Origin of the sequence: Glutamicibacter halophytocola (genome assembly GCF_001302565.1) — a bacterium.
Lineage (GTDB): Bacteria > Actinomycetota > Actinomycetes > Actinomycetales > Micrococcaceae > Glutamicibacter > Glutamicibacter halophytocola.
The window spans coordinates 286149-343819 of sequence record NZ_CP012750.1 but is presented as its reverse complement, the minus strand read 5'-3'; the positions used below and the strand labels follow the sequence as shown (position 1 = coordinate 343819).

The following is a 57671-nucleotide window of genomic DNA, read 5'->3' as shown; positions in this document are numbered from 1 at the left end:
CTACCAGTCCGATGAGTGATTAGACCGGGTGATCATGACGATCTGCTATGTGCAGTTGTGGTTATGGATAACGAGCACGAATGCGTCACCACTGATAGCCTTAGAACACCAACTGTAGAGAGCAATCTCTTCGGTATCGCCTCACCCGCAGGCCAGAAGCGGGCACTTGATGCGTGAGTCTCACTAGAGGCTTTGCTCATGCGTTTTGTGCTCGACAACAACGGGCGCGCCCATGCTTTGGGTGGGAAGCGAGGTGATATCAGATGAACGATTCTAATAGCTGCGTGCATTGCACAGGCAAGCAGAAAGCCACAACCTACATCGGTTTAGTCTTGAACGGACTCCGAGTGATCGTGGCTTTCGTAAGGCTTTATTTAGGATGGTAACCAGTTTGGTTTTCTGACCTAATGGTTTTCGAACCGCAGTGTAGGTCTGGTGTTGCAGCACCAGGCCTACGGCTGTTTAACAACCTAAATCTCGAAAAAGATGAGCGCGTTCACTCTTCTCATTCTCTCTACCCATAGTTTACGTATGGATACCTTTAGTGTGGCAGTTCTGCAACAACATGGCAACCGCGGTTGTCAACGTATAGTTATACGGGCAAAAGAAGCCTAGTTCACTGCTGCTAGGAGCAGCTTACCCATCCACCTGAACACTGGTACCGCGCACTAACGAACTGCTCCCAAAGACAAAGCCGATCTGTTGGTGCTGATCATTCTTTAATTGACCAAATCGTTCGGGCAATCTAGAAAGTAGGGACATACCTTTTGTGACATTTGAGCATCGGCATAAATCGGACGAAAGCGTAGGTCGAGATACTGGATTTCCTTGAAGGAAGAACCAATCATGCCTCCTTCACCCAGGCTATTTCAGCTCAATTGACGTCACGACAACACTCTCAAGGAGGCACTGCCAATGAAGAACAAGCTTCTTTTAACAGGAAAGAGATCGCTGTTCTGGTTGATTACGCCGGGATGGGGGCTGTTTATCTCTTGGTTCATTGTCTGGGTAATATCGGCAAACATCAGCAATCTTCTCGGATCTGCAGTTCTTTTTGGAAGCTTCGCACTCCTCCTCGCCTTGATGTTCAGCATCGGAGCTTATATTCCGCCAGCTAAACCGCTAAAAGAGATTTCCGCGTTAGGAGCACGAATTTCCGAACTTCTGAAGGTAGTATCTGGCGCAGCGCTCTTCGGGTCAGCTGCGGCTTATGGTGGAATTGTCAGCCTCTCCCTGAGCAAGATGTCCGAAAAGCAAGCCATCTCAGTCGAAACCACCTGGGGAATTATCGAACCCATCGTTACTGCATCGTTCTTGCTTGGAGCAACAATCGTCGGTACTCGTCTTGGCTGGGACCTTTTGAGGACACCATGGCAAGTTCAACAGGACTCTCTTCACCGGCTAAAAGTGAGGTTATTCCCTGACGGGAATCAAGGTGTTTTCCTTTCCTGGGTTTCCCGTCTCGTTCTCTTATGTGGACGTAGGGGAATTTTCATGATCGTTGGGTTCTGCGCACCAGTAGTCATCTACCTAGGTCTGCTGTTCCTTCTGGAGAACTACCCGCCAATGCAAGAGTTCTCCAACATCTTCACTCGTTGATCGCTTCAAAGCCTTCGAGGAATGGAGGTACTTTGCGCGTCCCCTCGTGGTCCAGTCTTCTCCGGGAAGATACGTCCCTGTGGTGACAGCTCTTAGGCGTGAAGGATTCAGGGAGCACGAACCGGGGCCTTTGTACACCAGAGACTATAGCTCCGCCGGTATATCGGCGCTCCTCCGATCCAGGCGATGGCCTCCCGGATCGTTTCGACCGCTTGGTTCAAGTCTGCGATCTGGCTGATCGTGGCCGGGGCCTGCACGCACTACCAAGAAGACCACCAGTGGCCAGCCGGTTCAGCTTCCACCGAGTACACAGGCTTTCTCAACAAGCGCTCCCCACTTCCCCAGTGCTCCGGCGCTACAAGCCCAAACTTTCGGCGAGCACACAACGATATGGGGCGGGGCGAGTGTGGGACGTACTATCTTCGGGCGGCTTCGTGCTGGTTCTGCTTCTTGGAGCTGCGAGACTCGGGGCATACCGTCAGCGGAGAACGAGGGGTATCTGGGTCAATGCTTTAGCCGTGGCCCAGGAACATGGAGTCGTTATTCTTCTCCGGGCTCGCTCCAGTCCAGGGCCGCAGCGAGGTGCTCCGCATCAGGCAAGGCTCGTTGCTCTGTGACTGGCAGCGTTTCGTAGGTGTAGGTAGAGACGGCCATAGGCGTGCTGGATTGGCTCAGTGCGTAGAGCACTGTGTGGTCGTTGCGGCTGCCGCAAATCAGAATCCCCACCGTAGGAGCGTTGCTGCCCATCTGGCTCAGCTGATGAGGTGTACACCGGCAATCCCACCAGGCGGCCCTCGCCTCTCCCTGAGCGTGGTTAATAGTGCTGGAATACGTCATCTCCGTGTTGTTGCCGATGACTAGATCGAAGCAGGTATGACTGAGCCGGGAAATCTATGGATGTCGTTGTTTATAAACAGCGATAGCAGCTCGCTTTGCTCGGAGAGAACTGCTTAACAAGGTAAGACCGATAAGCCCCGCTAAGACAACTCCGATTCCCCAGAACACGAGATATCCGATGGAAGGCTCTTTAGATGCGAGACTACCGCCGGCGAATAAGATCGCTAAACCGGTCAAAATCAACGTGATCGCTTTACCCATGTGATCGTAGGAACCAGAATCGAACTCATGTTTAGCAATGAGGTGCTCGAACGGCAGTATCATCGGCGGCTCGCTAAGCCGGATAAGTTCTTGATTGATACGCCGCGCATGTTTCTCATCGAGGTTTATAGTGCGGGGTGAACGCATTCTAAGAGGATCCTTTCAGGATGCTTCCCAGTTGTTGGTGTTCGTTCCATTGCGAAGGCCCTTGGCCCGACAAGCACGAGGATGAAATTCGCCGAGCGTGCTGTGGCGTCTTTTAGGTGTTAGGTACTTGGACAGATGGATGGCGTCCTGCGATCGAAGATTGCTGTAAGACGATTGCCTGATGGAATGTCCCTTCCGGATGCTCTGCAGCGCAGCTCTGCTTCCTTGCTTGATCCATTCGTAAGCTTTTAGTCCGAGGCTGGGAACCCTCTTTGGAGGAGTAGATCTCATCCCTGAATATTATTTCGAGGCGGGCATCACCGAAAGTATCTGCTGCGGATACTTTCAGTGGCCTAGCGTTGCTATCGGACACCAGGATCGGACAGAGCGAAGACCTTGTTCGTGATGGCATCCGAGAAGCGGATCAACTCCTGCAGCGCCGCATGATGGTACGTCCCTGTCGCGCCTGGCAGCACACCAGGCTGCTGCGCTTCACCATTAATTGTTTACCAGGAGGATGTCTGCTACTTTGCATGGCTCCGAATAAAACCAGAGCTAAGTAATCGGTCGCTACTAGGCCAGTACCCGCCGTAATTGAAAGACTGCTTACGGGCTAAATCATAGACTTCGCTAATGACCCCGGCGATTTGTTCATCTGAGGAACTGCCGAAAATCTGAGCCCGGAAAGTGCCCTCATTATCAAGCTTTTCGATAATCGGCTGGATGCGATTCTGAGGATAGGCAGCACAGCTCGGATAAAACTCATAGTGTCCGTTACCGGGGTTTTCGTTTAGAGCCATGCAGCACCAGAGGAAATCGAACTGCAACAGAGAATCAAGTAATACGTCAGGGATCGATGCGGGTTGAGTTTCTTCTGTTGTTTCCTCGAACGTGTAGTCCGGGCTCAGATGTGGTGTATTGGCAATGATCTGTCGGGCGGCTGAGATCATGCCGACACCAGCTTTGTCGGTGTCAAAGAGGTTGGCCCGGGAAGCTTCGGTGAGCCCGTGGCGGATCCATGATTTGTATCCATCCGGGGACGTACCGATGGGGCGCAGCACAATTGACCGCAGGATTTCGTAGTGTTCGGTTCTCATCACCACAGATCCGATGACCATGACCCTGGAGATGATTTCTAACCCATAGCGTATGGCGTTGTATTTGAAGATCGTCGAGTGCTCGTAATTGCGTTTATAGATCTTGTAGAGTGCATCAGTGACTTTGACCGGGGTGTCAGTGTCATCAAACAAGCAGGCTTCGCAGGCAAGAACAGTGATTTTATCGAGAATCTCGACCCGACGGTCATCGTCTTCGATGGCTTGATCGTAGGCGGCCGTGCCGTTGAGAATAACGCGTTTAAGCGTTGACGACTGATCAATTTCGAGGACTCTTCGTACTGCTGCAGTGAAAGTCGGCAGGTCCATGTCGAGGTCAGGCACTATCGGCTGTGCAAGACCTGCAGCACCCAGTTGCGTCACGACCCGGTGAATCAGCTCATCAACATCCGCTCGGGCTGCTATACGCACCCCTTGCAGCAACTTGTGCAGAATCTGCTCCCACGTTTTATGGGAAGCAAGGACGTTCTGAGACCCCTCCCGGGTATAGACCGTGCCTTGCTGGAAGATCGGCTTTCCGTTAGGCACGTCTCCTCGCTTTTTGGTCACCAGAGGGAAGCCATCGCGCGGGGGCGCAATGTAGATGACCGCCAACTGACAAGAGCGCCTCTCATGAGTGATGGTGTGAATCTGCGACCGGATGTCGATATGGCCATCCACGTAACCTTCGACTACTTGTTTAAGGGCTGCCGAATCGAGGTTCTGACCGCTGAAATTAGTCCCCTCAACAGGGCGGCCGTTGTCCTCGGCTCCGATCACGAGGTAACCGCCCTCTGGCTGGTTCCCCATAGCAGCGCAGTCCTTGATGAACTCCAGCTTCTTGCTCTTATCGTTCAAGTCGATGCTGTGCTTGAAGTCAAGCGAAGAAAACTCTGCCTGGGCACCCAGCAACTCCAGGAGTTTCTCCCGGTCGACCCGCCCATCGCAAACAAACGGCTGCGGCGGATTTCCTATTTGAGGCTGCTCCATCTACAGGTCCTTTCAACAACTTCACAGGTGCTTTAGCGATCTATCAATATCTCAATCATGAGGCATCACCCGGTCAGTTCAGTCTTATAGCAAGGTTCGCCCACTATCAGAAGGGCAGACTCGGCGAGCGCACATGAGACAGAGCAGGTGGGGACGTATTGTCTTCGGACTGCTTCCTGTTGGTTCCACTTCTTGAAGCTGCGGGGCCGGTGCATACCGTCGACGGGCGCCGGATCTGCTGCAGTTTCCTGCCTGATGGTATGTTCCCCTGGGCCAATGCATTAGTCGTGGCCAAAACCCATGAAGCATTACTCTTCCCCGAGCTCAATCCGTTCCAGGGCCGCAGCAAAGTACCCTCGTGCAGAACTCAGATATGGCCCCCACGACAACTGTCCCACAGGCTGTGGGACATTCGGATCCCACTGCGGCCAAGCGGCGGAGAAAGAACGCATGTAGTGCAGATTGTGCTTCGAGATAGCCCTGGCATGTCCAAGAGGGACGCACCGCCCACAGGGGCGGGTCCCAGGCTGCAGAAGACTTCCGTGGTCGTCGAATTCTTTACCTGGAGGAAATCAAAGGATGTATCTCCGGAGGCTAGGACCTCACTCATGCAATGCGCTGGCCGGATCTGCTGCCGGCGGCCCGCCGATGGTACGGCTCCACAGCGCCTGGCAGCACCCGGTTTCTTGGGTTAGGACAAGCACGGATACTTGAAGGGCCTATCCTGTGGCTCTGCCTTGGTCAGATCGTGCAGGATAGGCCCTTGAACGTTTAGCTGAAGCGGATGTTGAACCGTTGGGAAACATCGCGCAGATCTGGGTCATCTGCGTGTATTTCCTGGCCCTCGCTAGCGGAAATCAGGTCGTTGTCTAGCCCGTCATCGGTGCGTCTCATCCAAAACGCCCAGCAAGTGCCGATTCCGTGTCGGGACGTGAAGCGGATCCCGTCAGCGAAGCTACCGTCATGGAGCCGCAGATTGCGCAATCTCGTGGAAATCAAGGTGGTGAGTTTGCGGTCTACCCCGAGCAGGTGGGATAGATCTACGGCTTTTACGCCACAGGTTTTGGCGATTTCTGGGCCAAGGTTCCGGTCGATATAGGCCAGCGAATGCGCCGTGCCCAGGTCGAACCAGACAAGGTCCTCCTCGCTGGTCAGTTCGTAGAGTCAGCGTCCTTCACGCCAGTTTTTGGGAAACGTTCTTGGTTCTTCGTGTCCAAGCTCTTGCTGTTCCTCGATATAGAGGATGTGGGCTTCCTCGGGTGTGATGCCGAACTGCTCCGCCATGAAGTCGATAGCCGTGCGAGCCCTACGGTCCAGTCGAAACCCGTAGAGGCATTCAGTGAATGCGCCGAGGCACGTGGACGCTGCGTAAAGTGTGCGGCCGGTAGTGTCGTACCTGTTCCACACTCCGACGTCATCCGGGAAGAAGTAACCCCGTTCCGGGGGATTAAGAGCACCGTAGCTTTCAGCTGCGATGCGAAAGCCAGCCAATGGTTCTCGCACGATGCTTGGCTGACCGTCCACTTCTTCCAATGTGCCGATCATTATCCGTTGTAACCTCCTGAGGACATGGCTCCGGCTGCGTCGATCACAGCCTTGAACCGATCTTGATGAATAGCTTCGACGGGTGAAATTTCGTCGAGCCAGGGATTAGCGCCAAGGAACCATTGGCGCGCTACCTGTTCTCCGTCAACATCGGAGACCATCATCCACGCACGGTGAGCCAGCAGAATACGAGCCTGGGACGCATCCGAAGGGACCGTTCCATTCTCCTTTTGCCAGCGGTAGCTTGCCTTAGGGTCCTTAGCACCCGCTAACGCGGAAACCATTGCAGCCCCAAGGGACGCATTTAACCTCCGCACAATCTCACGGAAGTCCATGCGGGAAGTTTCCGCATGGACTGTTCCTATAGTCGTTGTGATTCCCATCTGTAGTTCCATTCACTGACGCGCATCTGCGCTTGTCTGATTCATCATTCTCGTAGAGGCGGGATCTTTTTCCGCTAAAACCATCGTACCACTGATTTACCACTAAAATAAGTTGCAATATCACACTTTTGCGCTCCTACCCTGCGACACGATAACGGAACACTGATGGGTGGTCCGTAGCCGCTCCCGAGGGGAGGAGCTCGCTCCGGCGAGCGCTGAGCCACAAGGAACAGTGGTCGCGGCGGCGGGACATACCGACCGCGGGACGAGTCCCAGGCTGCAGACGTCTTCCGTGAAGATGAACGCCCAGGGAGGAGTTAAATGGCGCCCGGGCGCAGAGGAGGTTGCGTGGTCGTCGAGGTTCTGCTGTTGAAGGGAGCCAAGGACGTACCCTCCAGGGGGTAGGACCTCACTGATGAGATGCGCTGGCCGGATCTGCTGCCGGCGGCCCGCCCGTTGGTATGTCCCCACCGAGCCTGGCAGCGGGTTAGCTTGCTGAGTTCTGGGGTGAATGCCTAAGCTCGGCGCCGGGGTCGGAGTCCGGAAAGGAGTCTACCGTCGATGGTAGCTGGACCTGGTCGAGCGAACACCTGGTTCGTTGATGGCGCCCTATGGGTCGATCCACTCTTCGCAGCGCCGCCGTGGAGGTATGTCCCCACCGAGCCTGGCCGCACATCATGCCGCCTGCGCTCCAGGGCCATGCCTGGCCGCCAGCCCGTCTCAGGGGAAGACACCACGGCCTCGCTGTGTCTGGTCCGGGGAGCGGGTCCACGGCGAGCGCTGCCGGTGGGCCTACAGGGGGTGCTCACCGTAGGGGTTTCTTCTGCCTCGCGAGGAATCAGGTGAGTATGGCTTGAGGTTTCGGGTTGCTACTCCCCTGGTTTCTGCAGGTTGAGTACCGCGCGATGACGGCCAGCCGTCGGCTACGGGCCCGCAAGACGTTTTCAGGGCTGGCGCATAGTGCGGAGTGTTGGGAGACGTACCACCAGCGTCAACGCTGGATCATTGCTCATCCTTGCGCGCCGGACCCGGAGCTGGTGAGACAGGACGTACCGTCGGGTTCCGCTAGCGATCCCCGGGCGAACAAAGGCGCCGGCTCCTCCTCGCTGCTAGGCGACAGCGTGAGGGCATGCCCCCTCGTGGCCTGGTTGCATCGCGGCTTTCGTCCACCCTTCTTACTTCCGTGAAAAAATTGAGGCTACTTTTTAGTTTTCTTTTGATCTTTAATGGAAGCTTCAGCGATAACGGCGTCACCCTGAAGCCTGTAAATTTTGCGCAGTTTTTCAGTTGAGAAACTGACGGGCTTACCAGGAGGGCCCACTGGTCGGCGCTCGGTTTCAAGCAATCCGGCCTCACATAGCCCTTTAGTACCTCGTGAGCGCATGGATGGGCTGATTCCATAGCGAGCAGGGAAATTCTCAGTGGTGAACCATACTTCGACCCCTAGTAGCTCACCACGTCGCTGCAAAAAATTTGCCAGAGGGTCAGTGTCTCGTCGATGGCCGCCTTCTTGCAGAAGGATCAAAAGCATGGAGAGTTCTGGGGCTTTCAATTGTTGGATCTGTCCGGAAGTCCACAACCGACTTGAAACTTTGAAATAGAGGTCACGGTTGTTGCTTTTAAGCGAATAGGCGGTTGATGGGTTCTCATACTTTCGGTCTTCACCTGATTCGTCGCGCAAAATCACTCTGGTTGGTTCCCCATGGGATTTTTCAAGTTTGACTAGCTTCAAGTTTGCGAGAACTTCGAGGGCGTTAGTAATTCGCCGAGCGCCCTTAGTCGAAGGATCAGGTAAGGCCAATAGCTCGGCCCACTTGCGGGCGGGCAGCTGAACATCGTAGGGCTTAGCAGCACATTTCCAAAGCAAGGCGATGTAGAGCAAGACCGGAACAGTTGCGCCGCGCCCTCCGGCTTTAGCGACCAGCTGTTGGAGCGGGGGCTTGATCTCTGGGTCATCATTGCGAACAAAGGACTTTCGCACGAGAGCCGCCGTACGGCGAGCGCCCACACTCCGATCGAGCTCTATTGCTAGTGCCTTCGAATGGTCGAGGCGACGCTTGAGTCTTAGGTCTTCCAGCTTCTGTTCTGAGGTGAGCTCAGAGGCTTTTTCAGGGTCTGAATTTGCGGCTTTTTCACTTGCTGATGAGCCTGAGGCTTTTCGGGTCTGAATGGTACTCATAATGTCCTACATTCTTCTATGGTCAAGAACTAAGCCTTCATTCAACTAACGTATGTTCAACTCTTATCCTAATGTAGCTATTACTCATCAACTAACGTAATTTATACCTTTCTGACCTGATGTTTTGCCAAAAACTATGTGCTAGCCTTGTTTTATCAGGTTGGAAAGATTCAACTGTTCAGCAGGAACTAAGCACTCGGGACCGGTAAACCCTGGGCTTAGGTGGCCCGCTGAATTGTCCAATTTCTTTAGCTTGTAGCACGGTACGCCCTAGATCTATTGGTACAGACAAAGGGTCGTCAGTGAGTACCGACTAGTCGCCTGGATTAGCTATGGACTCGGCTTAAAAGCCCGCTGAACGTATCGCGTGGCGAGTGGCCCCCGGTGGAACGGGGGCCACTGCCTTTAAGGAGCACGATGCTCCGCAGCTTCGGCCTCGTGAAACTAAATGGCTTCAGCAAACGTATGCCCCCGCCCTACAGCGTGCGCATTAGTCTTGTTCCGTTGTGAAGACAGGGTCGAGGATCGCTGCAACCCGGATCATCTGATCATCCAAGCTCTCTTCGCATACACCAGCCAACCTGTGCTTGCGTCTCCAAGCAGCCCACTTCGCTTGGCCGACCAGCCCGTACCCTTCCACTACAGGGCCGATCGGCTGCAATCGAACGCCCCGATGATCAGCCACGGCCCGTACTGCTCGGATCAGCTCCTGATGATCAAGGTCTGCCTCGCCGAGGGTGACGATGTCGACGTAGTCCCGCCATCGGGTGCTTGTGGTTCCGCGTTCAAGGATCGTGACTCCCTTTTCAGCCACAGTTGATTCCGGGGCATACCCAATCAGGGTGAGGGGCTCTCCAAGAACACGATCAAGGGTCACTTTCCTTGGTGCGGGAACGATCGGGTCGCCGGTGGAGACATCCCAGGAGACCACGCCATCCCACGTGGCGATGGAGACGCTCACGCGTAGGCGCATTCCTGGGTAGTCGGCGTCATCTCGGATTTCCTCCACCGTGAGGGTGTCGAGGTCAAAGAGCACGCCGTCGTCGACTGCAACATCTGCTGCGTCGCGGACAACTTGCTTCAAATGCTCCGGAGTGACATCTGCGTTGATCGCGTTGGAATCGGCGTCTTTCGTTGGGCGTCGTACGCCATACGCTCCGAGCAGCAGGCCGCCTTTGAGTACAAAGTCGTTCTGGTGCGGGGTGTGGTTCAGCCGGTCCAAGAAGGATTCCAGGGCGTGACGGGTCAGATATTCTTGCGTCGGCGCAGGGATCCCGTACTTTGTTGCGGCGGCGCGGGCGGCTTTCTGGATCCGCCGGTAGATCTCGTCAGCGTTCATGACAGCAGCTCCAAGGTATTGAGGACTAATGATTTGGCCCGTGGCAGTTGGGTAGCAATCTGCATCAACTGGGCTGGCTTGCCGCCGCGGCGCAGCCATTCTTTGGTTGCGTCCCTAGCAATTTCGTAGCCGATCGTCGAGCGCAGGCGGAAGCAATCAACGATTGTGCGTTCAGGACTATAAATCCCGATCAATTGTGAGCTGCCCGGGATCGTGATCTCTTTGCGGCCTAGGTCAAAAGTTTCCTTGTCGAAGTGGTGCCAGCGAATCGCCCCCGCGGTTTGGGGCGTGCGGGTGCCCCGAGGAATGGCCATATCCAACGCGTCAGGGATCTCGTCAGTGAGGTCGTAATGGGCCAGTGCAGAAATGAGGCAGATGGTGGCCTCAGGACGGCGCGTAGCGGCTTCCAGCTGGTCCCAATCCATCGGCGGCGCGTCAGAGGGTAGGTAAATGCCGCGGGCGATCCGCTCCCAGCGCCCCTCGTTCACGCCCCGCAACAAGGCGCTGCGCGTCAGTCCTCGCAGGGTGTCAGGCCTGACCGCCTGCAACCCTGCAGATCTGTTCGACTTGTTTGCGCTCATTCACTATTCACCCCTTCATGCAACAAAACGTTTACAGATAAGTTTATCTGTAGACGTTTTGTTGCACCACCCCGGCCGCGGTGGCGTCATCCATGGTCTTTCGAAGCCAAAGCGCCTTGGATGCCGTCCACGTAAAGCCCCCGCCTTGGAAGTCGCAAGAAGACAAGCAAGAGAAGGTAAACGCTGCTTTGGGTCGGACCGGGCCATCACCACGACCACGACCATCATCGCTGTCACCAAGCCCTTCGAACCCCACCGGCGAGCGCGCCCAGGGCTACCCCTGTGGGAGCAAAATGCGCCTATTGCGGTTCAGCTTATTCTTCGGCGTGTCTTATCCTCTTGCTTTGCAACTTCTGGCCTAGGATTTCAATTATCGGATTGGCTTCGCGGTAGTGCCGCAAAGTTACCGTCATCCCCATTATTCTTAGCTTTGCTCAATCCTTGATTTTACTGCGCCCGCTTTTAGCCGTTTCATAACCTGCGGACGAGGATCAACGACTTGCTCAGCATCATCCAAAATTGGAGTACACAATGACTCTCTACAGCTGTTTGCCGTCACAGGGAAAAATTTCCATCATCGCCACTTGGCCCGGAGAAGACGCAGAATCACACAGCAAAAAAGTCACCACTTTCACGGACTCACGTCAAGCTTCTCGCTTTGCAGATGGCCTGACCCGAATTTCCGAATCCATGTGGGACGCGGCTGCGTGGCTGGACGTCTACGATAAGGCAGAAACGTATCTGCAATCACTGATTCATGCTTTGCGCGAAACAACGGACGTACCCACGATCAGTGGTCCCATGTTTGAAGGTTGCCGTCACCGCGAGTCATGGACAGGAAGCGACCTAGCAGAAGCCCTATCCTTCGGCTTTCCCACAATGGCAAATACCCTCACGCGTGCCCAACGTCTTTCAATCGCTGAGGAACTAGAGATCGATGCGATGGCCCGCCATGAATCGCTTCAATTGCTGCCTACCGGACATGATCCGGTCGAACCCGATTCCCGCGTGTGGCAAGCAGCGGATATTACGATGGCCACCAAAATGGGGCTCAATGGAAACTATCTACCAGATGGCTCTGCTGGGTGGGTGGTGCAGGTATTCGATATCGATCACGGACCTGCTGAACGATGGGGCGCTCGGACTTTGATTCACCGGCTTGAGCAGTTGGAAGCTGCGTCAAAGACAGTCAACGCTCGTGGCGGAGCCGAGTTAGAGCCAGGTCTGAGCCTCATGGCCCATCTTGTACTGCCGGCCTCTCTCTTTGGAGTCCATCTAGATCATTCAGGAGAAGAAGGTCCTAAGATCGCCGAGGACGTTCACGCTGATGTCGATCAGAGCATCCTTTCCACAGAGTATCGGAAATATGCTGCGAGCAAAGAGTTCATGCATGGCGATGCAGTCCTCTACATCAGTCCTAATATCAATATGCGTAATACAGGCCCGTGGGAACGTGATGTCTTCGCAAAAATAGACGTCGAATTGAGTTTGAGAGGGCAAACCATCACCCTCGCCACTCTGGAAGCAACTGATACTGACGGGTTCGTCGAAGCACTTGGCAGCTGGGTTTTGAACGCGACATTCAGAAACTAGCAATAAGAATCTCAAAGCGGAACATCGCGGCTTGGCCTGCTCTCAACACCCGCTACAGAGGCCTAGTCTCGAAAGGCTTCAGCCGGCCCTCACCGCAGGAGAGACGATGGATGGCATGTCCCCTAGGCGCCTTGGGGACATGCCATCCATGTCCAAGAAGGCAGCAATGGCCACAGCTTGCTGAACTGGCCTGCGCCTCATGCGCAAAGAACCTCAGCGCCCGGCAGAAGTTTGACAGGCGCCGTTATTGGATCCCTGAGTGCAAATACGCGGTTGCGATGTTCGGCGAGCGCCTGGTGGACAAGAAGCAACACGTGCAGCGGGGGACGTACCGCCAGATGGCTGGCCGGGTTCGCTGAGCTCTGAGGGCCAAGATCGGTCACTGGCGACATCAGTGGGCATACCACCGAAGACCAGGCCCCGGAGGACGAAGGCGCCGGCCGGTCCTCGCTGCAGGGCGGCCGCATGATGGTATGTCCCCACCCCGTGGGGCCTAGTTGCAGCATTGCAGGACCCGATGCACCGCCTCCCTACAACGAGGTGCAATGCTTGCTGATCAGCGCAGCGAAGCGAAGCTTATCCACAGTATCCGGAACCGGAGTGCGCTTCTTAGAGAGCCCTTTCACCAATGGATGCAGTATGCGCGCCGTGTCCTTGCGGAAACCCATGAGGTTCGGTTCGTTCAAGCGCCACGATCCAGCTGTCCCCCGCATCAGCCTTGCTCTGCCCTGCGCATCTGGCCAGCCCAGGGGACCAGATGCAACGCAGAATCACGTACCAAGCGTGCCCAGGCCAGCAGGCCAACTTCAGGGCTGATGAGCCACTAGCTTGAATCTCAGCAAATGCTGACGCGTCCTGACGCGTCCTGACGCACAGCGAGCGCCCTCACCCCCTGCACAAGTAACGCCAATAGATGCAGAACGCAGTAGCCCGCGCTGAAGCCCCTTGGATTACAGCAGTAAGGCCTACTATCGCCAGGTGGGCCGGTGGGAGGGACATACCACCGGCCACCTGCCAGGACTGCACGACCGGATTCCGGTAGCAGCCAGATCCGGATCTTCGAGAGCAGCAGCCGCTGAGAGAAGGCGAGGACGTACCACCAGCTGACCGCGCCCAGGGCGACCTGCCCAAAGAAGGTACTTCTCCCCCTGGAGGGCGCCGGCGGCCGCGCTGCAGCCAGCCCGCCCGGTGGTATGTCCCCCAGGAGCCTGTAGTACACGCCAGCAGCCAATCAGATGTCTAACCTCTTGGTTCTCCGACCCCGTGGTTGCGGCGCTTTCGAAGGAAGAGATACGCCGAATCACTCTGCTTCATGCTCTGATCCCTCAAATCAGGAGTAGTGACATTGTCATACCAGTACCCACGCGCAGAGAAGGCAAGCACCAGAAGGAGGGCACATAAAATCGCATAAGGTGCTGCAGCTGTGTCTATTGGAGCGTCTTTCGTGAGAGCCGCAAGCGTAAACGCTAGAAAGCTTCCAAGGCATACAGCGCCCCCGGCAAACAAAGCGCTCGAAAGTACCCCTCTGCGAAAACGGGGCAAGGCACCTGTGGCGGACGGTGGCTGCTTTTCATTCACAACCGCTTCAAACGCGATTCGGCGTCGGAGTGTATTGTCCATGAATTTATAGAAACACCGTGCGAGATAAATCAAGCTCAAAGTTCCTAGCACCAGAGCCGTAACAAGTGTTTCAGTCTCCATAAAAGCAGCCGAAGTGTCAGTGCTCGCTGTCAGGGCCATGCACACAAGGCTTGCGAAGAACCAGCAGAAAACAGCGGTTACTACCGCCCACGAGTAGGCGCTGGCATTGAAAAACGACTGGGCATAGACTTTCGCCAAATAAAATCGGTGCTTCTCCTGAAAGAACGCAGTGAGCTGACCGTTGCGGCTCTTGTTGACTTCTTCACGCCAAAACTCAGCCTTCTTCTGATAGCGCGCCCCCGAACTAAACAGGGGCTTAACCACCGTGATCAGACCAGAGATCGCAGCAAAGAACGCTGCCACTGAGGGTAAGGGCGCTAATAGATCGTTTAAGGAATTCATGCCACCCATCATGCCGGTCTGTGAGAGGTGACCCGTGCACAAAAAAATCGCCACCCTCTGACTAGGCGTTTCAACCAACCCAGTTGGTAGCCGTCGACGAGCTCCGTGGGCCGCAAGAAGTGCAGCTACGGCAGGGAGGGACGTACCGTCATGTGCTCGCTCCAGGCACGAGGGCCGGCAGCTTCCCTGGAACCCGTAGGAAGGAGTGCAGGAGGCGTGCCAAGCGGGCGGACCATACCTCCCAACGGCGAGCGCCTGCTTGGCACAGTACGCTGCCGGTCTTCTGGAGTGAGTAGCCTTCAGAGGCGGCAGGCATACCATCGGTCAGGGATCGGCCCGCAGGGGCCTGGCTTAGCGCCAAGGCCGGGTTGAGCCAGTGCCCCTGGGCACGTACCTGGCGGCCGGATCCGGATCCGCTGCAGGCCCAGGACAGGGGCGGTATGTCCCCACCAACCAGGCACCATGGCTACACGAGATCCGCGAGAAGAGCAGAGTCTTCCCCGGAGGATCATCCTCGTGGCCACGGCGAGCGCGGACAGGAGCCCAAGACATACCGCCCGCCACGGGTGCTTCCGGTCCACGAAAACTGACGTGAAACCGGTACGCGCCCTGTTCTCGGTGAGGCACCTGGCACCCAGGCCCCGGATGCAGTGGCCCGCGCGCTTCGATGGCGGCGGCCGGCCTCGGCTGCAGGCCCGCCGCTGTGACGGTATGTCCCCACAACGCCTGGCATCACCAGATCCACTCCCAAGTTGAACGCCCAAGGATTCGTCCCTTTTACCGCTGCGATGCCAGAAGCGACCGGCAAGCCCCCTCAGCCACAAGCATCAAGCCCCAAGCACAAAACACCCACCGACCGCCGCAGACAAGCTGATCAACTGCAAAAGTGGGAGAACAAATCACGAATCAACTCCCTGGCCACTGCTGAGGCAACCACGTGCGCCAGCCATTTCCCCATGCCAATCAGCCCTTTACGGTGTACTGCCGAACCCTTCGAAACTCGATGCCGCCCCATAATTAGTTCTTCCTCTTCTGCTCTGCATCGCGCTCCCCGCTGGGTGGAGAAGCTGTCGCGGCACACAGACTGACTGGGAGCAGAATGCTTAAGTGGGATGCAGCCCCTGAACGCTGAACCCACTTGGCATCTGCTGATCTTCGTCAGCCTGGTCCCGGAAAGAACCTTCAAAGAAAGGCCTCTCTATATAGAAAGGCCCCAAGAAAGCGCTGTTTTCGCACCAAAACCTCATAAAAATTTCTGGCCAGCCACTGCCTCGGCGTTGGAAACCAAACTGGTACGCATCCCACACCAGCCAACGACAACCTGGTAAAAGCACCAGCATTCGCGCAGATCCCCGCGGTGAGATTGGCCAACGACGAGCACAACGACGAGACGGAATTCCGGGACGTACCAGCACCATCAACCCGGGACCATCAACCCCAAGGAGACAAGCAAACGACCGTGCCAAAGCCCCAGTGTCCAGGAGGACGAGCTGCCAGCTGCGGGCCCGCCGGCAGCCCGCGCGCACGGGCGGTATGTCCCCGCCAACCAGGCACCATGCGAGAACCCGGGTGATGTGAACGGCGAGCGCAACCAACCCGAGCGTCGCCCCAGGGCGCGAGTTCTGCCCGTTCCGCGCCCACAGCGCTCTCTCCCCCGTGATTCCGGGCCGGGGCTGGGTAGCAAAGTGCCCCCTTTTGCAGGTATGAGGGTGTCTGCGAAAGGGCGCGAGTTCTGTCCTCATTCACCAACACCATCAGAACCAGCGAAGACAGGCGGTACGCTCGTGGCCGTCACAAGATAGTCGCACCCAAAAGGAGCCTGGGCATCTGCCCGCACTCCCTGGGAACGCCACCAAACATAGGAGCTGTCTTCCTTACTGAGCCGGTCGAAGTGCAGCATCTTGGAACACTGGTTCAAAAGAGGCTTTACTTGGCGTGCGCGGCCTGTTGCAGCCAAGATGGCGACCAGCGAGCTGCGGCGGCCGGCACACCCCAAAGGGGGACATACCACCAACTACCGGTCCCAGGGCGCCCGATCCCGGGCTGGTCCCCACCCGAGCATCAATCTCCCAAGCCAGCCCTTGCCCCCCTTTGCCTTCTGGGCTTGAGGAACGAGATTCAACGAAACCGACCGGACCAGCAGCTGCCAGAACCTTCGGCCCGAATCTTCGGCGACCAAGGAAGACCAGCAGCCCACCACACCGCAAGCCCCGGTACCACGTTTGATCAGTGGACATTCTCCGCAAAGATTCGTTATGCCTTGGAGCAGGAGAACATCGCCAGGAATGAGCGCAGGACGCAGAAACTACTCAAGGCCTCTGGCACACCGAAACTGGGAGCTTTTGTTGAGGACATCCGGCATTTGCCGGACAGGTCGCTGACGCGTGAGGTCGTGGGCAGGTTAGCTTTGCCGAATAGGGTGAAATGGTACGCCCGTTCTGGCGACTTGGTACGGTTCGCTTCCACCTACCGGGTACCGCGATTCCGGCTTGTTGGTACCGCTCCATGGCATTGGCAACGTTCTGGGCCAGGAGCATGCCGGACCCAGAACGATATTATTGAGCCATCAGGCCCCGAGGATCTTCAAGGTCCTAGGAGTATTCAGGGCTTCGAAACCTATTCCCAGAAATCCTTGGATTTTCGGGCCTGATCTCCAAGCTGCTTACGCATGTCCAACGCTCCAAGGGGCAACCACCTGGTATTCGTGGCCAACCGGTTCACGATTGAATCCCCGGCAATCCTGTCCGGGATTACCGAAACCCAGTACTCCGGATCAGTCTGCGAAGCGATAATCGTCGGCAACGTGTACTCGCGGTCGGAAAGCACGGCAAACAGCTCGCTGGCCCCTTGCTGGTCAATGCCCACGGTCATGAAATCGTCAATGATCAACACGTCAACAGTACGCAGCTTGATCAGCAGCCGTTGGTAATCGCGGGCATCTTCCCGCGCAAGCCGGAAGTCCCTGACCAAGTCGTCCATCCGACGGTAAAACACCGTGTGCTCGGTATGGCAGGCAGCCACCCCGATCGCGCACGCCAAGTACGTCTTGCCACCGCCTGTTGGTGAAATGATCAGCAGGTTTTTCGGATCAGCCCGCCATTCATGGCTCAGGTACCGGCGCATTCTGGCCTCGTCGATCTTCCTGCCGGGAAGATAATGGATCTGGGCAATCGATGCGGTCGGCAACGGGAATCCGGCCTGCGAAATCAACTTGTCGATCCGCCGGCCCCGACGGGTATCGACCGCATGCTCAACAGCCTGCATGAACACCTCCTCCGGGGTCAGCCGCTCATTGGCTTGTTCGCCGGTCAGCTCGAAGAACTTCTGCGCGAAGGCCGTCAGCCGCAAGTCCTTGATCTTCTTCTGGTCTGCGTCGCTGAGCATTACTGGCCACCGCCCCGCGAGTAGTAGCCAGGCGCCCTGACGAATTCACGCAGTCGTTCAGATTCCCCGGACAAGTCCTTGGCCGCCTCCGGAACCGGCACCACAGGCCCTCGCTGCTTCTCTTCTTGAGCCATCGTTGCGATGATCCGCTTCAGCCCGCTGTATGAGGAATATCCACCCCGCTCCAGCAGATACTTGCAGGCTGGCTCCAGCAAGCTGCGGTGCTTGGCCCCCAGTCCCTTGACGATATTGCGGCACTCGACAAATGCCTGCGCTTCAACAGCGGCACGATCCAATACGGCCGTGATGACATCAACGGTTGCAGGGCCGAAAGACTGGGCATGAGCGATGAACCACTCCCGGCTCCAAAGACCGGAAACATCCTTGTGCTGCGGCGGAATATGGGCTTCCAGCGTGGAATGCTGGCCGCGGCGTCCTTCCAGGCGCGGATGCTCGGCCACCACGAGCGTCCCGTCAATCACCGTCACCTTGGTTTGGGTCAGCTGCGTGCTCAACGTGCGACCGACCAGCTGATACGGCAGCGAGTAATACTGGTAATCGCAATGAACGTGATAATTCGGCCCCACCTTCAACTGCTTGTATTCAACTTGCTCGAACCGGTACGGCGGCAAGGGTCTGAGCAAGGATTTCTCTGAACTGGCAAACAGTTCGGCCCGGCTGATCCCATTGGTGCGGTGCACCTTGGAATTCACATGTTCCAGCCGGTCTTGCACTGCCTCGTTGAGCTGCTCAAAGCTCTCGAAGTCCCCGCCGGCCAGATACCCCAGGACCATCGTTTCGAAGACCTGCACAATCCGCTCAACATGGGCCTTGTCACGGGGCTTGCCCGGCCGTGCCGGCACGATCGCTGTCCCATAGTGTTTAGCCAACGCAGCATAGGACTTGGTGACCACCACTTCGCGGGCACCGCCCTTGGCAACGGTGCGTCGGTCCTGCCGGAAGTGGGTGGCGGTCTTCGCATTATCTGGAACGATCATTTGCGGAACGCCGCCGAAGAACTCCAACGCGTCAGCATGGGCTTGATTCCACGCATCCTGCCTCATGTTCGCAAACGCCTTGGCGAACACCATGGACGAGAATGGCAACGAGGCGACGAAGAAGAACGCTTTGAACTGCTCGCCAGTCACCGTGTCAACCACCGTCAAGGTCGGACCAGCCCAGTCAACGAACATGGCCTTGCCCGGCTCATGCTGCAGCGTCGCCACTAAATCATGGGTCCCCGCGTGCTGGTGGAACTTCGAACAGAACTGGGAATAGCTGTATTTCCTCAGCCCATCGTCCAGATCCGTGTATTTCACCCAGGCTTGCTGCAGCGTGAAGAACCGATTGCACTGCAGCTGCTCGGCAACCAGGGCGAAGTCCAGTTCAGAATAGTTCGAGCTGATCATTTTGCGCCGGTCCGGGACGATCTCCGCCAACCTGGCGTGGGTAATGCCAGCGAGGTTCTGCACGGTCATCTGGTGGGTGTCGATGGCTTTCTTGACTGCTGAAATGCCTCTTCAAGAGCAGTTCACCGCGGCCGTGATTTCCGTGTACGTGTATCCATCGAAGAGCATTTGCATGATGCGCCGATAATCCATTTTCCAGGATTCTCCTTGGGGCAGGGATACTCCCTGGAACCCTGCGTGGTTCACAACGGGGAATATCCATGACTAGAAAAACAGCGGTCGGTGACCATCAGTACCAACTAAGCAGAACAGCAGTACCATCTTGCAAGAACAGAAGTACCCGAAAGCGCTATTCTGCAGCTTCCTGCCGGTGGGCGCAGAACGCGACGAACGTGGTGATCCTCGGCCGGTCCAGCGTCGGAAAAACCTATCTGGCTCAAGCTTTGTTGAACGCAGCCTGCCGGCAGGGGTTCACCGCTCGGTATTTCAGGTTGGATGATTTGGCGAATCATCTGTCGGTGTTTCAGCCTTCTGACCCGGAGCGGTTGCGGTCCATTCAGAAACTGCATGACTACTAAATCCTGCTGCTGGACGATTTTCTGACCACGCCGATTAGCAGTCATATTGCCAGTGAGCTGCTAAACATTCTCGCAGTTCGGGAATATCGGGGGTCGACGATCATCATTTCGCAGTTCGATCCTCCGGACTGGTACCGGTCGCTACATGATGCGGTGATCGCTGAGTCGATTCTGAATCGGTTGGTTTCGAAAAGTGAGATGATCCAGCTCGACGGGCCGAACATGCGCCGGCATGACGACAGCACGTACAAGGCTGGTATCGAAGTGTAATAGAGGGTGGGCAGTAGTGCATGGATCTGGGTGGTTTCAAGGTGCTATCCGATCCACGCACTACTGCTACCGGGTCGTTACACAGGTGCTACCAAATACGTCTGCTAAACATTTGGCACCTTGGGACAAGGAAACCTCAGGTCAGCAAATATAGATGTTACTCAATCACTTACCATGGCACGACACAGGTAGGACCGCAAAGAAAACGCGTGTAGCTAGTGGGGTGTCCTAAGACTAGGAGCTGGACAGCTGGGAATATTTCAGGGCGCCACTTAGCAATGGGATGTAACGGCAGCGCACTGAGGGGAACGAATGATGCACCGAATCAGCTGGCAGAGATAAGAGCCTTATGTCGACGCCAAGTCGAAGTCAAAGTGAAACCCTTTTTCTGATAATCATGTTGAGAATTTTTCGACTCGGTGCCCAAACTAATTGTAGAAAATTCAGAATAATATGCATGTCTGATCGACTTGTCCAGTACGACCTCACCGGCTGCTACAAAGCCAGGCGCTGCGCAAATAGACTCTATCCAAAGATCACTCTTGTCCTCTGCCCAAACTATACATAGTGCATAGGCAACGATCCGACCACTGTCGATAGCAACTAGAGAATTGTCCAAAGAAATGTTCCGATGGCGATTCCATCGTTCAATCACAGTATCGGCAGAAGGGGTATCCATAGCGAATGGAAAGCGGCTAACAAAAACTTCAGCCATTTCTCTGAGGTCATGAACAGTTGGCGCACGTAACGTCCATGTTCGGTGGTTGTCTGAAACTATAGTATGAGCATCCGCCCGACAAAGAGGTTTCGTGAACTCAGAAATCTCACCATAAGTAAATCCTCGATGTGACAACATATCAGATAGCTGTGGATCGTTTGAATCAATCCAGACTTCGATGAGCTCGTTGCTTTCAATACGACCAATTCGCTCAAGGGCCGCATCTAGCAGGATCGAACCGTAACCTAAGCTACGATATGCACTGAAAACTGTGCCCCAGAGCGTAACCAAAGTAGGGCGGTGAGGTTCATTTGTAATAAATATTCGAACAAAACCTACATATACCGATCCATCTCTGAGTGAAATAACCAAATTTTCTTGACACGCCGAAAAAAAATCAACAAAAATCCTAGTTTCATCGTCAATATCAGATTTCATACCAGCATTTGCATCAATTTGACATCTCAGTAATTCACCCATCTTGGGCGATAAAAACTCGATTTTAGGCATTATTCTCCAAAGTAGAATTTATGGCTCGAAGCAATAATTCAGAAATAATTAACGGCTCCACCTCACCACCGTTTGGACTAAATTCAACAATATCAAATCCAATAACTCGCAGAGATCTGGCAATACTAGTTACCACCATAACCAGCTCATTAAAACCCCAACCACCTGGTAAAACCGTTCCAGTTGCGGGCATCACGGAGGGATCTAGAACATCAACATCAATCGTGATATACCAAAAAAGATCATCGGAAAGTTCTTCAACTAAATGTTCAATTCCATAATCGAAAATCGATGAAGAAGAAAAATTTTTGACCTTAGGATGCGGTTTGGGCGCCGTAGGTGTGATCTGGCGTTGACCTATTTGAACTACCTGAGCAACTCGTTGGTTGGAGACGATCCAACCAAGAAAGTTACCGTGATGTACATTCTCCAGACTGTCGAACCGTGCATCATGGTAATCGTAGTGAGCATCAATATGGATAATTCCCAATTTGCGTTGGCATTCTTGAGAAAGACCGTTCACAGCTCCCAAAGTAATAGAATGATCACCCCCCAGCATTACAGGGATGGCTCCCGATTTGAAAATTCTGGAAACCGCCTCAGCGATCTGCCCGAACTTTGCTTCATGGGTGCCCTCCGGAAAAGGCAAGAGGAGATCACCAAGGTCACCAATCCTCATACCCGATAAGCTAATTTCGCCCCGCGGGTCATGTATATCAGGGATAACACCTGTAGGTCCACAGTTGAGGAACACTGAGCTGTATTTACGCACTTCATTAGGGCCGAATTGAGAGCCTTTGCGATATGTTGCTCCCGAATCACTGGGCACACCCAATACGACAACATCGAACGGAAACTCCGAAAGGTTCTCCAACGAAATAAGTGGCGAGCCGAAGACGCCGCGAGAAAGCCGGCTTGATGAGCTTGCTTGGATCGCATCGACAAGAATTCCGCGACTAAACAGACCCTCAACCGTTTCAATTAACACCTGTTTGTGGCCTGCATTCACAACATCCGCTAACAAGTTATCTAGGCAAGTAGCTATAGCGAAGCGTTCAATTAGTCTAATTGTACTTGTTGAAACATAAACTTGTTCATCACCCTCAAAACCCGACAACATAATTTGATCATTTAGTGACGATTGAGCGATCTTGCGTACATTAGGGTTCACAACAAGTAGTCTGTTACCTTGAAGCATGATTCCCCTTTAAACGTCTGGCCGAGGCTGCATCGTCGATGAGCTTACGGTAGTATCCGTCAACTCCAATAAGTTCTTCATGTGATCCATCTTCAACTACAGTCCCATGGTCCAGAACAAGGATTCTGTCCGAAATTGTTGCGGATTCAAGGTTATGTGCAATTTCAATCACAATGGAATCCGGTAATTGCATTCTCAGCAAATCTTTAAATGCTTTGATTACTGTGGACGGTATCCCCGCGCTTACCTCATCGAGTATGAAAACATGTGGTCGGATAAGTAGAAGTCTAGCAAGGGCGACCTGACGGCTCTGAAGAACAGACAGTTCAAAATTGTCAGGACCAAGTAAGGTATCCAAACCGTCGGGAAGCTCCAGAACCCAAGACACTGCACCGACAGATGTCAAAGCTAAGAGACAATCGTCGTCAGTAGCATCTTCATTGGCAACGAGTAAGTTAAATCGAAGTGAATCCCCAAAAATATGGTCCTCTTGCGTGACCATCGATACTACTTTTGGCAAATTAACACCATATGAAGTTATCTTTTGACCGTCAATTAAGATGTTACCGGAACTTGGACTCAAAACCCCCGTAATGAGCTGCGCCAAGGTGCTCTTTCCTGCACCTGATGCACCCACTAAAGCGACATGATCTCCTGCCTCGATACTCAAATCAAGATGCTCGATTACCAAATTATTAGTGTCGAAGCCAAAGCTCAGATCCTGAATGTCAATACCCGTGTGCGCCCTTGGTTCAATACCGGAAGGCTCTTGCTTCGTCGCGGATACTCCCAATAATCGACCGAAGGCCGCAGCAGCTGACTGTACCTCGCCGAACCAATAAATCAGGTCGTCCAGTGGTGTAAGGACTGCTTGCATAAGTAGAACAACAGTCGTCACTTCACCGATGGAAGCTTTTCCAAGATGAACCAAGAAGGCACCAACGACGAGAGTAAGTAGAAGAGGAAGGTGATACCCAATCTGAACACCAGGAATCCATCGTTGCTCAAGCCTCAGCGTTCGCAAAGACTGTTTTTTAGCTTCAGAAACCGACTCATGAATCTTACTCTCTCGAATGGATTCAAGCCCCAATGTCTCCACAATAATGGCGCCACGCACTGTCTCCGCCGTTGTAGTCGTGACGTTAGCTGACGCTTCAAGCTCAGCAGCATAAGCTGCAGGTGATTCACTGACATAACTACGGGTGAAAAATATTATAAAAGGTAATCCAAGAAGCGAACAAAGGCCTAGATAGGGATTGATAATAAATGCAATAACCACAGTTAGAATTGTAGTTAATAGGCCACTAATCACTTCAGGAACACCGGTACGAACGATTTCTTGAACAGCAGTCATGTCCGTGGTTGCTCTGCTCAAGATATCGCCAGTAGGAACCTTTTCCAATTCCCTGTGGTCCATGTACGTCACGGCTTGGACGAAATCTTCCCGGATGGCAGAGAAAATCTGTTCACTGAACCTAAAGGCTACTCTAGCGAACAGCAGTGTTAACCCAAATTGGAGCACAACTGAGAGTGAAATGAATATAAGAGAAATCCAATTATAATCACTTATCGGCGCAAAAAGTTGATCGATTGCGACGCCGAAAAAGTATGCCGGAAGAACCGCAACTACTGAAGTAATGAGCTGAATTGAGCAGATTAGAACAATTTTTTTTCGATGCAGCTTTGATAAACGGATGATACTTGCGACGACTTCTTTACGTGAGGATATAGGAAGACGATTCAATACATGACTCCTTTGTATTCAAATAGCGTCTGAGATAATGGTTGTCATTCCAGCTCTAGATGTACGCAGTTCGCGTAATACAAGAAGCCGGGTTACAGAATCCAGCGCGCTAAAAGGTTTATCTAAGATAAGGTGTGGCACCTTGCCAACAAGCGCACGGGCCAGGGCCAGACGTTGCCGCTGTCCCCCAGATAAAGTCCTGCCCGAAGTCACGATCCAATAGTCTAGACCTTCTGGAAATTTCCTAATGAACTCGGCAGCCTCAGCACATTCCAATACATCCCAAAGCTCTGTGTCGGTCATCAATGAGTGAGGGTCTATTATCGACCGGATGGTGCCAGAAAGAATTTGAGAATCCGAAGGGCTATATCTTAACGATGCTGAAAGTTCAGCTCTGCTTAATGTAGAAAGCGGGACACCACCAATCGCAACCGTTTCTCTGGCATGAAGCCCACCCAATCGTTGAGCTCTATTCTCATCAAGATCAAGGATTGACAATGAATTCTCAGAAAAGTTCTCATTCGTTTGCAAATCCATCAGGTTCCCATACGAAACAGGTGACGATGGGGTCGAGTTACTGCTTACTTCTTTGATCTCTATATTCTTCAGCTCGGCCAATACTGAGTCGATCTTGGCTGCTGAAACCTTAAACTCCGAATGTGTTGAAGTATAGCCAGCAAAAATTTCCAGAGGCGCAACTAGAAAAACAGATGCTCCGTAGAACATCACCAATTCGGACGGTTCTAAATATCCTTGACCCACCAAGAATACGCCGGCCCATACTAAAACGATAAGCAGCAAACCAGGAAGAAGGACGTTAAGCGCGACCAGCAAGGCCTGAACTTGAGACACTTTAATCCCTGCGGCTTCAGTCTCTCTTGACCGAGAACGGTAAAAATTCAAGAACGCCCTATGCCCACCAATCGCATGCAAGACTCTTAAGCCCAACCCCAGTTCTGCACTCATGTTCGTGAGAAGCACAGTCGTTGAGCGATGCGCATCTTCTCTTTCGGCCAAAGTGGTGCTTAAACTCGAAATGGTCCACATGAGGAGGGGCAGAGCGACGAGAATAATTATCGTCAACCACAGAGATGTCATTGAGAGATAGACAATAATGACAACGAATGAAACAGTAGCCGCTACCAATTTAGAACGCACAATGGCGAACACGGCGGCGTTGTCTGCGTCATCGCTGACTATAGTCGCAATTTCTCCCGAGTTAAACTGCTTTGCAACCACCCTAGATCTTCTTGAAACAACGATAGCGACATTCTGGCGAATTAATTCAACGATACTAATTCGAAAAGTCGCTCCTAAAACGTGCTGCAGTACACTGAATGTTACTCCCGAAATTAAAGCAACGGACAAAAGTGTGAGGTTGAAGACAAGTTGTTTCAAATTGTCCGAATCTGCAAACTTTAAGGAATTAGAGATAAACAATGGAACTAGTGCAGCAGAAACGGATGCGAATATAGAAAAACATATATTCTGCAACATTAGTTTTTTCCTGGAGAGAATTATTGATTTTACAGTATTTTGACGCAATTCCATAACTCAACTTCTAAGGTAATTGTAATGGTTTAATTTGTGGGTAGTTTTTGCGAATGCCCTCAATGCCACCTTTGGACAATTTTCGCATTATATGAAGAAGAGTAGCAAGAGAAGGTCCTAAAACAGCTCCTGCCGCGATTTTGAATATTCCGACATCATCACTATTGTTTGGCACTATCGATTCGAACCGGGTATTTCTGAATCCAAAACTAGAACCATGCACAACTTGCAGATTAGTACTGTAGATTTCTTCCCTCAAGGCAGCCAGAAGATAACCATGATATTGCAAACTCTCGTTCTCCAAGGAGATGATTACAAAGGGCGCATTCCCCTTAGCTTCAGCTGTACTTGGATGGGAAACGCTACTAACAAGCCCGGTGCACTTGCCTAATTCCTCTGCAACCAGTTTATTATTCCGAAAGACCCTTGCAGCATGTATTTTGCTCCATTTTGGGGACAATAAAAACGGTGCATCCAAAGAAGCCAAGTCAGAGGCACGTAGTCCTAAGCCTAGGATCCCTCGGAGTGCACGTAACGTCTTCCCGAGGCTCACCGCGTCCAACTTTTGAATCGTACTCGACTTTATCGAGAAAATATCTATTATACCCAAGTTTGCAATTTCAAGACCACTTTGGTCCAATTTAAGACCTGAGCGATACTCAATCAGAATCGGGTTGCCGTTTATATTTGAAAGCAATTCCAAAAAAAACCGAGTATTCCATCCCGGTCCAGAAAGTGTCGTATCAATAATGATGTACCTTGGACAGCAACCTAATTGTTTCCAAGAATTAATTAGATCTTCTAGATTAAGTACCGATAAGGAATGTCCATAAACTATAGGTTCTAGCAGAAGTATATCGGGCACTGACTCTTTGTCCATTAGACCCAATTCTCGAATTGAATCTACCTCTAAAGTACTAAATAGCTCGTTGTCGAAAAAATCCAATAATTTCGATGTTTCAAAATATTTACCTGCGGATACAAGCCGTAGGGGTCGATTCGAAGTAGGACGCAATATATGGCAGAGAGTTGAAAGCACCAAATGTAACGCTCCCATAGCAGATGACGTCGCTATGCTCTCCGTCTCCCACCCTACAATCTGTTCTAATCGCTTTTTTAGTTTCTTTTCGACTTCCAATGCTGGAATGCTGCGTTCATAGGCATGGTCTAGTGGCGAACCGCTGGGAAGAAATCGGTTCTCTGTAGAGCTAGGTGACCTATAAAAGGTTTTCTCGATGGTCTTACCCCGCTCAATCAGTAATTTTCGTATTAACTGAGAAAAGGTATTCAAACTTGCTTCAAAGGCGATGTCGGAGTCAGAACAAGTTGAAGAAATTAGATCGCCTAGTCGATTCCATTCTTTTGCATCATAAGAATCTTGAGCGATAACTTCGCTTACCATGCCCAGGAGCAACTCTTGCTCTTCTAGTAAGTCATAACTAATTTTGCTCATTTGATAAAGGTAGTTTCTCGTTCAGAGAAAATATATTCTTTTGGCTTCGGAATACGATTGAAATCCCTCGAATTAGTCATGGTATACGCTCCAGAGTTTGTGAATACCACTTTGTCATGCACAGATAATTTTGAAACTTGGAAAAGTTTCCTTTTGCCGAATAGGTCACTACCAAAAAAGTCGTTTTCGTAGAGGGTGTTACCAGCCAAAAGATACGGGCTTTTCGCTGATTCGGTACTTAGCGATCCCAGTTTGAACACTTTTGGTAAATGCCACGGTGTGAGATTCCAACTGGATGCATTTAGTGTTGCAACATTGCAGCCGAAACCCGAATGATTGTCTTCCGTTGCTGTCACTTCAGTCACCAAGTATCCATGCGAACCAAGCGTAGCTGCTCCAGGCTCGAAAACAATCTCGATATCTCGATCGTTTTGTGCCACCCACGATTCAACCATACTGTTAAGTTCTTGAAGGGCGCTAATAGCCCGCGAGCGGCTCACGTATAACGAGAAGAAGCCACCCCCGAAGTCGATACTCCTAACCCCCTTATAGAAGGTAGCCGTGGCAAGAAGTACTTTCGCCTTGTAAAGTAAGTGCTCGGGCGTCATCTGTCCTGTATGCGTATGTAATCTGATAATCTTTCCGGAATTTTCATGATCCAGATTTTGAAGTTTGTGATCAGCTGGTAGTATTCCGAATCGGCTATTCGTGCCGAAGGTTGTGGTACGGTCGTCAATATGGTCTGGCAATGGAATTCGAAGTCTAATACCAACATCGAGATTGGGCTCCGATTCCCAAAAAGCCTGTAGTTGATCGATGGAACTAGCATCAACTGCCATACCAAAGCCTGCTAGTTCGATAGCTTCAGCAGAGGTAAAACTCGGTCCCGTAGCAGTAATCTCCCGAAATCCGGCATCTCTTGCGAGATGGAATTCTCCCATAGAAGCGACGTCAGCGCCTAAACCTTTCCTCGCTAGAAATTCGAGGATCTGAGGTGTATGGCAGGCTTTAACAGCGAAGTTGAGCTTCGCGTTTCTGACTTTCCCGATGTCTTCCTGGAGAATCGATAATGAACGATCCAGATTTTCGAGGTCGTATACTATTGCTGGTGTCATAACTCCATTGAGACTTGCAATTAGTTCCCAGCTCGGTCCAACAACAAGAGGCTCTACTGGGGATACCGTGGCAAATTGATCCAAAATGTTACCTAACTGTAAAGAGAAATTGCGGTGCTGCAGAACAGTCTGCAGCACCGCAACACCAACGTGGCTACTTAGTAGCTGGCCGGGTCATAAGAGATTCAGAGAAATCGGTCCGAATCTCACGTACGCCATCAGTCACGTCGATATCAACTAAGTCCAGACTGTCGACTTGGATTTCTTCATTGGTGAAGATGCTTGCCAACTCAGCTTCCAATGATTCGATCGTTGCCATTGTTGCTCCTTCTTGTTCACATTAACTTCCTTGCGTGGAAGTTCGCGACTGGTTGTCACGTCCTTACGACGAAAGACTTTCTGCGCAATAGCGCAGGCTTCCTCCACCGAAATCTACATTCCCGAGATCATCTACACATGCTGATAACCAACTGATTAGCTCCAGACCTTCGGCTCCAAGCTCTTTCTTGAACTCAGGAGTTTTCGCTGCTTGAGAAAAATGGTCAGCACGCGACCAAGAAGATACCAGAGAATTTCTTATCTGAATCGACTGATCGTCTCCCAGAGCCATCAGCATACTGAGGTAGAAAACTGTTTGATGTGTATACACATGGAACGCCGCGAGACATCTGTCAATTGAAAATTCACGAGGTTGATTACCAGTGCTCCCCCAAGGAACCGTTATTGTTGCGCTTTCACTATCTTTATAATCAATTTTTAGAATAGTGCGAGTAATGCAAATATCATTAAGTTTTTGATGTAAGGACTCGTGAAGAATTAGCTCAGCTGCTTTAACTGGATCTCCTAGTACATCCTCATTAATAAAAATAAGCAATGGAACGGCAGAGCTGTATCCACTGAGCAGAGCACCATTGAACAGTGCTACCTGCGGAATGCCTATCAGTACATCACTTGCAATGGCTGGCACGGTTTTATACAAAAAATCAACCGACTGTTGTAAAAGCTTACGCGTATGCGGTGTAATCTTGGCAGCAACAACCTTGCTTCCATCAGGATTTTTCTCCATTCCTTCAGAAAATGCTGACAAGACTTTCTTGGATACTCTATTACGTGTCCAATCGTGCGGAATCTGAAGGACTTCGGCCGCTTCCCAGAGTTGTATATCAGGTTCATGGCTGTTCAATTCCTCAAGAAAATAGCTGTAATCTTCGAGGGTTTTCTTAGCGCTAATACGATCCCCGGCCTGTGCCAACTTAAGTGCCTGGTCAAGGTGCGCACGTCGCAAACTCTCAATCTGAGGCGACGCGCTTCTTAGCAGCAGCTGGTTATCTATCCCGAGATGTTCCGATAGAATTCTTGCAGTTCCAGCATAATAGGTTTTAGCCGTCTGTATGATGGCAGAATTTGATCCAAACTTACCGGTGGTCAATAACAGGGTAGTTTTATCGCAGAGCATTTCCCAAGGTTCACTCTTTGTCTGAGATGTACGAAAATCAGCCATATCTTACTTTCGTCCAATCGTGACTAATCCTGAAGTTTCTAGCTGCCTTAAGCGAATTGAAGCAATTCTTTGAGCATTCGAGACAAATTTTCCCAATGACTCAGAAATCTCGCCAAAATTGTGACCATCAGAAAGTTCAAGGATGTACCATGAGATCCGGTCAAGAACGATTATGCTGAGAGGTTCGGACCTGAATACAAAAGCGGCCGATCTATCAGCGAATGCATCTAGAGTCCATCCGTCAGTTCGCTCCACCAACTCATTAGACACTATTTGGTCCGTTTCCATCTCTTTCCTTCAGAATGTTCAGACCAGACCGACACTCAACGGTTCTGTAGAAGTGTTGCTGGTTCTTTAGGTTGATAAATCTAAAATCCAAAGTCAAACTACCGTTGAGTATACATGGATCACTTGTGATCGACAACACGTTTAGCTTCTTTGTGTAGTTCCGGGAGTGACGCTCTAACGACTCCGTGGTTGCACCTGGGTTATCAACTCGATGCTCATTAGTGATAGTCGACCAGTCAAACCATTCGTAACCTAGAATTCGCAAACTGCCTAACATCCGTTATGTTATTAAACTAGCGAAGATGGATTGTGAAATTACAGGTTCACGTCGAACATACTGTTTTTTGCAACAGCATTCGGTGAGTATTGAAACTATTATAGAGACTTTGATCAACTAGATAAGAAATGAAAATAGTTGACCTTTGTGGACCGAGTGCTTCAGGCGTCGAATGTTGCAAGTGGACTTTCGACCAAATGTTAAATTACTTGAACGCTCTGAGAATTAGACAGCGATTGATCCAATCTACAACACTCCAAATTATTGAACTATCGTGATCTATCAGACCCATTCAAGAGGTGCATTACACGCTTCTGGGTGGTTTTCGAAGAATATACATACTGATGGTTATTAGAGAAAGGATACATTTTAATGATGAGTATTAAAAGGATGAAACCAAATTCAGGGTGGATAGTGCATGATCAAGTGCTGGCACGGACGCCTTCTCTCAATCCTTCATCACCGGCTCTTACTCATATCAGAAACGACGATATTGAATCGCTTTGGAAAAGCAAATTTATTCGCGATGCTATAAGACAAGCTTCTCCGACGCTTTACGCAGAAATTTGTAAGATGCCTAAATCTGGTAAAAAACGCGACAAAATCAAACGTGCGCTCGGTTCGTACTTACTTCGAATGACCACACGGCCTACGCCATTTGGATTACAAGCAGCGATCGGGGTTGCAGATGTAGAACAACCTGCGAGAACCGTAGCTCCCAAAAAGCTTTCAGTAGTGGATATAGCTCCTACAGAAAGTCGAAACAACGTTCTTGGTGAAAAAAATAACCTTTTGGTAGGCATTAACCCGTCAATCAGCATTCAACTTGACACGCTAAAAGTTATTTACCAGGTACCTGGGCAGCAAAAGAGAATCGAGATTGAATTAGATTCACGTTTAAGTCGAATACTCACTCACTTCAAAAGGCCTCAGCTAGTCAAGGGTGCAATAGCGTCCAGTTCGATTCTGAAGCTAATTGACATCGGACTTTTAGTATCTAATGAACGTCCTAGCATTCCGAACAGTCCTCTTAAAAGGGCCAAAGATCTTTCTACCAAAGTATTGATCTGGGATAATCCTCCGTCAATCAGTAACGATATTAGTGAACGTATCGCTAAAATATCGCCCGGTTTGGCTAAATTAAGTTCAGCACATGCTTATGATCAATCAGTCAAAGAATTTATTGATAAGTTTGATGATAAGTTTTCGTGGGAGCTTGTACCGATTGACATAGTATTTGACGAACTTTACGGCATCGGCACAATAGCTGATCGTCAAATTTCCCCCTACCCAGATTTCCTTGATCTTCAGTATGACTTGTATTCAAGGGCTAAAGGTTCATCATCCGTTGAGCTGCTTGATGAAGACATTAACAAGTTAACTAATTCTAGAAATGCCCTTGATAATTTTGATATTTTTGTTCACATAGACTCTAAGAATAGCAGAAACATCTCTTTCAGTCCACGAGGATTGACGGTTCATGCTGGTCGAGCCTGGAGCCGATTCAGTAGGTATTCCGATGAATTTCTTGCTGCGGTGAGGCATGTAAACAATCTTGTTACAGAACTAGATTCTAAACCTGTATTGTTAGATTACTGGCACGACTCAATGATTGAAATTTCAGCTGGAGAATCAAACATTGAACACGTGCTAGCTTGGTCCTCTCTTGTTGGAGAGGATCGAATTTCTATTTCTATTCACGATGTTTCCATGCGCGTAAGAAATGGAAATGTGCAATTTTTTGATTCAAGAACTTTGGAGAGGATCTATTTTAGAACAAACCATTTGGTTTCGACAAGCAGTGCTCCTCGAATTCTTGATTCTCTCTATCGATTAAGCCATGAGAATCTACATGACTTACGTTGGAACTGGTGGTTTAAAGACTTCAAACCAGCCTATTTTCCACAGATCACCTACAAAAATGTTGTCATTAGTGAAGAAAAGTGGCGAGTTCCTTCCAATATTCGCGACCAATCGATGCTTATTAGTTGGTTGAAAGAGTCTGGAGTTCCACGAAAGGTTCGGTTGGACAATGATGAACTAGGCACAAGCTACGATCTCAATTTTTCTCTTGACCGAGATCTATTGCTTCAGTCGCTGAATGATACAGACCGATATATTTCAGGATCTGGCATTGATATATGGGATGATGACGGCACGATGGAAGTAGTTTTCTCAGTATTCAAGGATAGGTCTACTTGTACTGCCTCTGATCAAGTCTCCACACATCATATTTCAGATGGAAGTTGCCCACAAGAATCGGCTTGGTTATCAATACATGTTCCGACAAGAAACTTGGCTGGCGAAAATCTTTTGCTAAAAAGGATCTATGCAGAGTTTGTTGGTGTAGATTGGTTCTTTGTTAGGTACAACATTCCTCGACGTCACCTTCGTGTTCGCATTTCAAAATCGATTCCCATTGATAGAACTTTCAAATTCTTTGATTTTTTGGTATCTCGCCATCTAATACCCAGCTATAGTATGGAAGTTTACACCCCTGAAGTTGGCAGGTTTGGCGGTATGGAACATCTCATTGAATGGGAAAAGTATTTCGTTCAAGATACGTCGTCGATATTGTCATTCTCAGAGTGCCTTAATGATGATATATGTATACCTCAAGAATCTGATATCGCTATTTTTCAGGCATCGCTTGAAATTTTTAATCAAATTATTTCATTGTGTGCCTCAACTGATAGATGCATGAGAATACTTGATTCGTATCGTCGACAACCTAAGCTGTTAGGAAAGTCTGCTTCTGAAAGACGATCGAGATTTTCTCATTACATTCTCAATTCAAGTCCCGGCATTGGCACCAATAGATTGGCGTCTCCTCCAGCGATTGATTCCAAGCATATGAGCGATCTCGAAATTTTTTCAGCAGTTCATCTTCATTTGAACCGTCTGGGTTTTTCTGTTCAAATAGAAGATATTGCTATCGATTGTGTTGTTGCTGCCCTAAGGGCTCTTTGTATTAGGAATAATGTTTAGCGACACTGCTATTTCCTTATAAGTACAGTTTTGAATACGCGCGGCGACTTCCCTCTAGGTTAGATCTGCCAGTCTTCATGCACTGCACAACCCATGATGTTCTTCTTCCTTATCCTTGATTGATGCTTCTTGCCTGCGATGGCATTACCCCGCCACCGGGTAAGGGCTCCGCTCAGCTGGGGTGTAGGCAAGCAACTCGTTATCTGCGCAGATCGCACCAATCGCCCGGCTAAGGAGCATCTGCCCAATGGACATACCTCGATGCACCGGGCAAAGGTCATGCTCGTACCTGTGTCGTGCCATGGTTTAGTAACCCTTTCGCATAGTCTTGACTACCGACTCAAGATCTGCCAGAAGCTGCGCAGCATAGATCGCCATTTGCCCGTTGATCAGTACTTTCGCTGACCGGACAGCCTTCAGATCAGTGATCAACCTCTTCAACGGCCACCCTGTCAGTTCCTGCAGATGCCGGCCAATCTCCAACGCAGCGAACACCACGCTCAGGTGCGTGTCGATGGAATCCTTCTCCCGATGGATGGTCGGCCCGGCCCGCAGGTCTGACTTCGTCATCCTGAATGACGCCTCCACCTGCCACAGATCGTGATAAGCACTCATCACCTGCGTGGCTGGAATAGTGTCGACCGGCAGGCTCGTCACGTAGCCTTTGAGCCCGGCCAGCGTCCTGGCCCGTTCAATGACCTTCTCATCCAGCTCTTTCTCAGCCCCGCTCACCTTCATGAACCGCACTTTCTTCAACGGTGCTTTCCCCTCAGCTACCGCTAGCGCTGTGCGCTCCATAAGGTTGATATTTCGGTTGTCTCTCGCGAAGCGTTTAGCTGACCACTGGCAAACAATCCTGCGTTCCCGTCCGTTCTTCCCTGCACCCATCACCCGCGTGGATTCAAGCCTCTGACCGTTGGCGAACCTGTTGCCCTTAGTATCGGAATGCTCCTGCAGATCATAGGGTGGTTTGGTCAGCCTGGACCCGACAATGAACTTGAACCCAGCGTCCTCGATCGCATTCAAGTCGTTGGCCGACAGCATGCCAACGTCAGCGACCACAACGAGGTCGGTGATGCCGTGACGTTCCTGGAACTCTTCAAGCACGGGGATGATCGTGGTGGTCTCTGCCTTGTTCCCTTCAAACTTATGAAGCTCCAACGGGAAGCCTGCCGGGTCCACGAGCAGGCCGACCTGGATCTGCGGGTCGACGCGGCGTTCCTTGCTCATCCCGACCTTGCGCAGCTTGTCTTTGTCTTTCGCCTCAAAATGCAGGGTGTTCACGTCATACATCACCAAGGAGGCCAAGCCCGCGGTTGCTGACCGGTAAACAACCATGGCTTTGGCCAGCTGGTCACGGTAGTCTTTCTCAATACAGGATCCCAGACTGCGGAACAAGGTCCGCTGCGACGGGTGAGGCGCGTCGATATCTTTCAGGACACGGATGGTGTCTGCTTTGGACGTCGGTTCGGTCAGCCTGGCCAGGACCATCCCTTTGAACGCCGCATCAGCAATGACGGCAACCCAAGCCGCTCATACGCGGCGTCCAGCACTTCCCAAAGTATCGCTGCGGGTGAAGCGACGACTTTACCCGTGGAACTGACAACCTGAGGCTTTCTATCTGGTGGCTTTTGCCCAAGGGTAGCCTCATGCCAGTTAGCAACATCGGTGGTGCGTACCGCTATTTTCTCTAGGTCGCCTAGGTCGAAGATCTGCTACCCCGGACGCAGTCGCGCCTCGGCTTGAGTCAGGAGAATCCCTAGTTCAGCGTCATTATGGGCGGAGTCGAGGTGCGCAATGCCGGTGACAGTGCGGCCGGTGCGATTGATGATCTGCACGGCGACGGCACCTGAGGCGGTGCGTACCCTCCGGATAAATCTCACGGCCATGATGACACTTTATGACACAGCCACCCTTTAGTGACCCTTTGTAACGCGTTGGGACAAGGAAACCTCAGGTCAGCAAATATTGATGTTATTCAATCACTTACCAAGGCACGACACATGTTATAGACCTACACCGTTTCACACTTGTTATTGAGGCCGCGAAAGAACTCCCTCGTACAGGCTGGCACGTCGCAGATGCCGGATACTCCCTAGCCTGCCCACCGCTCTACGATTTGACATTGCAAGTCGACTTCTTCATACACTGCGTAGCCCCTCTTCCTGGTCAATTATTGATGATTCATGCTTGCGTGAAGCGCCTAGATGGCGAGCGCGAGGCGTTGTTTTTCTTCGATGTGCAGCCGTGCGCGTTTTGGAACCTTGATGGTTTTGAGGTCGCCGAGCATTTTGTGGATTTGGGTGTAGGCGGTGTGGCGTTCGTGGTCGGTGGCGCCGGCTCCTTCTGCGAGGGTGAGTAGTGCGCGGATGCGCTGGATGGTCTTTTGTTCCTTGGCTGGGATTTTGGTGGTGCTGATGCGCTGGGCGTTGGCGTAGGCGGCTTCCCAGGCGTCTTCGAAGGCTCTGACTGCTTTGGGGTATGGCAGGGTGTTGAGGTCTGTGTAGAGGTTGAATTTGGTTGGCATGCCGGGGATGGTGTTTTCTGCGTCCCGCATGGCGTGGTACAGGCGGCTGGTTGCTCTGATTTTGATGTCTGTCAGTGCGGGGAGGTCGAAGAGCATGTCCCAGTCAGTTTCAGCCTTGAGGACGTTCAAACGCATCGCTTCGTGGCGGTCGATGACAGTTTGCCAGCGCGCGGTGAGCTTTGTTTGCTCCTCATCCTGTGCCTTGCGCTCCATCTCTTGGGCTTCCAGCTGCTTGCGACGATGCAGTTTGCTGATCCCCCAAATGATGGCTGCAATCAATGCGATGGCTGCGACGGCCACACCGATCCAGAGGAGAACCACACCGATCCAGAGGAGAACTAGGAGCGGTGTTCCAGTATCGGCTGTGGCTGCTGGTTCAGGAAGTGGGGTTGGAGTCGGCGATGATGGCGTGGGTATTACGTCAGGTTCAGCCTCTTGGTTTTTCTGGCTTCCGCTGGCTCGGTTCCGACGCTCATAAGATTTGGCAGGATATACATTGTTGCGACGGCAAAACATCCAAAAAATATGGGGACTATGGCGAAGCCCATCGACCCGTTTCCTTGTATGGCTTTGAAGACGCATCCAAGGGATAACAGGACGCTCGTTATAAGTGCTATGCCTACAAGGGCTGGTCTTACTGTTTCTATCGTTTCGACGATATTCATTGCCTCCTGCTTCCTTTCATTCCCTCAGAGTTTCGCTTTGAGCATTTGCTCGGATCGATACTGAAGGGATTGGGTATTGGTCTTCTGTAGGTGCAGTTAGCCTCGGTCAGGGGACATACCGGTCACCGTGCTTGAAGTTTTATGTTCGATGGCTCTGAGGCAGTTAGGGCAAGTCACTTTTTGGATGTTTGTGGTGGTTGATGTGGTGAGTGCTGTACACCGGGCGATGAAGCTATCGTCAAAGGTGAAACCGTGGATCGACAGTTGATCGTTATCTAGGTGTATTTGCTGATCGTTCATCGTATTTCCTCACGTGCTATGTCACGGCGAGAAGTATTGCTGAGCTGAGAGAGCCGATGGCCAGAACGGTAAGGAGTAATTGCACCAGGGTGACAGCTCTAATGGAGAATCCCCCTTTTTTGTCTTGGAGGAAGATCATGGGAGCTCCTGAGCCTAGGAGCCAGAAGCTGAAGATTCCTAGAGCGGCTAATCCGGGTATTGTCCACATGTGGTTGCCGCTTTCGGTCAGACTATGTTTTGTGGGTTCAAGAACGTCCAAAGAGTGAATGAAGCCCACACCGCAGTTATGGCAAGGTAGGACGGGCCGCTGAGGCTTCGAATCCCCAACGTTCTAAGCACTCCGACGGTGTGGAAGATGAACATGATTAGTATCAATAGAGCCCAGATGCTCAGAAACCTGACTTACCGACTGCCCTTAGGCGAGGTTTGGGCTAGGCGTGCTGCCCGGGCTTGTTCTGCCTTGATTTCTTGTTCTTCGGCTTCGGCGAGACGGTCGATCCGTTCTTGTGCAGCTGCAGTTTCCCTCATCTTGGCTTCATTGATCCGCTGTTGCTTCAGCTCTTCGTAGTCGCTTAGTCGTTGTTCCAAATTTTTGGGCGGGAATTTTTGAATAAGCAAGATGAGCACTCGAAGTAGCAGACCAGCGCAGAGGGCGGCCACAGCTGCATGCGCGAAGGGCTTCGCCGGTGATTCCAAGGCGACGATGAGTGAGATTTTCGGCAGATAGATGAAGAGCAGAACCCACGCAGCAAAGGAAAGTGCGACCGACCAGAAGTTGATTGCCTGTCGTTCTAACCAGGTCATTGGCCACCCAAGAATTGACCGGCGGTCATAAGGGAGGCGTTCGTGGCGATCGAAGAACAGTGCAGTGGTTTCCCCGAAATAGTAGGAGATCGCTGTTCGTAGTTTCTCGTGCTCGATAGCGCTTGGCTCTGGTAGCCCTTGCTTCTGGCGTTTTTCCTTCTGCCGCTGGTAATTGAGCACCCGCCCAGCGATGTTCTCTGCCCCCTGGTATCTTCAACGATCATCAGGGAGAGCTCCTGAGCTTTCTTCGGGCTAGTCATGATCGGGGTTCCTCAGTGTTTGGGTTGGCTGGTGGTTAGGCGGCCGTAGCTAGGGCTTCTAGGCGATGCGTTGCGGGTGTCCAGAATTGCTGGTATCCGGCGTTGCCCATGTCTTCGGCGACGTGGGTTGTGAGATAACTGGCGCAGAGGTTTGCCGGGTTGATCTCTTTGACGTGTACCTGGGCGAAGTTCGCTGCGATGCGGGCGATCTGCAGGCTGTGAGATGAGCCGATGGTATGTCCCTCCTAGGACACGAGCCAGGCTGGCCAGGTGTAGGGGTTCTTCTTGATCTTGATGTGCGTGTACATGATGCTTTCCATTCGTTGTGGTGGTGGTCGTGGGATGGGTTTCATGAGATGGATCGTGGAACCTGCTTTCTGATGAAGGGTTAGCTGCTGAGTAGTTGGTCAGCTGGTGGTTCGGCCTTCTGGTGGCCTTTGATGGAGCTGTATGGAGCTTTGCCAGTGCGGCCGGCGTTATCGACGCTCACGGTTTTAGCGTTGGCCCTGAGCACCTGGTGCCAGTGAGGACCGATCAGGACGTAGTCTCCCGGGCTGATGGAGTCTTTGCAGTAGTTGCCGATGCGTCCAGCATTGATGTGCTCACGCTGCACGCTTTGCCAGTACTGGATCTGATCAGCAAGTGCTGCCATTTCTTCTTGAGTGCGAGTTTTTACTTCCCCGGACACAGGTGGAACGTCGCGTTCGTAGAGGGTGCCCCGGTTTGCGGTGTATCCATCGACAGACCGCTTGAGCTGGCGCATCTGTGCGGTGAGCTTTTCGATCCTGTTGGCTACTGTCTGCGGGCTATTCCGCGCGCCTGTCGCGTGTTTGGCAGATTCTGCTTTATCGAGCGCTTGAAGTGCTGCCTGATCGGCTTCAACGCTGTTCTTCCAGGCGGTGTTTGCCTTGTCGATTGCCTGCAGGTGCCGACTTTCCGAGTGATGGCCCGCTTTGACTGGTTCACCCATAGCTGGGAGACGGCGATGGGCTGCGAAGAAGGCTTGTTCAGCTTCGTTAGCTGCGTGCGCTTTCCGTTCTGCGACCTCTTGCAGGTGTTGTGCGCGCTGGGAAGCGCGTTTATCGCGGTCTGCTTCAACTTCCGCCATACTGCGTGCTGATTGATCGATCTGTATCTGGACGGTGTGGTTTGCTGCAGTGAGTGTTTTCGCGGTCTCCTCGATGATGTGCAGCTGCGGTGCATTGTCGCGGGACTGGGGGACATACCATTTTCCGAGTCCGCGGCCCCACTTCCAGCCGTGCGCTTTGAGGATCTCGTTGATCCCGTCCCCGCGTGACGTACCGTCGAGCAGCGTTCCGGCACTGGGTGTGTGCGTGATGGTGATGCTCATTGCCTTGTCTTTCTCAGTGCTTGGTGCGGTCGTAGACTGCCAGCGCGCCGTTATAGCTATGGCCCGTTTGGTTTTGGATGAGGCGCAGATAGCGCGAGTCGCTGGTGTGGGCGTGGTTTCCCCCGCTGGTATGCCATTCATGATCTGGTTTCCAGGTGTTGCTTGTGGTGTCCCAGTGGGCGGGTATGAGGTTGGCTTCTGTCTGTCCGTAGATCGTCTTGGTGCGAAGTAGCACAGGGGCTTCGATGTCTTCGTGCTGGGTGGTGGTGCCCTCGATGAGGTGATGGACTTCCCATTGCTCATCTGAGTAGTAGCCGACGAGGGTTAGCTCGTCATAGATGGCGCTGAGCCCGGTGTGGATGTAGTGGGGATTGTCTGCCGGGCGGAGGACCTCAAGGGTGAGGGTAGTGTGTTCCGGGGTACTCATGGCGTGCTCTCCTTCTTGTTGTCTTGGTGGCGGGCTAGGACGCTGGTGGCTTGGCCAATGAGTTGTTGGTGGGAGCAAGCGGCCCAGCTGGGGCGCTCGTTGGTTGCTGTGGTGCGGACGATTTCTTCCTCGATGACCTGCTGGCAGTCGCTGATCAGTCCGGTCAGTTCTTTTGCAGTGAGCGTGGCGAGGTAAGCGGTTGCTTCGCGGTTGTTCGTTGCTGCGAGTTTCTCGGTGTGCTGGGACAGTGAGTGGGTCATCGGGGCATCCTGTTCTGCTTGTTATGCGGTAGTTAGCTCTGTGTGCTGGCGGTTCCTGTCATGGGATTCTGAATTTTTTAGCGTTGAGCCCTTGGGCGGCCTGTGGTGGTGTTGCGGTTCCGGACCCAGGCTTCTGCGCTGGCTTTGAGGTAGAGGGCAACAGTGTTGGTGCTGAGTGCTACCGGCGGGAAGGTGGGGTCTTTCTGGGATAGTTCGCGCACGCGCTGGCGGGTAATGCCCGCGTGGGTGGCGATGTCGGTCAGGGTGACCAGATCGGGAATTTGCGCGGTGGCGTAATCGGCGTTGAAGTCCTTTTCTGTGCGTAGTGCCATCGTGGTGATTTCGGCTCCTGCAAGGGGGCCAGTGGTCAGCAGTTCTGTAGTCCGCTGGGCTGCATCGAGGTGTTCGGTAGCTTCGAGGGTGAGCGAGATGGTGATGCTGGCCAGGTTCTTTGGATCGATGGTTGTCGAGACCCCGTGATCAGTGAGATGCGCCGTGAGATCAAGTAGCTCGGCGTCTTCGTGCAGCGGCTGCGGGAGGGTCAGTTTGGTGTAGATATGCCAGGTGGTCATGGTGGTTCCTTTTTCTAGTGGTGGGGAGGGGTGGCCGCCGGGGCTTCCCGGCGGCCTTGCGACCTACTGCGGTTCGATGAATCCCTGCCGTTTGAGATCAGCCATGAAGTTTTTCCATGCTTTGTGATCACTCGGTGTCCGGTGGGTTCCGATGGTCAGCTGGTCTTTGTTGGGTGGGTAGATCATCCAGCCTGACTTGGTTTCCCTGACTCGGAATCCTTGGCGTTCAAGCTCTGGTATGAGCTTGCGAACCTTTTTTTCGTGTCGCATCTGCGAACCTCTTTCTCTTGATCTGACAAATACAACTTTACTAAAAGGCTTGTCACATGACAACTCTTTGTCTAGATTTATTTTCTAGGCACTGATTGTGGCCTCGGCGACCGTTCAAGAATCCGTGACAGAAAGCCGATCCAGACAGAGCTATCCCCTGAGTAATCAGGACAAACTTGATGTCCGGCGAGCGCCGTGGAAGAGAAAGGGATGTGATGATTTCACGCAAGCAGTTGGAACCGACCTTGGGTCGGCATGGCTTCTCGTTTGTCGAGGAGCCTGGTTTCCATAGTTTTCATCGCGTGCATCGTGATGGCGATGACCAGTATGTGCGGTTTTTTACGTGGTCTAACAAGGCGCACGCTGAAAAAGCGGGAATTCCGCGGGCCTATTTGGTGGTGGTGTTGCGTGAGGGGCGGTTTCGGCTCCCTTTGGTGCAGTGGCCTTCTAGTGAGCAGGCGCGGGTTCCGTTTGGTGAGGTGCTCGATGAGCTGGAGAGGGTTTTTCTAGGTCCTTTGGAGCTGGATGCTGCTTCACGGTCTCGGGTCTTCGCTGGATTGGAGGATCGCTATGTTCTGTAGTGGCGCGCTGGTGCGTGGCAAGTTGCGGTGGGCAGGGGTCTCTGCGCTGATCATTGGTCTGGGTTTGGGTGGTTGTTCAGCGGTGGATTCTGTGGATCTCTCGTCGTGGCATTCCAGTTCGATTGAATCGGTGAGTCCTTCGCTGAAGCAGGACTATTCTCTGGCGTTGAAGCAGCTGGATCAGGTTGAGGTGAAGGGACGTACCGCGAAAACTGGGTATGCGCGGGATCAGTTCGGCCAAGGGTGGAAGGACCCTGACCGCAATGGGTGCGATGCTCGCAATGATGTGCTGGCCCGTGACCTGAATGAGGTGAAGTTCAAGCCTGGATCGGCGCAGTGCACGGTGCTCTCGGGGGTTTTCACTGATCCGTACACGGGAGAGCAGATTGATTTCGTGCGCGGTCCTTCCACGAGCACTGCGGTGCAGATTGATCATGTCGTTGCTTTGTCTGACAGCTGGCAAAAGGGCGCCCAGCTGTGGAGTGGTGAGAAGCGGTTGCAGTTCGCTAATGACCCGTTGAATCTGCTGGCCTCCGATGGTCCCACTAATGCGGCTAAGGGAGATAAGGACGCTGCGACCTGGTTGCCTCCGAATAAGGGGTTCCGGTGTGATTACGTGGCGAGGCAGACAGAGGTGAAAGCAAAATATGGGGTGTGGATGACTCCTGCTGAGCATCAAGCTATCAAGAGGATTTTGGAGCGCTGCATGTAACGGCCTCTAGGTAGTACTTCGACTTTTTGTAGGCTGGTAAGGAAGAAGGGATCAGCGATGTTGGAGGGACATACCGTGTCCGAAGCTTCTCGACTTTATGAGATACGAACGGTCAGCGCAGGATTAGCAGTGAATTCCCGGCTCTTGAAGATGGCTTGGGGCCTTGCTGGGACTGTTTTGCTCGTCGCTGCCTTCCTGGTGGTCTATCTGTGGGCAGATAATGGGTTGGCGAGCGCCCTGAGCAATCAGAGTGCTGCCGTCGCCTGGCCCACTTATGTCCTCCTGGCCTTGGCTGCCTTGTGGGCGGTTGTGGTCACTGTTTTTACCCGCCGCAAGCTTGATCTCGAAGCGCAGCTGGCCCTGCTGCAGGCAAAACCATACGACAGCTAATCCCTGACCACTGGTCTTCTGGAGGAAAACCCATGGGACATACCATCACCCCCGAGCATGTTACCCACTTAGCAGCCGACGAAGTGTTCGTCTTCGGTTCCAATGCCAAAGGGCGGCACCTCGGCGGGGCAGCCCGCACCGCCTGGCTCAAATTCGGGGCGAAATTCGGCAAAGGAACAGGCCACCACGGGCAAAGCTACGCCATCAACTCAATGAGCGGACTACCCACTCTCGAACAACAGGTCCGAGAGTTCCTCGCCTATGCCACGGAGCATCCGGAGCTCACGTTCCTCCTCACCCCGATCGGCACCGGCATTGCAGGACTCACCGCCGAGCAGGTCGCCCCACTCTTTCGCAATGCACCGCCCAACATCACCCTGCCTGAATCATTCGCAAGCATCATCAACTAGCCCACCCCTCATTTGAAGACATACCACCACTAAGGAGAACCCACTTGGCCCGCGAAACCCGCATCACCCTCATCGACGACATTGACGGCACCGACGCGACCGAATCCATCAATTTCACAATCAACACCAACAGCTACGAGATCGACCTCAACGACGCCAACGCTGCTGCATTCCGCGCAGCATTCCAGCCCTACGTTGATTCCGCCCAACACAACACCAAACAGACGACAACAGACTCCCCGGCAATCCGCGAATGGGCCGCCCAAAACAATATCCAAGTCAATGCCCGCGGCCGCATCAAACAAGACATCATCGACCAGTACCATAACTCACTGCGCAAACAAGCAGCCGGCAGAAAATAGACACCACGCAAAGAGGCCAGGGTGGGGACGGTATGTCCCCACCCTGGTCCCTTTATGCACTTCGCATGTCTTACATCCGTCCCACGCTTGATGTCTTGAACGACCTTTTTGAGGATCCAATCGGCGACAATCTAATCCACTAGATCCCAGTGATACGCGTTTGCGATGCGATGCTGAATTTCATCTGTTACGGATTTTCCATTGTCTCCGTTAGTCATGATTACAGCACCGTAGCCCTTGGCTACATGTCCTATGAGCTGAGCCTTGTATCCATAATTGTCGCCATCATGCTCTATGTACCAACCATTGCCTTTCTGCGAAACGACAAAACCGACAGCGAAAGGGCCAACCCCGACAGGAGCAACCATATTTCGCGTCATGGTCTGATTCAGCACCTTTGCCGGTTGGCCAGCCAGTGTCCGCTGCACTTCAGTGAGGAACTTTGCTAAATCACCAGAGGTGGTCCACAGCCCTGCTGCTGCTTGTTCTGGATATACATGCCAAGGGCTATTCATGGGAGAGCCATCTATATCATGCGCATGTGCAGCACAGTGCTCTAGATCAGCAGGTAGCGGCTGTTCAAAAGTGCTCATGCCCATGCCAAGAGGTTGGAGAACCAAGTCATGCATGATTTGTACAAAAGGTTCGTTTAAAGTGTCGGTCAGTATGAGCTGTTCAATGGCTATGCCGCCGCCAGAATATTGGTAGTCCTCCATTGGAGAACGCACGAGCCGTACCGCAGGTAACGTGGAAGGTGACTGGCCGTCGAGTATTTGCTGGATAGTGGGGAGGGCCTCACCAGGTTCGTATCCGGGAAAGCCGAACCCGTCCCCAAGTCCAGAAGTGTGGCTCATGAGCGATCTGAGAGTTATTGCTTGGCCACCGTTGAATGGATAATGAGGAAGCTTCCAGCTCATCAGAATGCTGTTGATGTCTTGGTCAAGGTCGAAAAGCCCTAGTTGAACGCATTTTGGCGTTGCCATCGCGGTTACTGGTTTGCTGATGGAGGCTGCCTGATAAAGCGTTTTATCTGTGGCCATGAGTCCTGATTGGCTGTCGGCTAAGCCCCACGACTTTGTCCATTGAACTTCGTAGTTCTCGATTACAGCAACGCTTACGCTAGGCACGTGGAAATGTGCCAAGAGTTGATCAATAGAAAGCGCTCTGGGGTCGTTGCGTCCAGAGGTTGAATCGCAGTCAATCGCTGCCATTTTTGAAGCGTGGTTAGGTGGTATATCTCCTTGGCTGACCGGCATATCACCGAACGTACCATGCACCCATACGATTGGCCTTAAAAGGAATAACGACCTTCTATATGCCCCGCCACGAAGATGTTTCCGTTGCAGCCTAAATCCTTCAGCGGCGCAAAAAAGTCAAGAAATCATCGACCCGCACTACACCCCGCTACGCAAACTAGCAGCCGACAGAAACTAGACACCATATGAAGAGACCAGGGTGGGGAGATGCCGTCCCCACCCTGGCCTGTGGTCCGCATTAGCGGATTTCTGGACTTATCGATAAGTGTCAAACCCATCAGCCCGTTTGCTTCGACTTCGAGAATAGTTGAGAATTCAAAAACCCAAATCAGAGTTAGAAATGGGAGGAATGCCGTTTTCGAAGAAGGAAGTCAACACCGTTCTCACGCGGAAGAACCAGCTTGGAAGCACCTAGGAACTTTTTCCTTTCGACCATTGGGATGCCGCGCAGAGACACCACGACGATATCGTTAACAATTTCCCGAGTGAACTCGCGCAATTCTTCACGTTCATCGCTGAGTTGCTCGTAACCGTAGAAGCGGTCATCATAATTCACTTCAGCAATTTCTCCGCCAAGTACAAGAGTAAATTGCTCGAGATTTGGCCCCTTGAGCTTTAGCAGAACATCGTGCGCTCTCTGCTCTGAAGATGCACTGAACTCTGCAAGAAGAGATTTGATGATCTTCTGGACATACTGATGCAATTCACTGAGATACTCAGATGATTCACTAGTCATCTTCGATAACCCCTTCCTACTCGGCTACACAGAGCGGGAACACTCGCCATGTCACATTCTCACCTCATTGCTTGAATGCAACCACCTGCTCAGCCGCTACTTCTGATGAACCGCTGAATCGATCATGTGAACCACGATCCGTCCGAATTCCGATCTTTTCAGCATGGAATATGCGTCAATGAAGTCGGTGCCAGCAGAACCAGCGATAAGTGACTTCCAGAAGGCACTCACTTCTGAGTAAGTTGTTCGGCTAGAAGCAACCATGGCAAGCAATTCTTCGACTAAGCCGTATGCCATGACATGTGAATCCACAAATTCCACAGATAGATTCAGCTCTTCTTCAATCTTTCCGTCAAAAAACGTTGGCGGAAACATCAATGCCTGGATTGCGATGAGTCTCTCGTGAAGGAGGTTCATTTTATGCGATTTCCTCAATGCATAGTTTCTTCCTATCGGCACAATTACAACTTGAAAACTGACAAGTAGGGTTTAAGAGGATGCTTGAGCATGATGGAACTTCGTGGCGAGTCTTCAACAATGCCTATCATTTCCAATGATTGATAAAGCTCAGATAAGGACGTTGCTCGCTTAGATAACTGCTCAACGATTTCCCTTATATTGCTTTCAACTGTTGTGTCCACACCGTTCTTGAGACTTGGGACAATAATCGTGCCCCATAGGAGGCCCCCTTGACCCTTATCCAGTTCAGCTTGCAATCCTGTCGTCGAATACACGAGATTCTGGACCTGCACCCCATCAACGTAGGTACATAACAGCTGGGGCTCCTCTTGGAGTTCACGGCCGTCATCCCAATCAGGCCAATCAAACTCAATTAGCATTGAAGTCACCTCAGATTCCGGATACGAATGTGGTAATTGTATGCCCATGGCCCCTTGGAACCGCGCCTGCTCTCTAAGTTAGTTTGCCTGTACCCGTACTTAGGCTTATAGGTCGCATGGCGCACTTGCCTGTACTTGTTTCGCGATATCATCACTTTTCTACCCATAGATCGCGAAGGAGAGGCGCCTCTGCCGACCCAGCGGTTTCCTGCGTATCTAGCAGCAATCGGATGGTACTGGCGTTTGTAACTTCCGGAATACTGAACACCTCGTCGGGCGTAGTGACTTGCCCGCGCATTCAAGTATCGTGCTTGTCCACGCCAGGCTCTATGACGGAGAGGATTGACTACTCGAACCGCGAAGCTCCGTCGGCTCAGGTACTTAGCTCCCCAGGAAATGACTCTCGGAGCTGCCCATCGGACGCCTGCCCAAATGAGTGGAGCCGCGAACCAAGCTAGCTCTCCCGAAATATCATGGCCGTTGACAGGATCAGCAGGATAAACATAAGCAGTAGTATTGCCGCCATCAATTGGGTCACGGCTCGTGAACATACCAGTTGCTGGGTTGTAGAGCCTTGCGCCCATCAGGATCAGCCCGCTGGTATCGACCGCTCGCTGATCCGCGCCGTGCCAACCGTAAGTTGTCGCACCGGTATTCACTGGTTCCGATAGGTGGTTGCCATACTCGTCGTACTGCGCCCATCCAGTGATTCCTTGCCCTGCACCGGTGCCGGTGACTGGCACGGTGGCAACGACATCGCCATGGGGATTGCTCAACGCCAGTTCAACGTTGTTATCGGTGATCGTCAGAGCAAGATCGCCACCGATCGTCGACTCATACCGAGTCGTGATCGTTTGCGTTCCTTGAACACGGCTGCTCCACGCAGGATTATCCGAATCATCAGCGTAATGCTTCGTTTCAGTACCAGCCGCAGCAGTTCCCGTCGAGGTGACTGTTAGTCGGCGGCCATTTGGATCCAGGCCAATAGTGGAGGTGGTCCCGTTGCGGGTAATGGCTGCAGCAGCATCATTAGCGAAGTATTTCACCGTGATTGCCCCGGCACCAGCCTTCACGCCACCAGCAGCAACCGGCGCATCCGCTGCTGGAATCGTGGTCTGCCGTCCCAACCCGTCATACGCATACCCGGCGCCTACACCGACACGGTCAGCCGCATCATAGGTCCAGGACCGCGAAGCTGTCTGGGCGCCATTTACGGTAGTGGTCAGTGACGTGCGGTTGCCGTTCTTATCAAACGCGTACTTCCGCACCGTCGTAGGAGTCACCGCCCCTTCGACAGGGTCGGTGTTGACCGTCTCGCCAGGCTGCGCGGTGACATCCTGCACTTCGGTCAAACGACCAGCCCGGTCATAGGAGAACGCCCGGTCATAGGCTGCACCGCGGTCGCCCGCTGTGGAAGTACCAGCAAGGACATCACCCTCCGGAGTCGTCTCGCCAACAATCCGGCCGGTGGTATCCCGGTTCAGTTCCCACGCGATCCAAGTTCCGGTTGAGCTCGTGCCGTCCTCGGCTTTCAGCGGGCCGTCATAAGCCAGGCGGACCTGCTTGCCGGATTCGTCGTAGTCCATCCTCTGGGTGAATCCGCCCGGGATGCTCTGGGTCAGGATGTTGCCGTCGCCGTCGTAGGACGCCTTGTAAGTGCCGGTTCCCGTTCCACCATGCTTGGACACGCTCATGCTCGTGACCACACCCTGGTACTCCGCGGTGCCGTCTCCTGAGAGCGCCCCGTACTTGTAGGTCGAGGTTGACACCGGCGAAACGGTCTTGGACACGTTGCCGAATCCGTCGTACTCGGTGGTGGTCGTTTCACCCAGGGAGTTCGTGTAGGAGGTGGTACGTCCCCACAAATCCTGGGACCATTTCACCTCTGACTGCGGCAAGGTGCCCGAGGCTAGTGCCCGTACTCCGTTCTGGACACCGGTAGCGTCATAGAGCTTCTCCACCGGAGGCACCGCAGTAGTAGTGACGCCACTGGTAGTGACCGTGGTTTTCAGCTCCTGCCCGTCAGCGCGGTAGGTCTGGGTTGTCGTGCGCTTGGCCCCGTCAGCCCCGGTCGATGCTTCGGTGAACGTCGCCGGCTGGCCATAGATGTTGAACCCGGTCTGATGCTTCGACACCGAGCCAGCGCCCTTAGGGGTGTTCTTGCACAGGTATCCCGCGTACTCTGGAACGTTGCCGCAAGCAGCATCCGCGGCGTTGGCGCCAGCTGAGTAGTAGATGCTCTGGGTTGTTCCGGCGTCTGCCCCTGCTGACTTCGGCTGGCGGGTCTCGATGACGCGGCCCTGGTCGTCGTACCTGGTTTCGACAACGATGCTGTTTGTCGTGGGAGATAGGACCTGAGTGACCTTGGTCGGGGTGCCGATCACCCAGCCTGAGCGCAGGTTGTTCTTGTCGGTAATCGCCTTTCCATTCTTATCGACGGTGTAGGCGTCGTAGCCGTTCTGCACCTCAGAAAGGACAGGCTCGCCAGTGACCGATGGGTCGACGTCGCCGGAATTCGCTTTCGAGGTGACTTCCTTCGTCGTGAGCATGCGTGGCATGCCGCCAGCATCGACGTCAGTCAGCTCGGTGTAGGTCGTTTTGGTGTGGACGCGGGCTGGCTCATCGTTCTCATCGGTGGTCACCGGTGAATAGGAGTCAGTGACATACCCGCGTAGGAATTCCGCGGTGGCCTCATTTTTTGCGATCTCATCCGCCTTGATCACAGGGTCGGTGGCGGTGGAAATGCCGTCGCCGTTCTCATCGACATAGGCCGACAGCTCCGACCAGTAGAAGGACAAGGATGCCTGGTCCAAATGTCCGATGACGATGCCGCCGACAACATTCTCAGGGGTTGCCGCCGAGGCCTGGATCATCCGCAAAGCCCGCTCATCGTAGGACCGTTCGACGTTGCCGTCCCCGTTGAACACGCTCGCGGTGCTCTGCCAGGCACCGGCAGCGTACGAAGATGTGTTCACGACCTGGTTCTGCGAATCCACATACTGCAGATCCGCATACTTGAAGTCGCCGGCCGCAACGGATCCGGCCTTGGAAGAAGCGATGTTCTTCCCGGCCCCGAACACTGCGTAACCAGTAACGGGACGCTTGGAACCTTCCTGTTCCCAGAGCTTGACTCGTTCTTCACGCAGATCTGGCAGGTTGTTTCCATCCCCGACAGGATTGATCCCGTAGACAAAGCGTGCTGTCTGCACCCGGGTATTTCCGTCGGCGGCGTTGCCTCGCTCGACCTTCTCCAGCCAATCAGCACGCCCGGAACCGGTGTTCCCGAGCCCGTAGGAATAGTATGTTGGGGCATCGACGCGCGCACCGCCACTGGTCTTTTCCTCGGTGGAAGCAATCAGCGGCACGCCAGCGGCCGAGTCAGCAGCATAAGTGTAGGAAGTGACATCCCCTGTGCGGGAATCCTTCACGCTAACCAGTCGTGCATCAGCAGACGTTCCGTCATACCCGTACTCGGCAATGTTCACAGTCTTCATCGCGCTGGCGGCTGGATCCCAGGCGGTGTAGGTGACTTTCGTAATCTTGCCAGAGGTGTCATAGGCCAGATTGATGCGCCGGCAGCCCTTGACGGGGGTGGTCGTGTCGCATGTCAGGTTGGTCTCGGTGCCAGCAACAACCATCGTGGTCTGCCCGGCAGTGTTCGAAACGAACTTGGCTGTGCCCGTGCCGTTGCCGCCAGTGACGGTTTCAGTGATCCATTCATAGATCTTGGAGTTGCCCTCCAAGATCGCACCACGCTTGAACGTGGTCACTGTGCCGTCTTCCTCGGTGATCTTGATCCGCGCAGCGGTACCCGTGCCGGACAATGCGAGTTTCCATCCTGAAGCGCTCGCGTCGTCATTGGCCGCCACATAGGTGCCGGTTTTCAAGGAGACACGGCCGTTACCTGGTTGGCGGAAGACCGCTGCGGTTTCATCATCATTGATCAAAGTGACGGTGCCATCCAAGGCAGTGGATTCAGCGACCATCAGCCCTGACAGCCCTTCGTCGGGGCCGTCGATATTCACGCGCCAGCCCTTGCCGAAAATCTTCGAATTCGCGCCAATGCCTGAGTAGGAGGAGTAGGAGCGGTTAACGGACAAACCGGTGTTGCCCGCGTCCACCTCGACATCGGTTTCCGAAAGGTTCAGCTCGCCGGTGGTCAACGCGACCTGTCCGTCGCCGGCTTCGGCAACAGGGTAGTTATCCCCGAAAGCATGCGGCAGCTTGGTGACCTGCACCGGCTTCTTGGATTTGTTCGTCGTGCACTGCAGCTTCGAAGCGGCCGGAGCGCCCGCGTAGTCGAAGCAGACCTGCAGCTCCACCAACGTAGCCAAGCGGTCTTTGCCGAGTTCTTTCAGTTTGCCCGCCGGGGCGGCGGCGACGTTCACCATGGTGTCGACTTTGACCGGTTGCCCCGAAGCGATATCCGGCAGGGTTGCGGCTTCATACCATCCGCTATTCGAACCGTAGGTCGTTGTATCTGCGGTCACGCTGTCCGCTTCACGCCAATACACCTTCGGGGTCACCACGCCGGTCGATGAACTCGGTCCTTGACCAGTGACCTTGAACGAATCCGAAGTGGTGGAACCACCAGCAGGGGAAGTCAATGAAGCAACGCCGTTGCCGAAGGTCCACGTGGTCGTGCCCGAGGTGTTTGTCGCCTTGTCGTTCGCCTTCACCCTCAGGATATTCGCTCCCGTAGGGTTCCACGACAAGGTTGCCTTGCCTGAGGTCGCGGTGACAGTCTTCCAGGCATCGTTGTTCAACTGGTAAGAGAACTTGTCAGTATCAGCGCTGGAAGAGAAAGTGAAAGTATTTGAACTTGGTTTTGAAGCTTTCCACCCGTTGTTCGTAATCCCTCCTGAGGAGGAGATCGAAGGAGCAGACGGCGCTACCGAGTCAACGGTGAAAGTAGTTGAAGAGCCAGCTGCCTTGGAACGCAGCGAGCCGTCATTGGCCCAGGCCTTGACCGTGTAGGTGCCGTTCTCTGCCAAGGAGGCCTTATACGTGGAGACCTGCTTGGAGGCAACCGTCGAGCCAGCCTGCTTGGTCAACGTGCTGGTGCCGGACATGTCGAACTCGGCCTTGACGTTACCGCCATCAGGGTCCGTAACCGTCGAGCGGAATGTCGGGGTTTTGGACTTCACCCAAGTCTTACCGGCACCGTCTTTGACTGACTCACCGGAGTTGAAGGAGACACCTGATGGGGTGCCCGGGTAAGAGTTGTAGGTAATGATGAATGATGGTTCCAGTGGATCATTCGCGCCAGTAACGTAGTTTCCTGAGAAGTACCGTTTCCACGAGTAGTTGTTCGTCTCATCGGCAGCGATCAGTCGAACACCGAAGTTCTTCGTTGGGTTATCAGCCCAGTACTGGGCTATGGGAGTGATCGGGTAGTAGACATATCCGGCTGCGCAACTGGAGGAGTAGCCCTTGGAAACGTTATTTGATCCCTCGCCGCTGGTTGTCACGCTGGGCTGCGCTGTCCAGGTAACGTCGCTGGAAATCCATGCGGTCGTCACTCGCTGCACCTTAACCGGGGCCGAGGTGCACGAGTACGAATGGTAGTTATGCATTCGAAGTTCAGCTTTGGTGATCTTCTTTCCGTCCAAAGCCGAGGATTCGAAGCGCAGGAATGAGCGGGACTTCAGCGATCCACCATTGAATGTACCGACACGAAGCTCAATGTCACCCGCTTTCGACCCTGGAACGTCTGCCTGAACCCAGGTATCCGAAGCACCGGCCGACCATGTCGGGTCAATCGTGACCGGATACTGGCGGTCTGGATCCTGCAGCCATTCAGCCTCAACCTTCAAGATGAGGACGGGAACGCCGTCTTCTTCGGTGAGTTCGGTGTCGACGAAACGCTCAGCAGCCGGAAGGCCAGAAGCCTCATCGATCTTGGCATCCCACATCGTCGGCGCCGGAGCGAAGAACACCGTCTCGTCCTTGCCGTTCACAGCGCGCAGATCCCCGGTTTTCTCGTCTTTCTCCAGCTCAAGTCCCTTTGACAGGCTGACTGGGAACCGCAGGGAAACGGCACCTTCAGGGGCTTGCTCCAATACGGTCCGGTGCGAGAAGCCCGACCCCAGCGGCTGAACGACGACATCAGCTTCAACAGATTTCTGCTGAGGAGTTTCATCGGAGGGTGCTTCTTCCGTTGCTTCTGAAGCTTCGCTCTCGGACTCAGTGCTTTCGGATTCTTGCGGGTCTTCGCTAGGTGCAGATGATCCTGGAACTTCAGTAGGTTCATCCGGAGTTTCTGAAGAGGTTTCGCCAGGGGTCGCTGTTTCCGGTACTTCTGATTCCTCGACGGGCTCAGAGGACCCGGACGGGATCGGCGTTACCGTGGAAGTTTGGGGAACTACTTCACCAGTGGAATCCTCAATCACAGGGATCTCAACCTGGTCCAAATACTTGGCCTGGTTGTCGTCAATCTCAGGGGCCGGCAGTACCCCTTCCCACCCAAGCTTCAGCTTGGCGCCTTTGTTTTCGCCTGTAGATTCCAGCTCGGCGAGAACCACGGAATCTTTGCTCGGTCCGTCCCCTACCGATTGTTCCCCATCAGCGACGGTCAGCTCCGTGCCGTCGCCGACCACAGGTTCGCGGGCATCAGTGAGCTCGTTGGCATCGCCAATCGAAACGAACGTGCCATCTTCTTCTTTGAACCGAGCTGCAGAGGTAGTTTCCGAGGTCCATGTCCCGTCAGGGTTGGCAAACACCTGCTCCGTGGCCGTACGCAACGAAAGGTCCTCGACGCGGTGCCCGGTAACCTTGGCAGTAATTTGGGCAGACACCCCGTCAGGGCGTTCCTTCACGTTTTCTACAGCTTCTGTCGCGCTCTTCTCATCGGCGAAGGCCTCGAACGGGAACAAACCTGAAGCGACGAGCCCAACGGTGCTCGCAATCGTCAAGCCCGATAAGAACTTCCTCGTTCTCACTGGAAAATCCGACCACAAACGCGCAGAACTGTACCCCGAAAAATTCTCCACAAGAGACCCCAAAAGCTAAGAGTGACTAGGCTTGCAAAAAGCCATTAGAAGTATTTGAAGCTAAAACCTTGGGGAAAGCAATAGTTTTCCTGGAAATTCCCTCAGGATAGATAATCGCGTAGAACTAGCGGGATTCAACCGTTGTAAATCATCGCGCGCTTTCACCTTGAACGAAAGTGCCACCGATCTGAACTTTATTACTATGAAAAACCCCGACGGGTCATCTTTCCATCATGGATTACCGCCCCCCGACCACGTTGGCCAATTCAAGGACACGCATCCGATCGGTTCAAGCAAAACATCATAAATCACTGATACAGGCCTCCGAGCAAACAAACCGCTGGCCACACCTAGACAACACACAAGGAGCCCAGGGTGGGAACATACCGCCCTTACCCTGGACTCCTTCTTTCGGTCTAAGACTTCAAGCTAAGGGATCACAGTCCGGCCCAAATTCGCGCTATTGAGGTGGACCTTATCCGATGTCAGGTCCAGTCGGGTGGGGTAGAGAAGACAGGGCCCCACAATTCTGGTGATTCTTCAGGAGATGATGTTGGATGTTTCGGCCCAGCGTAGTGCCATTCCCCAAAGCCTCGCTTTTGAACTCCAACGGCTGCGCCTAAGACCCACCCGGAGATGGTCTCTCGCCAGAACCATGCGTAGCGGCCGTCAGAAGAAACCCCCATATGAATTCCATGAGGGACGGGTAAACCTGCTTCGACAAAATCTTTAGTGGTGTAGATTCGCCCAATCAGATCGCTAGGGAATTTTTCAGTTCTGTTGTGCCATCCGGCGGCTGAAGTTTGAAGTTTCCGAAGCATCTTTTTGGTCTGACGGAACTCCCGGTCATCGATGCGACGACCGTCCGCATTGGTACCATCGATTCCTGCATTAGCTTGTTCGGTTTCTCCCCGTAAACGCAATGCTTCTGCCGCTGCCAAAGGACGTGCCCAAGTCACTAATGCATCGAGCACGGACCAATTTTTAGCGGAGTTAACCCGAGTATCATAGGCAAGTTCACGTCCGTGAGCGACCCCATGACGCGACAGGCTTCCAGCTGATTGGGTTCCAAGAACCCCCTCACCGTAGAGAACTTGAAGCGCCGCTAGACATGCTTCGATGCTGACCAAGTGAGCCGGGTCAACAAGATCAGCTTTAGCTTTGGTTTTCGTGTAGAACTTTTTGCCGCCGGCAACGTCCATTACGATGCCTTCCATTTGAGCATGAATCAAGGGAATAGAGGCCTCATAGTTTCCTGCTTCATGATGCTCTTTAGCTTTCCAGACTAAGCGTGCTCGATCCCTGAAGATCTGGTGGTACCGATCTTGCCTCTCGCCTGCACCAAGAACGCTGACTTTTGCGTGGATGCTCTTGGTTCGCCAAGCTCCTGCGCCTTCCCATTGGTCAGCTAGGAGATTATCGGCTTCGTTGTCTTCGCCGTTTCGGATGAGATCAATCGCTTGCTCAACGGTTTGAGAATCCATGCGAAATGGTGCCCACCCACGGGGAACCAGTAGTTCCAGCGCCTCTTCCATGGATTTCAGGAGCCGTTGATAGTCAACCCCCATCTGTGACAACTGCGCACGGTCCTGCCCAATTGATTGACTGAGAATGTTTAACCAAGCTGTTGATTTTCCAGATCCGCTGACCAATTCAGCAAGCATCTCGTGGTACCCATCAGGATCTACCGCTTGACGGATCTGATCCCGTATAGATCGATGTTCTTCCATGGCCCTGCCCTTCAGTGGTTCAACGAGACTGAGGATCGTTGAACCATGCAAAACAGCAAACTGCCGGCATTATTCACCAATCACCTAGATCGTAGGCCACACCTCCGACAATCCAATGCCCGCCATACCCCGGGTTTATACGTTCCATTGCAGACAGTTCAATAGTCACCAAATTGCAGACGACAAACGCCACATATAGAACACTAAAATTTCGTCCCAGCAGAAACCGCGAGATTTGAAATCCACTACATTCTTGTCTGCTGAACGGCCAGCCAAGACTTCAAAAACATGTCTTGATCGGCAACTGAACTGGCTATTTCTCGGGCGGATATTCAGGAATTATACATTCGAGCAAACCCTACAGATTGGACGGTGCCCGAAGTCGTCTGAATTTGTACCGGTGAACGACAGGCTTATGGAAGCGTTGAGCGAGTTGAGAGGGGAAGACAGGTCGGTATGATCCATGTATGGGAAACAGGAATTCAAATTTCAGGCGCATATCCGAAATAGGCGGGGCCCAAGAATCTGTTCGCTGAGAACCGTTGCTTCTGTCGATCGGACATGCGCATTTAGGTCGTGTATTGGCAGATGCTTTCTATCGAATCTAACTGCAAAACCGTCGCATAGGATCACAAGTTCGCTGGTCTCATAGCCCCGGCCTGTCGCCAACCTTGCTCTATGCACACTCAGAAAGACAAGAACTGGTATGAATAACGCATCACAAGAACGGAATACTGAGGTATGAAACGTGTGCGGACATGGACGCGGAGCAGGTTCTTCCGGAAGCGTCAGCGCCCTCATAGCCCCTCTTTTGATTCCGTTTCTGTTCACCACATACTCACTGCGTCCCTGAGTGGTGACGCTGACCTCGCCCGCTGGACCCGTACCCTTTTGGATGCCGATCTTGCAGTTTCGGCCGCTTGGCCTTCTGAAACGGCGGTCCGAGTCCCCTACAGACACCGCAGGATAGCGCGCTCAATCAGAAAATCACGCTCTAGCGTTGCGATGTTGGAAGCGGCAATGACGTCAGACTCCTGGAAGGCGGCATTTGCGTTTGCGGGGCGGCATCCACGCTTTGGGATTCCATACCTCAGAGCCAAGTGGCTATCGACCAAGGCGGCGCCACGAGTGGCGGAGTTAGCAGAAACCAAATCCTTCGCCAGCCTCGCGAAGCTCTTCCTCCATCATCCGATCATCACGATGCGCCATGTTCTTCCCAACATCCGGCTAACCCGGAGAGATGTGAAACGGAGCGAGTGGGATAAGCCAAGCACTCCGTCGGATCAGGAACAGCCCATCTCGATGCCCGCTGTGGAGTCTGATCAAGATGACGTCGATACATTGAAATTGCTTGCTGAGGCGGAGAGCAACATGCTGAATCGCCAGGTTGTGTCAGCCGCAATCCGGCGAAGCGATGCGAATCTCTTCGGTGGACCGACTCGTGACAGCGATGGTTTCGTGCGGTTGATGCTGAGGGAGAGCTATCACGATTTCGTTCTTCCTGGTTCAGATGAGAGGCACCACGTGGTCTTCGAGCCAAGGCTGCTACTGCATGAATCGGGAGTCGCTCAGATCGACCTGGTAGTAAGTGCTGAAACTTCTCTGGATGTTCGGCAACTTCTGGCGATGATGTGGGGAGCAGAACCTCTGTTCGTACGTTCAGAGATGTCAGTACCTCTCATCCAAGGAACCTCCTGGGAGTCGTTGACGGATTTCTCAGAGGGCAAATTGGATGCCGACCAGCCTCTCGGAGTGATAGAACATTCAGAGCCGGCGACTATGCAGGACCTTTTGCATATGCATCTTTTCGCGGTTTTGAGGATCATCAAGCAGTCATATGCGTATTGGACCTCATACCCCGTTGCGATAGTGGGACCTAACCCTTGCTGTAGTCCGGAAGAGTGGCAGATAAATCATCAAGAAGATCTCATCCGTCTGACAAACAGAAGTTCCTATACCGGTGATGTAGCTAAACACGTATCCCTCCCAGCGGATCTCTCACTTAGTCGTGACCACTCTTTATTCGCTCGACTAGGCTCAGCAATCTATCTTCATTGGTGGGGCTCCCCGCCTAAAGGAATTGCGGAGCTAGATACCGTGCTCGTCTTGGAGTATTCACTCCTTTTGTACGTGCGACTCCACTCATTGGAACAAGATGTTTCGCGCATGGTTTCGGGAGAGAGGAGATTGAGAGCACGATATAAAGAAGCAGTGCGCCTATTTTCGGAGCTGAGGCAGCGTGACTTGAGATCGGGAGAGGCACGTGACATTGTCCGTCACGTGTTGGATGATCATGGAGCGCCGGAGATTCGCAAGACAATTGAAACAGCGTTGAGCCTTTCTGCATCAGCGTATTCAACGCGCAGCGCCGAACGCGCAGCGCGTCGGTCATGGTGGATCACACTGGTGGCAACACTCGTAGGGCTTGTAGTTGCTTTACCGCCTCTCAAAGATCTTCTATCCTCCGTCCCTCCTGCACAGCCAGGTGAGGCTTGGCCTCTCATTCCAGTCAGGTGGATGGCTGCGCAGGAGTTTTGGGGTCCAGCGATCGCCCTTGCCTGTATCTTGATCGCAGTGACCACCCTCTGGGTTTTGGGGTGGTTCTGGCAATGGAGGAACATGCGGCTGCCCTCCATCCGCCGTGGATACAAA

The 57671-nt window shown here is 52.9% G+C and carries 42 protein-coding genes and 2 pseudogenes (1 of these 44 only partly in view); 10 read left to right on the top strand and 34 right to left on the bottom strand.

All coding sequences use genetic code 11. The features are described from left to right. Positions 1 to 915: 915 nt before the first annotated feature. Positions 916 to 1599 (top strand): hypothetical protein, encoded by a 684-nt coding sequence (locus AOZ07_RS01590; RefSeq protein WP_060700403.1) that lies wholly within the window; start codon positions 916 to 918, stop codon positions 1597 to 1599. 540 nt (positions 1600 to 2139) lie between these two features. Here AOZ07_RS01590 and AOZ07_RS19000 read toward each other — a convergent pair. The 9 genes from AOZ07_RS19000 to AOZ07_RS01550 all read right to left on the bottom strand — a co-directional run bounded on the left by AOZ07_RS19000 (position 2140) and on the right by AOZ07_RS01550 (position 10955). Next, positions 2140 to 2325, bottom strand: a complete 186-nt coding sequence (locus tag AOZ07_RS19000) for a hypothetical protein (protein ID WP_236995237.1) — start codon at positions 2323 to 2325, stop codon at positions 2140 to 2142. 165 nt (positions 2326 to 2490) lie between these two features. Further along, complete coding sequence (locus AOZ07_RS01580) at positions 2491 to 2844, bottom strand: hypothetical protein (RefSeq protein WP_060700402.1); 354 nt, start codon at positions 2842 to 2844, stop codon at positions 2491 to 2493. A gap of 524 nt (positions 2845 to 3368) precedes the next feature. Beyond that, positions 3369 to 4928 (bottom strand): AlbA family DNA-binding domain-containing protein, encoded by a 1560-nt coding sequence (locus AOZ07_RS01575; protein WP_060700401.1) that lies wholly within the window; start codon positions 4926 to 4928, stop codon positions 3369 to 3371. A gap of 771 nt (positions 4929 to 5699) precedes the next feature. Further along, positions 5700 to 5822 carry a hypothetical protein gene (locus AOZ07_RS19145; RefSeq protein WP_257720417.1) on the bottom strand — a complete coding sequence of 41 codons (123 nt, stop codon included), beginning with the start codon at positions 5820 to 5822 and terminating at the stop codon, positions 5700 to 5702. A 270-nt stretch (positions 5823 to 6092) separates the two neighbouring features. Further along, positions 6093 to 6473 carry a hypothetical protein gene (locus AOZ07_RS01570; protein ID WP_060700400.1) on the bottom strand — a complete coding sequence of 127 codons (381 nt, stop codon included), beginning with the start codon at positions 6471 to 6473 and terminating at the stop codon, positions 6093 to 6095. Beyond that, complete coding sequence (locus tag AOZ07_RS01565) at positions 6473 to 6757, bottom strand: hypothetical protein (RefSeq protein ID WP_236995236.1); 285 nt, start codon at positions 6755 to 6757, stop codon at positions 6473 to 6475. Before AOZ07_RS01565 ends, AOZ07_RS01570 begins: the two co-directional genes overlap by 1 nt. A 1297-nt stretch (positions 6758 to 8054) precedes the next feature. Further along, positions 8055 to 9035 (bottom strand): hypothetical protein, encoded by a 981-nt coding sequence (locus tag AOZ07_RS01560; protein WP_060700398.1) that lies wholly within the window; start codon positions 9033 to 9035, stop codon positions 8055 to 8057. Between the two features lie 490 nt (positions 9036 to 9525). Then, positions 9526 to 10374 (bottom strand): nucleotidyl transferase AbiEii/AbiGii toxin family protein, encoded by an 849-nt coding sequence (locus AOZ07_RS01555; RefSeq protein ID WP_060700397.1) that lies wholly within the window; start codon positions 10372 to 10374, stop codon positions 9526 to 9528. Continuing rightward, entirely contained in the window at positions 10371 to 10955 is a 585-nt protein-coding gene (locus tag AOZ07_RS01550) for a type IV toxin-antitoxin system AbiEi family antitoxin domain-containing protein (RefSeq protein WP_194943744.1), read from the bottom strand. Before AOZ07_RS01550 ends, AOZ07_RS01555 begins: the two co-directional genes overlap by 4 nt. Positions 10956 to 11486: 531 nt before the next feature. Here AOZ07_RS01550 and AOZ07_RS01545 point away from each other — a divergent pair. After that, a complete protein-coding gene (locus AOZ07_RS01545; RefSeq protein WP_060700396.1) occupies positions 11487 to 12548 on the top strand; it encodes a hypothetical protein in 1062 nt (353 codons plus the stop codon). A gap of 1239 nt (positions 12549 to 13787) precedes the next feature. Here the strand turns inward: AOZ07_RS01545 and AOZ07_RS01540 are convergent. The 3 genes from AOZ07_RS01540 to istA all read right to left on the bottom strand — a co-directional run bounded on the left by AOZ07_RS01540 (position 13788) and on the right by istA (position 19453). After that, positions 13788 to 14591 (bottom strand): hypothetical protein, encoded by an 804-nt coding sequence (locus tag AOZ07_RS01540; RefSeq protein WP_194943743.1) that lies wholly within the window; start codon positions 14589 to 14591, stop codon positions 13788 to 13790. A 2616-nt stretch (positions 14592 to 17207) separates the two neighbouring features. Then, the gene (locus tag AOZ07_RS01535; protein ID WP_060700394.1) at positions 17208 to 17975 is read right to left on the bottom strand and encodes an ATP-binding protein; all 768 of its coding nucleotides are present in this window, start codon (positions 17973 to 17975) and stop codon (positions 17208 to 17210) included. Further along, positions 17975 to 19453 carry an IS21 family transposase gene (gene istA / locus AOZ07_RS01530; protein WP_060700393.1) on the bottom strand — a complete coding sequence of 493 codons (1479 nt, stop codon included), beginning with the start codon at positions 19451 to 19453 and terminating at the stop codon, positions 17975 to 17977. Before istA ends, AOZ07_RS01535 begins: the two co-directional genes overlap by 1 nt. Before the next feature lie 191 nt (positions 19454 to 19644). On the opposite strand from istA, the pseudogene AOZ07_RS18390 reads away from it, so the two are divergent. After that, positions 19645 to 20232 (top strand): annotated as a pseudogene (locus tag AOZ07_RS18390) (ATP-binding protein). A gap of 325 nt (positions 20233 to 20557) precedes the next feature. Here the strand turns inward: AOZ07_RS18390 and AOZ07_RS18030 are convergent. The 8 genes from AOZ07_RS18030 to AOZ07_RS01505 form a co-directional block, all read right to left on the bottom strand. Beyond that, the gene (locus AOZ07_RS18030; RefSeq protein WP_075972389.1) at positions 20558 to 21460 is read right to left on the bottom strand and encodes a GNAT family N-acetyltransferase; all 903 of its coding nucleotides are present in this window, start codon (positions 21458 to 21460) and stop codon (positions 20558 to 20560) included. Then, positions 21453 to 22631, bottom strand: coding sequence for an arginase family protein (locus tag AOZ07_RS18025; protein ID WP_194943742.1), 1179 nt, complete (start codon positions 22629 to 22631; stop codon positions 21453 to 21455). Before AOZ07_RS18025 ends, AOZ07_RS18030 begins: the two co-directional genes overlap by 8 nt. Positions 22632 to 22644: 13 nt before the next feature. Next, on the bottom strand, positions 22645 to 24402 hold the full coding sequence (locus AOZ07_RS01520) for an ABC transporter ATP-binding protein (protein WP_075972387.1): 1758 nt from the start codon (positions 24400 to 24402) through the stop codon (positions 22645 to 22647). A gap of 18 nt (positions 24403 to 24420) precedes the next feature. Continuing rightward, complete coding sequence (locus AOZ07_RS01515; protein WP_084793094.1) at positions 24421 to 25953, bottom strand: ABC transporter transmembrane domain-containing protein; 1533 nt, start codon at positions 25951 to 25953, stop codon at positions 24421 to 24423. A gap of 10 nt (positions 25954 to 25963) precedes the next feature. Beyond that, a complete protein-coding gene (locus tag AOZ07_RS18615) occupies positions 25964 to 27406 on the bottom strand; it encodes a hypothetical protein (protein WP_194943741.1) in 1443 nt (480 codons plus the stop codon). Beyond that, positions 27403 to 28659: a diaminopimelate decarboxylase family protein gene (locus AOZ07_RS01510; protein ID WP_194943740.1), complete on the bottom strand. Its 1257-nt coding sequence runs from the start codon at positions 28657 to 28659 to the stop codon at positions 27403 to 27405. The genes AOZ07_RS18615 and AOZ07_RS01510 overlap by 4 nt, the downstream gene beginning before the upstream one ends. 16 nt (positions 28660 to 28675) lie before the next feature. Then, positions 28676 to 28840, bottom strand: coding sequence for a hypothetical protein (locus AOZ07_RS18610; RefSeq protein ID WP_194943739.1), 165 nt, complete (start codon positions 28838 to 28840; stop codon positions 28676 to 28678). 63 nt (positions 28841 to 28903) lie between these two features. After that, complete coding sequence (locus AOZ07_RS01505) at positions 28904 to 30022, bottom strand: hypothetical protein (RefSeq protein WP_194943738.1); 1119 nt, start codon at positions 30020 to 30022, stop codon at positions 28904 to 28906. Positions 30023 to 30959: 937 nt separating this feature from the next. Between AOZ07_RS01505 and AOZ07_RS18020 the strand changes: the two genes are divergently transcribed. Continuing rightward, positions 30960 to 33575 (top strand): thiopeptide-type bacteriocin biosynthesis protein, encoded by a 2616-nt coding sequence (locus AOZ07_RS18020; protein WP_075972386.1) that lies wholly within the window; start codon positions 30960 to 30962, stop codon positions 33573 to 33575. A gap of 306 nt (positions 33576 to 33881) precedes the next feature. On the opposite strand, the pseudogene AOZ07_RS01495 reads toward AOZ07_RS18020, so the two are convergent. The 8 genes and pseudogenes from AOZ07_RS01495 to AOZ07_RS01460 form a co-directional block, all read right to left on the bottom strand. Then, positions 33882 to 35464 (bottom strand): annotated as a pseudogene (locus tag AOZ07_RS01495) (IS1634 family transposase). 314 nt (positions 35465 to 35778) lie between these two features. Further along, the gene (locus tag AOZ07_RS01490) at positions 35779 to 36423 is read right to left on the bottom strand and encodes a hypothetical protein (RefSeq protein ID WP_060700385.1); all 645 of its coding nucleotides are present in this window, start codon (positions 36421 to 36423) and stop codon (positions 35779 to 35781) included. 95 nt (positions 36424 to 36518) lie between these two features. Beyond that, a complete protein-coding gene (locus AOZ07_RS01485) occupies positions 36519 to 36767 on the bottom strand; it encodes a hypothetical protein (RefSeq protein WP_060700384.1) in 249 nt (82 codons plus the stop codon). A 702-nt stretch (positions 36768 to 37469) separates the two neighbouring features. After that, on the bottom strand, positions 37470 to 38051 hold the full coding sequence (locus AOZ07_RS01480) for a hypothetical protein (RefSeq protein WP_060700383.1): 582 nt from the start codon (positions 38049 to 38051) through the stop codon (positions 37470 to 37472). Positions 38052 to 38519: 468 nt separating this feature from the next. Beyond that, entirely contained in the window at positions 38520 to 39482 is a 963-nt protein-coding gene (locus AOZ07_RS01475; RefSeq protein ID WP_060700382.1) for a DUF3560 domain-containing protein, read from the bottom strand. Between the two features lie 13 nt (positions 39483 to 39495). Next, positions 39496 to 39909 (bottom strand): hypothetical protein, encoded by a 414-nt coding sequence (locus AOZ07_RS18600; RefSeq protein WP_060700381.1) that lies wholly within the window; start codon positions 39907 to 39909, stop codon positions 39496 to 39498. Continuing rightward, positions 39906 to 40169, bottom strand: a complete 264-nt coding sequence (locus tag AOZ07_RS01465; RefSeq protein ID WP_060700380.1) for a hypothetical protein — start codon at positions 40167 to 40169, stop codon at positions 39906 to 39908. The genes AOZ07_RS18600 and AOZ07_RS01465 overlap by 4 nt, the downstream gene beginning before the upstream one ends. A 77-nt stretch (positions 40170 to 40246) precedes the next feature. Continuing rightward, positions 40247 to 40741 carry a hypothetical protein gene (locus tag AOZ07_RS01460; protein WP_060700379.1) on the bottom strand — a complete coding sequence of 165 codons (495 nt, stop codon included), beginning with the start codon at positions 40739 to 40741 and terminating at the stop codon, positions 40247 to 40249. 449 nt (positions 40742 to 41190) lie between these two features. On the opposite strand from AOZ07_RS01460, the gene AOZ07_RS01450 reads away from it, so the two are divergent. From AOZ07_RS01450 to AOZ07_RS01430, 5 genes are read left to right on the top strand one after another with little or no spacing between them, the layout of a single operon-like run. Beyond that, complete coding sequence (locus AOZ07_RS01450; RefSeq protein WP_194943736.1) at positions 41191 to 41592, top strand: hypothetical protein; 402 nt, start codon at positions 41191 to 41193, stop codon at positions 41590 to 41592. Positions 41593 to 41602: 10 nt separating this feature from the next. After that, the gene (locus AOZ07_RS01445) at positions 41603 to 42304 is read left to right on the top strand and encodes an HNH endonuclease family protein (RefSeq protein ID WP_236995235.1); all 702 of its coding nucleotides are present in this window, start codon (positions 41603 to 41605) and stop codon (positions 42302 to 42304) included. Between the two features lie 57 nt (positions 42305 to 42361). Continuing rightward, positions 42362 to 42694 (top strand): hypothetical protein, encoded by a 333-nt coding sequence (locus tag AOZ07_RS01440; protein ID WP_194943735.1) that lies wholly within the window; start codon positions 42362 to 42364, stop codon positions 42692 to 42694. Between the two features lie 32 nt (positions 42695 to 42726). Continuing rightward, entirely contained in the window at positions 42727 to 43104 is a 378-nt protein-coding gene (locus AOZ07_RS01435) for an A1S_2505 family phage non-structural protein (RefSeq protein ID WP_060700375.1), read from the top strand. Between the two features lie 44 nt (positions 43105 to 43148). Continuing rightward, complete coding sequence (locus AOZ07_RS01430; protein ID WP_060700374.1) at positions 43149 to 43466, top strand: histone-like nucleoid-structuring protein Lsr2; 318 nt, start codon at positions 43149 to 43151, stop codon at positions 43464 to 43466. A gap of 131 nt (positions 43467 to 43597) precedes the next feature. Here the strand turns inward: AOZ07_RS01430 and AOZ07_RS01425 are convergent, their stop codons facing one another. The 6 genes from AOZ07_RS01425 to AOZ07_RS01400 form a co-directional block, all read right to left on the bottom strand. After that, positions 43598 to 44677 (bottom strand): serine hydrolase domain-containing protein, encoded by a 1080-nt coding sequence (locus AOZ07_RS01425; RefSeq protein WP_194943734.1) that lies wholly within the window; start codon positions 44675 to 44677, stop codon positions 43598 to 43600. Between the two features lie 379 nt (positions 44678 to 45056). Continuing rightward, the gene (locus AOZ07_RS01420; RefSeq protein ID WP_060700372.1) at positions 45057 to 45458 is read right to left on the bottom strand and encodes a hypothetical protein; all 402 of its coding nucleotides are present in this window, start codon (positions 45456 to 45458) and stop codon (positions 45057 to 45059) included. Positions 45459 to 45554: 96 nt separating this feature from the next. Further along, positions 45555 to 45875 carry a hypothetical protein gene (locus tag AOZ07_RS01415; RefSeq protein ID WP_060700371.1) on the bottom strand — a complete coding sequence of 107 codons (321 nt, stop codon included), beginning with the start codon at positions 45873 to 45875 and terminating at the stop codon, positions 45555 to 45557. A gap of 44 nt (positions 45876 to 45919) precedes the next feature. Then, the gene (locus AOZ07_RS01410) at positions 45920 to 46297 is read right to left on the bottom strand and encodes a hypothetical protein (RefSeq protein WP_194943733.1); all 378 of its coding nucleotides are present in this window, start codon (positions 46295 to 46297) and stop codon (positions 45920 to 45922) included. 5 nt (positions 46298 to 46302) lie between these two features. Next, entirely contained in the window at positions 46303 to 53211 is a 6909-nt protein-coding gene (locus AOZ07_RS01405) for a DNRLRE domain-containing protein (protein WP_060700369.1), read from the bottom strand. A 563-nt stretch (positions 53212 to 53774) separates the two neighbouring features. Beyond that, complete coding sequence (locus tag AOZ07_RS01400) at positions 53775 to 55019, bottom strand: hypothetical protein (protein WP_060700368.1); 1245 nt, start codon at positions 55017 to 55019, stop codon at positions 53775 to 53777. 1128 nt (positions 55020 to 56147) lie between these two features. Between AOZ07_RS01400 and AOZ07_RS01395 the strand changes: the two genes are divergently transcribed. Then, positions 56148 to 57671 carry the 5' portion of a hypothetical protein gene (locus AOZ07_RS01395; RefSeq protein WP_194943732.1) on the top strand. 114 nt of this gene lie beyond the right edge of the window, so the window shows 1524 of its 1638 coding nt (coding positions 1-1524); it begins with the start codon at positions 56148 to 56150; its stop codon lies beyond the right edge, outside the window.

What these genes read in the sequence shown, in the direction of transcription:
- AOZ07_RS01555 (WP_060700397.1), bottom strand. Translation starts at nt 10,374, where the DNA reads ATGAACGCTGACGAGATCTACCGGCGGATCCAGAAAGCCGCCCGCGCC.
- AOZ07_RS01420 (WP_060700372.1), bottom strand. Translation starts at nt 45,458, where the DNA reads ATGACTAGTGAATCATCTGAGTATCTCAGTGAATTGCATCAGTATGTC.
- AOZ07_RS18600 (WP_060700381.1), bottom strand. Translation starts at nt 39,909, where the DNA reads ATGAGTACCCCGGAACACACTACCCTCACCCTTGAGGTCCTCCGCCCG.
- AOZ07_RS01515 (WP_084793094.1), bottom strand. Translation starts at nt 25,953, where the DNA reads ATGGAATTGCGTCAAAATACTGTAAAATCAATAATTCTCTCCAGGAAA.
- AOZ07_RS01550 (WP_194943744.1), bottom strand. Translation starts at nt 10,955, where the DNA reads ATGAGCGCAAACAAGTCGAACAGATCTGCAGGGTTGCAGGCGGTCAGG.
- AOZ07_RS01440 (WP_194943735.1), top strand. Translation starts at nt 42,362, where the DNA reads ATGTTGGAGGGACATACCGTGTCCGAAGCTTCTCGACTTTATGAGATA.
- AOZ07_RS01540 (WP_194943743.1), bottom strand. Translation starts at nt 14,591, where the DNA reads ATGAATTCCTTAAACGATCTATTAGCGCCCTTACCCTCAGTGGCAGCG.
- AOZ07_RS18030 (WP_075972389.1), bottom strand. Translation starts at nt 21,460, where the DNA reads ATGCCTAAAATCGAGTTTTTATCGCCCAAGATGGGTGAATTACTGAGA.
- AOZ07_RS01465 (WP_060700380.1), bottom strand. Translation starts at nt 40,169, where the DNA reads ATGACCCACTCACTGTCCCAGCACACCGAGAAACTCGCAGCAACGAAC.
- AOZ07_RS01460 (WP_060700379.1), bottom strand. Translation starts at nt 40,741, where the DNA reads ATGACCACCTGGCATATCTACACCAAACTGACCCTCCCGCAGCCGCTG.
- AOZ07_RS01580 (WP_060700402.1), bottom strand. Translation starts at nt 2,844, where the DNA reads ATGCGTTCACCCCGCACTATAAACCTCGATGAGAAACATGCGCGGCGT.
- AOZ07_RS01570 (WP_060700400.1), bottom strand. Translation starts at nt 6,473, where the DNA reads ATGATCGGCACATTGGAAGAAGTGGACGGTCAGCCAAGCATCGTGCGA.
- AOZ07_RS18020 (WP_075972386.1), top strand. Translation starts at nt 30,960, where the DNA reads ATGATGAGTATTAAAAGGATGAAACCAAATTCAGGGTGGATAGTGCAT.
- AOZ07_RS01485 (WP_060700384.1), bottom strand. Translation starts at nt 36,767, where the DNA reads ATGAATATCGTCGAAACGATAGAAACAGTAAGACCAGCCCTTGTAGGC.
- AOZ07_RS18615 (WP_194943741.1), bottom strand. Translation starts at nt 27,406, where the DNA reads ATGAGCAAAATTAGTTATGACTTACTAGAAGAGCAAGAGTTGCTCCTG.
- AOZ07_RS19145 (WP_257720417.1), bottom strand. Translation starts at nt 5,822, where the DNA reads ATGAGACGCACCGATGACGGGCTAGACAACGACCTGATTTCCGCTAGC.
- AOZ07_RS01560 (WP_060700398.1), bottom strand. Translation starts at nt 9,035, where the DNA reads ATGAGTACCATTCAGACCCGAAAAGCCTCAGGCTCATCAGCAAGTGAA.
- AOZ07_RS01545 (WP_060700396.1), top strand. Translation starts at nt 11,487, where the DNA reads ATGACTCTCTACAGCTGTTTGCCGTCACAGGGAAAAATTTCCATCATC.
- AOZ07_RS01575 (WP_060700401.1), bottom strand. Translation starts at nt 4,928, where the DNA reads ATGGAGCAGCCTCAAATAGGAAATCCGCCGCAGCCGTTTGTTTGCGAT.
- AOZ07_RS01450 (WP_194943736.1), top strand. Translation starts at nt 41,191, where the DNA reads ATGTCCGGCGAGCGCCGTGGAAGAGAAAGGGATGTGATGATTTCACGC.
- AOZ07_RS01415 (WP_060700371.1), bottom strand. Translation starts at nt 45,875, where the DNA reads ATGAACCTCCTTCACGAGAGACTCATCGCAATCCAGGCATTGATGTTT.
- AOZ07_RS01410 (WP_194943733.1), bottom strand. Translation starts at nt 46,297, where the DNA reads ATGCTAATTGAGTTTGATTGGCCTGATTGGGATGACGGCCGTGAACTC.
- AOZ07_RS18610 (WP_194943739.1), bottom strand. Translation starts at nt 28,840, where the DNA reads ATGGCAACGATCGAATCATTGGAAGCTGAGTTGGCAAGCATCTTCACC.
- AOZ07_RS01535 (WP_060700394.1), bottom strand. Translation starts at nt 17,975, where the DNA reads ATGCTCAGCGACGCAGACCAGAAGAAGATCAAGGACTTGCGGCTGACG.
- AOZ07_RS01400 (WP_060700368.1), bottom strand. Translation starts at nt 55,019, where the DNA reads ATGGAAGAACATCGATCTATACGGGATCAGATCCGTCAAGCGGTAGAT.
- AOZ07_RS01505 (WP_194943738.1), bottom strand. Translation starts at nt 30,022, where the DNA reads ATGGCTGATTTTCGTACATCTCAGACAAAGAGTGAACCTTGGGAAATG.
- AOZ07_RS01435 (WP_060700375.1), top strand. Translation starts at nt 42,727, where the DNA reads ATGGGACATACCATCACCCCCGAGCATGTTACCCACTTAGCAGCCGAC.
- AOZ07_RS01475 (WP_060700382.1), bottom strand. Translation starts at nt 39,482, where the DNA reads ATGAGCATCACCATCACGCACACACCCAGTGCCGGAACGCTGCTCGAC.
- AOZ07_RS01425 (WP_194943734.1), bottom strand. Translation starts at nt 44,677, where the DNA reads ATGGCAGCGATTGACTGCGATTCAACCTCTGGACGCAACGACCCCAGA.
- AOZ07_RS01565 (WP_236995236.1), bottom strand. Translation starts at nt 6,757, where the DNA reads ATGGTTTCCGCGTTAGCGGGTGCTAAGGACCCTAAGGCAAGCTACCGC.
- istA (WP_060700393.1), bottom strand. Translation starts at nt 19,453, where the DNA reads ATGACCGTGCAGAACCTCGCTGGCATTACCCACGCCAGGTTGGCGGAG.
- AOZ07_RS01590 (WP_060700403.1), top strand. Translation starts at nt 916, where the DNA reads ATGAAGAACAAGCTTCTTTTAACAGGAAAGAGATCGCTGTTCTGGTTG.